The sequence below is a fragment of the Lutibacter maritimus genome (assembly GCF_900116115.1).
Classification (GTDB): Bacteria; Bacteroidota; Bacteroidia; order Flavobacteriales; family Flavobacteriaceae; genus Lutibacter; species Lutibacter maritimus.
Window position 1 is genome coordinate 7501 of sequence record NZ_FOZP01000008.1, and the last position, 57671, is coordinate 65171.

At 30.0% G+C, this 57671-nt stretch carries 57 protein-coding genes (2 of these 57 only partly in view); 27 read left to right on the top strand and 30 right to left on the bottom strand.

Translation table 11 applies throughout. The annotated features are described in order from the left end of the window. Both BM335_RS12765 and BM335_RS12770 read left to right on the top strand, forming a co-directional pair. Positions 1–34: the 3' end of a Y-family DNA polymerase gene (locus tag BM335_RS12765; protein ID WP_090228604.1), read on the top strand. 1220 nt of this gene lie to the left of the window's left edge; the window shows 34 of its 1254 coding nt (coding positions 1221–1254); the start codon falls outside the window, past its left edge; the stop codon is at positions 32–34. Positions 35–36: 2 nt separating this feature from the next. Further along, on the top strand, positions 37–474 hold the full coding sequence (locus tag BM335_RS12770) for a LexA family protein (protein ID WP_090228607.1): 438 nt from the start codon (positions 37–39) through the stop codon (positions 472–474). A gap of 127 nt (positions 475–601) precedes the next feature. Here the strand turns inward: BM335_RS12770 and BM335_RS12775 are convergent, their stop codons facing one another. After that, positions 602–1744, bottom strand: a complete 1143-nt coding sequence (locus BM335_RS12775) for an acyl-CoA dehydrogenase (RefSeq protein WP_090228612.1) — start codon at positions 1742–1744, stop codon at positions 602–604. 107 nt (positions 1745–1851) lie between these two features. Here BM335_RS12775 and BM335_RS12780 point away from each other — a divergent pair, with 107 nt between their 5' ends. The 7 genes from BM335_RS12780 (at position 1852) to BM335_RS12810 (ending at position 8935) form a co-directional block, all read left to right on the top strand. Then, positions 1852–2925 (top strand): anhydro-N-acetylmuramic acid kinase, encoded by a 1074-nt coding sequence (locus tag BM335_RS12780; RefSeq protein WP_090228616.1) that lies wholly within the window; start codon positions 1852–1854, stop codon positions 2923–2925. 148 nt (positions 2926–3073) lie between these two features. After that, on the top strand, positions 3074–4306 hold the full coding sequence (locus BM335_RS12785) for a Glu/Leu/Phe/Val dehydrogenase dimerization domain-containing protein (protein ID WP_090228619.1): 1233 nt from the start codon (positions 3074–3076) through the stop codon (positions 4304–4306). 7 nt (positions 4307–4313) lie between these two features. Next, positions 4314–5678, top strand: coding sequence for a sodium:proton antiporter NhaD (nhaD, locus tag BM335_RS12790; RefSeq protein WP_090228622.1), 1365 nt, complete (start codon positions 4314–4316; stop codon positions 5676–5678). Between the two features lie 99 nt (positions 5679–5777). Beyond that, positions 5778–6470, top strand: a complete 693-nt coding sequence (locus BM335_RS12795; protein ID WP_177219216.1) for a MotA/TolQ/ExbB proton channel family protein — start codon at positions 5778–5780, stop codon at positions 6468–6470. A gap of 1 nt (position 6471) precedes the next feature. After that, positions 6472–6864, top strand: a complete 393-nt coding sequence (locus tag BM335_RS12800; RefSeq protein WP_090228625.1) for an ExbD/TolR family protein — start codon at positions 6472–6474, stop codon at positions 6862–6864. Between the two features lie 61 nt (positions 6865–6925). Further along, positions 6926–7711 carry an energy transducer TonB family protein gene (locus BM335_RS12805; RefSeq protein WP_245780672.1) on the top strand — a complete coding sequence of 262 codons (786 nt, stop codon included), beginning with the start codon at positions 6926–6928 and terminating at the stop codon, positions 7709–7711. Between the two features lie 6 nt (positions 7712–7717). Next, positions 7718–8935, top strand: a complete 1218-nt coding sequence (locus BM335_RS12810; protein WP_090228631.1) for a bifunctional folylpolyglutamate synthase/dihydrofolate synthase — start codon at positions 7718–7720, stop codon at positions 8933–8935. A 15-nt stretch (positions 8936–8950) separates the two neighbouring features. On the opposite strand, the gene BM335_RS12815 is transcribed toward BM335_RS12810, so the two are convergent. From BM335_RS12815 to rsfS, 7 genes are read right to left on the bottom strand one after another with little or no spacing between them, the layout of a single operon-like run. Further along, positions 8951–9556: a YceI family protein gene (locus tag BM335_RS12815; RefSeq protein ID WP_090228634.1), complete on the bottom strand. Its 606-nt coding sequence runs from the start codon at positions 9554–9556 to the stop codon at positions 8951–8953. Next, positions 9553–9816, bottom strand: coding sequence for an acyl-CoA-binding protein (locus tag BM335_RS12820; RefSeq protein ID WP_090228638.1), 264 nt, complete (start codon positions 9814–9816; stop codon positions 9553–9555). The genes BM335_RS12815 and BM335_RS12820 overlap by 4 nt, the downstream gene beginning before the upstream one ends. A 17-nt stretch (positions 9817–9833) precedes the next feature. Then, on the bottom strand, positions 9834–10484 hold the full coding sequence (locus BM335_RS12825) for a phosphatidylserine decarboxylase family protein (RefSeq protein WP_090228640.1): 651 nt from the start codon (positions 10482–10484) through the stop codon (positions 9834–9836). Positions 10485–10486: 2 nt separating this feature from the next. Continuing rightward, entirely contained in the window at positions 10487–11302 is an 816-nt protein-coding gene (locus BM335_RS12830; protein ID WP_090228645.1) for a phosphatidate cytidylyltransferase, read from the bottom strand. A 3-nt stretch (positions 11303–11305) separates the two neighbouring features. Next, positions 11306–11893 (bottom strand): hypothetical protein, encoded by a 588-nt coding sequence (locus BM335_RS12835; RefSeq protein WP_090228649.1) that lies wholly within the window; start codon positions 11891–11893, stop codon positions 11306–11308. Positions 11894–11936: 43 nt separating this feature from the next. Next, positions 11937–13901, bottom strand: a complete 1965-nt coding sequence (gene ftsH, locus BM335_RS12840; RefSeq protein ID WP_090228653.1) for an ATP-dependent zinc metalloprotease FtsH — start codon at positions 13899–13901, stop codon at positions 11937–11939. Positions 13902–13938: 37 nt separating this feature from the next. Beyond that, positions 13939–14301, bottom strand: a complete 363-nt coding sequence (rsfS, locus tag BM335_RS12845) for a ribosome silencing factor (RefSeq protein WP_090228658.1) — start codon at positions 14299–14301, stop codon at positions 13939–13941. Between the two features lie 87 nt (positions 14302–14388). Between rsfS and BM335_RS12850 the strand changes: the two genes are divergently transcribed. After that, the gene (locus tag BM335_RS12850) at positions 14389–15126 is read left to right on the top strand and encodes a biotin--[acetyl-CoA-carboxylase] ligase (RefSeq protein ID WP_090228661.1); all 738 of its coding nucleotides are present in this window, start codon (positions 14389–14391) and stop codon (positions 15124–15126) included. Between the two features lie 15 nt (positions 15127–15141). On the opposite strand, the gene BM335_RS12855 is transcribed toward BM335_RS12850, so the two are convergent. Further along, positions 15142–15531 (bottom strand): orotate phosphoribosyltransferase, encoded by a 390-nt coding sequence (locus BM335_RS12855; RefSeq protein WP_090229406.1) that lies wholly within the window; start codon positions 15529–15531, stop codon positions 15142–15144. A 7-nt stretch (positions 15532–15538) separates the two neighbouring features. After that, positions 15539–16180, bottom strand: a complete 642-nt coding sequence (pyrE, locus tag BM335_RS12860; RefSeq protein ID WP_090228666.1) for an orotate phosphoribosyltransferase — start codon at positions 16178–16180, stop codon at positions 15539–15541. 7 nt (positions 16181–16187) lie between these two features. Between pyrE and BM335_RS12865 the strand changes: the two genes are divergently transcribed. After that, a complete protein-coding gene (locus BM335_RS12865) occupies positions 16188–16769 on the top strand; it encodes an NUDIX hydrolase (RefSeq protein ID WP_090229409.1) in 582 nt (193 codons plus the stop codon). A 96-nt stretch (positions 16770–16865) separates the two neighbouring features. Further along, positions 16866–18488, top strand: a complete 1623-nt coding sequence (locus tag BM335_RS12870; protein WP_090228671.1) for a SulP family inorganic anion transporter — start codon at positions 16866–16868, stop codon at positions 18486–18488. A gap of 5 nt (positions 18489–18493) precedes the next feature. Here the strand turns inward: BM335_RS12870 and BM335_RS12875 are convergent, their stop codons facing one another. From BM335_RS12875 to BM335_RS12900, 6 genes are all read right to left on the bottom strand, one after another. Next, the gene (locus BM335_RS12875) at positions 18494–19123 is read right to left on the bottom strand and encodes an NTP transferase domain-containing protein (RefSeq protein ID WP_090228675.1); all 630 of its coding nucleotides are present in this window, start codon (positions 19121–19123) and stop codon (positions 18494–18496) included. Beyond that, entirely contained in the window at positions 19113–19874 is a 762-nt protein-coding gene (gene xdhC, locus BM335_RS12880) for a xanthine dehydrogenase accessory protein XdhC (protein WP_090228679.1), read from the bottom strand. The genes BM335_RS12875 and xdhC overlap by 11 nt, the downstream gene beginning before the upstream one ends. Before the next feature lie 19 nt (positions 19875–19893). Then, positions 19894–22080, bottom strand: a complete 2187-nt coding sequence (locus BM335_RS12885) for a xanthine dehydrogenase family protein molybdopterin-binding subunit (protein ID WP_090228683.1) — start codon at positions 22078–22080, stop codon at positions 19894–19896. A gap of 2 nt (positions 22081–22082) precedes the next feature. Continuing rightward, complete coding sequence (locus tag BM335_RS12890; RefSeq protein WP_090228688.1) at positions 22083–22541, bottom strand: (2Fe-2S)-binding protein; 459 nt, start codon at positions 22539–22541, stop codon at positions 22083–22085. 109 nt (positions 22542–22650) lie between these two features. Next, positions 22651–23226, bottom strand: a complete 576-nt coding sequence (locus tag BM335_RS12895; protein WP_090228692.1) for a pseudouridine synthase — start codon at positions 23224–23226, stop codon at positions 22651–22653. Between the two features lie 4 nt (positions 23227–23230). Further along, on the bottom strand, positions 23231–25534 hold the full coding sequence (locus BM335_RS12900; protein ID WP_090228695.1) for a type IA DNA topoisomerase: 2304 nt from the start codon (positions 25532–25534) through the stop codon (positions 23231–23233). A 144-nt stretch (positions 25535–25678) separates the two neighbouring features. Between BM335_RS12900 and BM335_RS12905 the strand changes: the two genes are divergently transcribed. Further along, positions 25679–26158 (top strand): hypothetical protein, encoded by a 480-nt coding sequence (locus BM335_RS12905; protein WP_090228699.1) that lies wholly within the window; start codon positions 25679–25681, stop codon positions 26156–26158. Positions 26159–26162: 4 nt separating this feature from the next. Here BM335_RS12905 and BM335_RS12910 read toward each other — a convergent pair whose 3' ends face one another. Genes BM335_RS12910 through BM335_RS12920 form a run of 3 tightly spaced genes read right to left on the bottom strand, consistent with a single transcriptional unit; the run spans position 26163 to position 28418 of the window. Then, positions 26163–26981 carry a DUF1853 family protein gene (locus tag BM335_RS12910; protein WP_090228703.1) on the bottom strand — a complete coding sequence of 273 codons (819 nt, stop codon included), beginning with the start codon at positions 26979–26981 and terminating at the stop codon, positions 26163–26165. Between the two features lies 1 nt (position 26982). Continuing rightward, positions 26983–27438 carry a pantetheine-phosphate adenylyltransferase gene (gene coaD / locus BM335_RS12915; protein WP_090228706.1) on the bottom strand — a complete coding sequence of 152 codons (456 nt, stop codon included), beginning with the start codon at positions 27436–27438 and terminating at the stop codon, positions 26983–26985. Beyond that, complete coding sequence (locus BM335_RS12920) at positions 27435–28418, bottom strand: D-alanine--D-alanine ligase (protein WP_090228711.1); 984 nt, start codon at positions 28416–28418, stop codon at positions 27435–27437. Before BM335_RS12920 ends, coaD begins: the two co-directional genes overlap by 4 nt. Positions 28419–28602: 184 nt before the next feature. Between BM335_RS12920 and BM335_RS12925 the strand changes: the two genes are divergently transcribed. From BM335_RS12925 to BM335_RS12960, 8 genes are all read left to right on the top strand, one after another. Next, positions 28603–29208: a PASTA domain-containing protein gene (locus BM335_RS12925; protein WP_090228715.1), complete on the top strand. Its 606-nt coding sequence runs from the start codon at positions 28603–28605 to the stop codon at positions 29206–29208. Between the two features lie 4 nt (positions 29209–29212). Further along, on the top strand, positions 29213–30238 hold the full coding sequence (locus BM335_RS12930) for an RluA family pseudouridine synthase (RefSeq protein ID WP_090228719.1): 1026 nt from the start codon (positions 29213–29215) through the stop codon (positions 30236–30238). Between the two features lies 1 nt (position 30239). Then, positions 30240–30875 carry a CatA-like O-acetyltransferase gene (locus BM335_RS12935; protein WP_090228723.1) on the top strand — a complete coding sequence of 212 codons (636 nt, stop codon included), beginning with the start codon at positions 30240–30242 and terminating at the stop codon, positions 30873–30875. A gap of 15 nt (positions 30876–30890) precedes the next feature. Continuing rightward, positions 30891–31649: a peroxide stress protein YaaA gene (gene yaaA / locus BM335_RS12940; protein ID WP_090228726.1), complete on the top strand. Its 759-nt coding sequence runs from the start codon at positions 30891–30893 to the stop codon at positions 31647–31649. A gap of 321 nt (positions 31650–31970) precedes the next feature. After that, positions 31971–33368 (top strand): type III PLP-dependent enzyme domain-containing protein, encoded by a 1398-nt coding sequence (locus tag BM335_RS12945; protein WP_090228730.1) that lies wholly within the window; start codon positions 31971–31973, stop codon positions 33366–33368. Beyond that, positions 33361–34296, top strand: a complete 936-nt coding sequence (speB, locus tag BM335_RS12950; RefSeq protein ID WP_090228734.1) for an agmatinase — start codon at positions 33361–33363, stop codon at positions 34294–34296. The genes BM335_RS12945 and speB overlap by 8 nt, the downstream gene beginning before the upstream one ends. Beyond that, positions 34289–35263: a deoxyhypusine synthase family protein gene (locus BM335_RS12955; RefSeq protein WP_090228739.1), complete on the top strand. Its 975-nt coding sequence runs from the start codon at positions 34289–34291 to the stop codon at positions 35261–35263. The genes speB and BM335_RS12955 overlap by 8 nt, the downstream gene beginning before the upstream one ends. 11 nt (positions 35264–35274) lie before the next feature. After that, a complete protein-coding gene (locus BM335_RS12960) occupies positions 35275–35571 on the top strand; it encodes a hypothetical protein (RefSeq protein WP_090228744.1) in 297 nt (98 codons plus the stop codon). 81 nt (positions 35572–35652) lie between these two features. Here the strand turns inward: BM335_RS12960 and BM335_RS12965 are convergent, their stop codons facing one another. Beyond that, positions 35653–35988, bottom strand: coding sequence for a DUF2853 family protein (locus BM335_RS12965; RefSeq protein WP_090228749.1), 336 nt, complete (start codon positions 35986–35988; stop codon positions 35653–35655). Between the two features lie 80 nt (positions 35989–36068). After that, complete coding sequence (locus BM335_RS12970) at positions 36069–37493, bottom strand: L-serine ammonia-lyase (protein ID WP_090228752.1); 1425 nt, start codon at positions 37491–37493, stop codon at positions 36069–36071. 222 nt (positions 37494–37715) lie between these two features. On the opposite strand from BM335_RS12970, the gene dnaK reads away from it, so the two are divergent. The 3 genes from dnaK (at position 37716) to BM335_RS12985 (ending at position 42074) form a co-directional block, all read left to right on the top strand. Continuing rightward, positions 37716–39626, top strand: coding sequence for a molecular chaperone DnaK (gene dnaK / locus BM335_RS12975; RefSeq protein ID WP_090228755.1), 1911 nt, complete (start codon positions 37716–37718; stop codon positions 39624–39626). 107 nt (positions 39627–39733) lie between these two features. Then, on the top strand, positions 39734–40684 hold the full coding sequence (locus tag BM335_RS12980) for an NAD(P)H-dependent flavin oxidoreductase (RefSeq protein ID WP_090229413.1): 951 nt from the start codon (positions 39734–39736) through the stop codon (positions 40682–40684). Positions 40685–40784: 100 nt separating this feature from the next. After that, entirely contained in the window at positions 40785–42074 is a 1290-nt protein-coding gene (locus BM335_RS12985; RefSeq protein ID WP_090228758.1) for an NAD(P)/FAD-dependent oxidoreductase, read from the top strand. On the opposite strand, the gene BM335_RS12990 is transcribed toward BM335_RS12985, so the two are convergent. The 9 genes from BM335_RS12990 to uvrA all read right to left on the bottom strand — a co-directional run bounded on the left by BM335_RS12990 (position 42071) and on the right by uvrA (position 54931). Then, positions 42071–42973 (bottom strand): TIGR01777 family oxidoreductase, encoded by a 903-nt coding sequence (locus tag BM335_RS12990; RefSeq protein WP_090228761.1) that lies wholly within the window; start codon positions 42971–42973, stop codon positions 42071–42073. The two genes, BM335_RS12985 and BM335_RS12990, sit on opposite strands and share 4 nt — an antisense overlap. Before the next feature lie 75 nt (positions 42974–43048). Then, positions 43049–43615 (bottom strand): 2-oxoacid:acceptor oxidoreductase family protein, encoded by a 567-nt coding sequence (locus tag BM335_RS12995; protein ID WP_090228764.1) that lies wholly within the window; start codon positions 43613–43615, stop codon positions 43049–43051. Positions 43616–43620: 5 nt separating this feature from the next. Then, positions 43621–44394, bottom strand: coding sequence for a thiamine pyrophosphate-dependent enzyme (locus tag BM335_RS13000; RefSeq protein WP_090228769.1), 774 nt, complete (start codon positions 44392–44394; stop codon positions 43621–43623). Then, a complete protein-coding gene (locus tag BM335_RS13005; RefSeq protein WP_218157819.1) occupies positions 44348–45472 on the bottom strand; it encodes a 3-methyl-2-oxobutanoate dehydrogenase subunit VorB in 1125 nt (374 codons plus the stop codon). The genes BM335_RS13000 and BM335_RS13005 overlap by 47 nt, the downstream gene beginning before the upstream one ends. A gap of 17 nt (positions 45473–45489) precedes the next feature. Beyond that, on the bottom strand, positions 45490–45720 hold the full coding sequence (locus BM335_RS13010) for a 4Fe-4S dicluster domain-containing protein (RefSeq protein ID WP_090228773.1): 231 nt from the start codon (positions 45718–45720) through the stop codon (positions 45490–45492). A gap of 200 nt (positions 45721–45920) precedes the next feature. Then, positions 45921–48371 (bottom strand): alpha-ketoacid dehydrogenase subunit alpha/beta, encoded by a 2451-nt coding sequence (locus BM335_RS13015; RefSeq protein ID WP_090228776.1) that lies wholly within the window; start codon positions 48369–48371, stop codon positions 45921–45923. A gap of 159 nt (positions 48372–48530) precedes the next feature. Continuing rightward, positions 48531–51341 (bottom strand): gluzincin family metallopeptidase, encoded by a 2811-nt coding sequence (locus BM335_RS13020; RefSeq protein WP_143102428.1) that lies wholly within the window; start codon positions 51339–51341, stop codon positions 48531–48533. 12 nt (positions 51342–51353) lie between these two features. Continuing rightward, positions 51354–52064 carry an LOG family protein gene (locus tag BM335_RS13025; protein WP_177219217.1) on the bottom strand — a complete coding sequence of 237 codons (711 nt, stop codon included), beginning with the start codon at positions 52062–52064 and terminating at the stop codon, positions 51354–51356. A 41-nt stretch (positions 52065–52105) separates the two neighbouring features. Further along, the gene (uvrA, locus tag BM335_RS13030) at positions 52106–54931 is read right to left on the bottom strand and encodes an excinuclease ABC subunit UvrA (RefSeq protein ID WP_090228787.1); all 2826 of its coding nucleotides are present in this window, start codon (positions 54929–54931) and stop codon (positions 52106–52108) included. Between the two features lie 106 nt (positions 54932–55037). Between uvrA and BM335_RS13035 the strand changes: the two genes are divergently transcribed. The 3 genes from BM335_RS13035 to BM335_RS13045 all read left to right on the top strand — a co-directional run. Beyond that, positions 55038–55265: a PspC family transcriptional regulator gene (locus tag BM335_RS13035; protein ID WP_090228791.1), complete on the top strand. Its 228-nt coding sequence runs from the start codon at positions 55038–55040 to the stop codon at positions 55263–55265. Between the two features lie 3 nt (positions 55266–55268). Continuing rightward, positions 55269–56264, top strand: a complete 996-nt coding sequence (locus tag BM335_RS13040) for a potassium channel family protein (RefSeq protein WP_090228796.1) — start codon at positions 55269–55271, stop codon at positions 56262–56264. A 104-nt stretch (positions 56265–56368) separates the two neighbouring features. Beyond that, a protein-coding gene (locus BM335_RS13045; protein ID WP_090228801.1) for an alanine/glycine:cation symporter family protein crosses the window boundary here: on the top strand, positions 56369–57671 show its 5' portion. 302 nt of this gene lie beyond the right edge of the window; only the first 1303 of its 1605 coding nucleotides appear in the window; the start codon lies at positions 56369–56371; its stop codon lies beyond the right edge, outside the window.

The window sequence follows — 57671 nt, forward strand, 5'->3', positions numbered from 1 at the left end:
TATTGACGAAATAATTGAAATAAAATGTTACTGAAAATGGTAAGAGAAACTAAAAAATTGACATTCTATAAACCTACTACTGATAAATTTTTTGAAAGACCTTTAATTAATGAAAATATTTCAGCAGGTTTTCCTTCTCCTGCAGAAGATTTTAAAGAAATAAGAATTAGTTTGGACAAAGAATTAATTAAAAATGTTGATGCAACTTTTTATGCAAGAGTTAGAGGGAATTCTATGATTGATGCAAATATTGAAGATGGTGATTTATTAGTAATTGATAGAAGTATTGAAGCTAGAAATGATAAAATTGCGGTGTGTATGGTAGATGGCGAATTTACCATTAAACGATTAAAGGTTGAAAAATATTGTATTTATTTAATGCCAGAAAATAACAAGTATAAGCCTATAAAAGTTACTGAAGAAAATGAGTTTATTGTATGGGGAATAGTAACTTATATTATAAAAAAAGTATAATGCGTGAGCCCTTCGACTGCACTCAGGACAGGCTTATTCTTATTAATTCAGTAACTATTTACCCTATTTCACAAAAGATTTAGTGAAAGACGTGCCGGCATTTTTATTGCCGGCACGCCCACTTATTTTAATCTTGTAAAATACTTCTTGAGATTACAATTTTTTGAATCTCCGAAGTACCTTCATAAATTTGAGTAATTTTAGCATCACGCATTAAGCGTTCTACGTGATATTCTTTAACAAAACCATAACCGCCGTGTATTTGTACTGCCTCAATAGTTACTTGCATAGCCATTTCTGCAGCATATAATTTAGCCATAGCACCACTTAAATCGTAATTTTGTTTTTGATCTTTTTCCCAAGCAGCTTTTATACATAAGTGACGCGCAGCTTCAATTTGCACAGCCATATCTGCTAGTTTAAAAGCAATAGCTTGATGTTTGCTAATTTCTTTGCCAAAAGCTTTACGCTCTTTAGAATATTTTAAAGCCAATTCGTAAGCGCCTGATGCAATTCCCAAAGCTTGTGATGCAATTCCAATTCTTCCACCAGCTAAAGTTTTCATAGCAAATTTAAATCCAAAACCATCTTCTCCAATTCTATTTTCTTTAGGGACTTTAACATCGGTAAACATTAAAGAATGTGTATCAGAACCTCTAATGCCTAATTTATTTTCTTTTGGGCCCACAACAAAACCTTCCATCCCTTTTTCAACAATTAAAGCGTTTATACCTTTGTGCATTTTTTCGGGATGTGTTTGTGCAATTACCAAATAAACACTGGCATTATTTCCGTTTGTAATCCAGTTTTTGGTACCATTTAGTAAATAATAATCTCCTTTATCAACAGCAGTAGTTTTTTGTGAAGTTGCGTCAGAACCAGCTTCTGGTTCACTTAAACAAAAGGCGCCAATTATTTCTCCTTTGGCTAAAGGAACTAAATATTTTTGTTTTTGGTCTTCTGTTCCAAAATGTTCCAATCCCCAGCAAACCAATGAGTTGTTTACAGACATTACAACAGAGGCCGATGCATCAATTTTTGAAATTTCTTCCATTGCTAAAACATAAGAAACAGTATCTAAACCACTTCCTCCGTATTTTGGGTCTACCATCATTCCTAAAAAACCAAGTTCGCCCATTTTTTTTATTTGTTCCGCAGGAAATTGTTGTTTTTCATCGCGTTCAATTACGCCAGGTAATAATTCAGTTTGAGCAAAATCGCGTGCTGCATCGCGTATCATTATTTGTTCTTCAGATAAGTTAAAATCCATAATTGATAATAGTTTGATGTTTAGTAGTACTTTTTATCAAATATAAGTCTTTTATAAGTAAAAAATTGTTAAATATGTAACATATTAGAAAACGTAACTTTTTTTGAATGAAAGAAAAAAAATGGCATATTATTGGGTTAATGTCTGGTACCTCTTTAGATGGATTAGATATTGTTTATACACAAATTTGTTTGGGTAAAAATGGCTATAAGTTTAAAATTATTTATTGTGAAACAATTCCATATACTAAAAATTGGGAGGATAATTTAAGAAATGCTTTTTCGGCTTCGGAAAATGAAATTAATAAATTACACATAAATTACGGGATTTATTTAGGAGAAGCTGTGAATGTATTTATTGCTAAAAATAATATTTCAGTTGTAGATTTTATGGCTTCGCATGGACATACCATATTTCATAAACCAAATGAAGGTTATACGTTACAAATTGGTGATGGACAAACTATAAGTGCTATAACAGGTTTAAAAGTAATTTGCGATTTTAGAACGCAAGATATAGTGTTTGGTGGGCAAGGTGCACCATTAGTTCCAATTGGCGATCAATTGTTGTTTTCTGCTTATAAATATTGTTTAAATTTAGGTGGATTTGCTAATATTTCTTTTCAAGAAAATGATCAAAGAATTGCTTTTGATGTTTGTCCGGTAAATATTGTAATGAATCATTATGCTAAATTAGTTGGCTTTCCTTTTGATGAAAATGGTAATTTGGCAAAAAAAGGGAGAATTCATGCTAATTTATTAAACGAATTAAATGCAATTCCTTTTTATACTGCAGCAACACCAAAATCGTTAGGTTTTGAGTTTATAAAAGAAACTATTTTTCCAATAATTAATAAATATCAATTAAAAGTGGAAGATGTTTTAAGAACTTTTGTAGCACATATAGTTTTTCAAATTATAAACTGTTTAGATAATAATTCCACATCAAGTTTGTTAATAACTGGAGGTGGTGCTTTTAATTCCTTTTTAATTGAAGAGTTAAAACAGGCTTCAAAAAATACCATTGTTATTCCTAACAATAAGATAATTAACTATAAAGAAGCCTTAATTTTTGCTTTTTTAGGGCTGCTTAGAAGTGAAAATAAGATAAATTGTTTAAGCAGTGTAACAGGAGCAAAAAAAGACCATAGTTCTGGAAAAATCTTCATAAATCAAGTATAGTTTTCACTATATTTGTTGGTATTATTAATCAAGCTAATAATTCTAAATCATTTTAATTATGACACAAATGTAACCTCCTTTGGGAGGAAATAATTTAAAGTAAACAGTTGAATAGTTAAAGTGAATATTGATTTTATATACATAAAACATGAAAGAATTATTAAAAAAATACGAGAATAAGCAACCAGAAATAGTGTTTCATTGGAAAGACCAAGAAACCGAAGCAGAAGGTTGGACAGTAATAAACTCATTACGTGGCGGTGCAGCTGGTGGAGGAACAAGAATGCGTAAAGGGTTAGATATGAATGAAGTACTTTCGTTAGCCAAAACTATGGAAGTAAAATTTACAGTATCCGGTCCAGCCATTGGTGGCGCAAAATCGGGTATTAATTTTGACCCAAACGACCCAAGAAAAGAAGAAGTTTTAAGACGTTGGTACAAAGCCGTTTCTCCGCTGTTAAAATTTTATTATGGAACAGGAGGCGATTTAAATGTGGATGAAATTCACGATGTTATTCCAATGACTGAAGAATGTGGTGTTTGGCACCCTCAAGAAGGCGTTTTTAATGGACATTTTAAACCAACTGAAGCAGAGAAAATTAACAGAATTGGTCAACTACGTCACGGAGTTATTAAAGTTATTGAAGATCAAAAATACTCACCAGATTTATCAAAAAAATATACAGTAGCAGATATGTTAACTGGTTATGGTGTTGCCGAAGCTGTGAAACATTATTACCATATTTACGGAGGTAATATAGAAGGTAAACGGGCCATAATTCAAGGTTTTGGAAATGTAGGAGCTGCCGCAGCCTATTACTTAACACAATTAGGAGCAAAAGTTGTTGGTATTATAGATATTTCTGGAGGTTTAATAAGTGAAAAAGGATTTTCAATGGAAGAAATGACTCACTTATTTTTACATAAAGATAAAAATAAGTTAAATGCTGCTAGTTTAATTCCTTTTGAAGAAATAAATGAGAAAATTTGGAGCTTGCCAAGTGAAATATTTATTCCTGCTGCTGCTTCACGTTTGGTTACAGAAGCACAAGTAACTAAAATGATTGCATCAGGATTAGAAGTAATTTCACCAGGAGCCAATGTTCCTTTTGCTGATAAAGAAATATTTTTTGGTCCTATTATGGAATTTGCCGATAAAAAAGTAAGTTTGCTCCCAGATTTTATTTCTAACTGTGGAATTGCAAGAGTATTTGCATATTTAATGGAATCTAAAGTAGAGTTACCTATGAAAGATAGTGCTATTTTTGAAGATACATCAACTACCATAAAAAAAGCATTAGAAAAAACTTATCAGAAAAATAATAGTAAAAAAGAAATTTGTAAAACAGCTTTTGAAATAGCACTAAATCAATTAGTTTAAAATAAATATGGAAACACTCATTATAATAATTTTTATTTTAGGTTATTTAGCAATAACTCTTGAACACAATTTAAAGTTAGATAAATTAATACCTGCATTAGGTATGATGGCTATATTATGGGCAATTGTTGCTTTTGGTATAGATACTTTTGCAAATTGGTTTGATTCTGCTTCACATGCATTAATAAATGGGTTTTCTAACTTTACAAGTGCCGAAAAACATCATTTATTAGAAGAAACGTTATTGCATCATTTAGGAAAAACAGCTGAAATTTTATTTTTCTTATTAGGAGCAATGACCATAGTTGAAATAATAGATTATTTTGATGGTTTTGCCACATTTAAAAATTATATTAAAACTAAGAACAAGAAAAAGCTGTTATGGATTTTTGCCAGTCTTGCTTTTATTTTATCGGCAATTATAGATAATTTAACAGCAACGATTGTTTTAATTACAATTCTTCAAAAAATTATTAATGAAAAAGAAACGCGTTTGTGGTTTGCAGGTTTAATTATTATTGCTGCAAATGCTGGTGGAGCTTGGTCTCCAATCGGTGATGTTACAACAACAATGTTGTGGATTGGGAAAAAAGTAACTTCTGCTAAATTAATAGAATATTTAATTATCCCTTCTTTATTATGTGTAGTTGTACCTGTTTTAATAGCTTCTTTTATGAAACCATTTAAAGGAAATTTAACAGTTTTAGAAGAAGAATCTACCGCACCAAAAAGTCAATACGGTCCAACAATGTTGTATTTAGGCTTATCAGCAATTATATTTGTGCCAATATTTAAAACAATTACGCATTTACCACCTTATGTAGGTATGATGTTATCATTAGCCGTTGTTGGTATTTTTGCAGAAATTTATAGTAGATCTCAATTTAGTTTATCACACGCAATAGATGATGAAGGAGATGATTCGCACGGATTTCATAGTCCTGTTCATAAATCATTGTCAAGAATTGAAATGCCAAGTGTATTGTTCTTTTTTGGTATTTTAATGGCAGTAGCTGCACTTGAATCTTTAGGAATGTTATTTATTGGAGCGGAACATTTAAAAACAATAATTCCAAATACTGATGTTGTTATTATGTTGTTAGGTTTGGGTTCTGCTGTTGTAGATAATGTGCCATTAGTTGCCGCAAGTATGGGAATGTTTCAACAACCAATAGATGATCATATTTGGCATTTTATTGCATACTCAGCTGGTACAGGTGGTAGTATGCTTATTATTGGGTCGGCTGCTGGAGTAGTTGCAATGGGTATGGAAAAAATTAATTTCTTTTGGTATTTTAAAAATATCGCTTGGTTAGCAGCTATAGGTTTTGTGGTTGGTGCTTTGGCTTTTATGTTTTTAAGACAATTTTAAATAATAAGCCCAAGTTCATTCTTGGGTTTTTTATAATAGTTATATTACAATTTTCAAGTAGTTATTTCGTTTAAGAAAAATAAAATAAAAATTAAATCTATGATATTAACAATTCTGCAAGATTCAAATGAAATTATAGGTGAAGTTATTTCAGAAGAAAAAACACTTTCAATTTATAATTTAATAATGGATGGTGGTTTAGGAGGACAAATTATCATTGCAATTTTATTGGTTTTATTAGCATTGGCACTGTACATTTATTTTGAACGTTTTTTTGCCATAAAAGCAGCTTCACAAACCGATAGTAATTTTATGAACCAAATTAGAGACCATGTTTCGCATGGAAAATTAGATTCGGCTAAAGTGCTATGTGCTCAAGCAAATTCACCAGCTGCTCGATTGGTTGAAAAAGGAATTTCCAGAATCGGAAAACCTCTGGCAGATATTCATACAGCTATTGAAAATGCAGGAAGATTAGAAATATATAAACTAGAAAAAAACGTAAGTGTTTTAGCAACTATTGCAGGTGCTGCACCAATGTTAGGATTTTTAGGAACTGTTGTTGGAATGATTGTTGCTATTCATGAAATAGCCAATGCAGGTGGACAAATAGATATTAAAATGTTATCTGATGGTTTGTATACAGCTATGACAACAACTGTAGCGGGATTAATTGTTGGTATTATTGCATATGTTCAATACAATCATTTGGTAGTTAGAACTAATAAAGTAGTTTATGAAATGGAGGCGAAATCGGTTGAGTTTTTAGATTTATTAAACGAACCAATTTAATATGGATATTAGAGGAAGAAATAAGGTAAATCCTAACTTCAACATGTCATCAATGACTGACATTGTTTTTCTATTGCTCATATTTTTTATGATAACTTCAACGTTAGTAACCACAAGTGCTTTAGATATTTTATTACCAAAAGCAAGTGGTAAAACCGAAAATAAAAAATCGATCTCAGTAAGTATCACAAAAGCACTGGCATATTATATTGACAATAAAGAAACTAATGAGGAAACTTTGGAACAAGAATTGTTAGTATTATTAGAAGGGAAAGAAAACCCAACAATAATTTTAAGAGCTGAAGAAGGTGTGCCCATAGAACATGCTGTTAAGGTGATGGATATTGCCAATAGAAACAGATTTAAAGTAATTTTAGCCGTTAGACCAAAATAAGGATTTGAATTTTTTAGATACAAAATATAAAAGGCAGTCTGCTGCAATAACAAGTGTTCTTATGAGCTTGTTATTGGTTGCAATATTATTTGTTGGAATGACATATCTCGATCCGCCAGAAGAATATGGAATTGCTGTAAATTTTGGAACTTCAGATGTTGGAATGGGAGATAAGCAACCAACAGAACTATTAAAATCTGCTCCTCAGGAAATATCAGAACGAAAAGAGCAAATTGTAGAGGAACAAGTTACAGAAACTACATCTAATAAAAATGAAGAAGTACTTACACAAAATACCGAAGATGCCATTGCAATAAAAAAACAAATTGAAGCTAAAAAAAGAGCTGATGAAATTGCTAAATTAGAAAAAATTAAGCAAGATGCCATAGCAAAACAAAAAGCGGAAGAAGATGCTAAACGAAAAAAATTAGATGCTTTAATTGGTGGTGTAAGCAATTCTAAAGGAACTGCAACTGGAGGAGAAGGTGATGATAATACTGCTGGAGACAAAGGTAAAATTACTGGTGACCCAAATGCAAATGGATATTATGGAAATGGCGGAAATGGCGGTGGAGGAGATTATCAATTAGGAAATAGAAAACCAATAACCAGACCAAAACCAGATTATATTTGTGACGAAGAAGGTGTAGTTGTAGTTAGTATTGAAGTTGATACCAACGGTAATGTTATTAAAGCTACTCCTGGAGTTAAAGGTTCAACTAATACAGCAGCATGCTTAATGTCTCAGGCTAAAGAAGCTGCATTAAAAACTAAATGGTCATCAGATAGTAAAGCACCTTCTAAACAAGTTGGTACAATAAAGTACAGATTTTCATTATCACAATAATTTTTAATGGATTATAATAGCACCCTAAATTGGATGTTTTCACAATTGCCAATGTTTCAAAGGCAAGGAAAAACAGCTTTTAAAAAAGATTTAACCAACAGTATTGCACTCTCTAAGCATTTAAATTTTCCTGAAGCAAGATTTAAAACCATTCATGTTGCTGGCACCAATGGAAAAGGTTCAACAAGTCATATGTTAGCATCTGTTTTACAAGAAGCTGGTTATAAAGTTGGGCTGTATACTTCACCTCATTTAAAAGACTTTAGGGAGCGTATAAAAATAAATGGAGAAGTTATCCGAAAAATAGATGTTATTAATTTCATTAAGAAGAATAGGCTGTTCTTTGAAATGAATAGTTTGTCTTTTTTTGAAATGACAGTTGGTTTGGCGTTTGAATATTTTGCGAAACAAAAAGTAGATATTGCTATTATTGAAGTTGGTTTAGGTGGAAGATTAGATTCTACTAACATAATTACACCCGAAGTTTCTGTAATTACAAATATTGGATTAGATCATACACAGTTTTTAGGCGAAACACTACCTGAAATTGCTTTTGAAAAAGCTGGAATTATAAAAAATGAAGTTCCAGTTGTTATTGGAGAATTTCAAAATGAAATTTTTCATGTTTTTGAAGAAAAAGCGAAACAATGTAAATCAAAGTTATATTTAGCTTCAAAAAATATTAAAGAAATCTACCAATCCGATTTAAAAGGAATATATCAACAGCACAATATAAAAACTGTTATTCAAACAATTGAAGTGTTAAATTCTAAAGGATATATTATTTCAAATAATAATTTGAAAAATGGTTTAAACAATGTTGTAAAACATACAGGTTTACTTGGAAGATGGCAACAAATTAGTGAAAATCCTAAAGCAATTTGCGATACAGGTCATAATAAAGAAGGATTATTATATGTTTTAAATCAGTTAAAAGGGGAAAAATACGATAAATTACATTTTGTTTTTGGCGTTGTTAATGATAAAGAGTTATCAACTATTTTACCTTTATTTCCAAAAGATGCAGTTTATTATTTTTGTAAACCAGAAATTCCTAGAGGTTTAGATGCAAAAGAATTACAACAAAAGTGTGCTGCGTTTAATTTAGTAGGTAATGTTTATTTATCAGTTAGTGAGGCTTATAAAAACGCAAAATTAGCCACCAATAAAAACGATTTGGTTTTTATTGGTGGTAGTACTTTTGTAGTTGCTGAAGTTGTTTAAAAAGTTAAATTAGTGCTACTTTAAATAAGTTGCAACTTCAATTTTAACTTCACTCCAAGTTTTAGAAATGCCATCTTCACCAGTATGAAGTTCAGCACAAACTGTATTTAACGCTGTAATAGCTGCTTGCGCTTTCCAATTGTCTAAATCCATAACAGCTTCAATTGTGACCATTTGTCCGTCAACAACATAAGTTATAGGTAGTGTTTGTGTAATTCCATTCATTGTTATATCAACAGAGCCAGAATTTTCATTTTGCATATGAATTTCTCCTAAAATATTAGTGGTATTTTCCATAGTGCCAAAAAAGAATTTTTTTAGCTTACCATCTCTAATTGTGTCATTAGTATGTAAACTATTAACAGGAATTTTAAATTTTAAATTATTTAAAGTTTCTATTGCTGTATTTCCAGTTTTTAAACTATCAATTTCAACTTCGGTAAATTCACCCTTAACAGGAACTTTACTAGTTGTTTTATAAGCGATCCATTTTATTGATGTAGTTTTTGAATCAATTGTAAATGTTTTAGCTTTATTTTCAATTTCTTTTTTAGGTGTTTCTTTGCAAGAAAAGAAAATAACTAAAATTAAAAAACTTAATGTAATTACTTTTTTTATCATGATTTTAAATATTTATTTACGAGTTCTATATATTTTTGTTTTGCTTCTTTTTCAGATAGATGATTTAGCTGAAACCAAGCATTTAGTTTAAAAGCATTTCTTAGCTCCACATCTCCTGATGGTTCTTCATAATTGTTTCCTTTTGTTGCTTGTTTATAGTAAGCATAAAATTGAAGCATTATATCTGGAGGGAGTTTAATTTTTGTTGAAGATGCAACCTCATAGGCTTCTTCAAACTGGATATCTAACGCTGTTTTCATGAATTAAAGAATTTAATTTACAGCATAGCAATAATTTGCTCACCTCCCTTAACCTTGTCATTTAAATTCACTTTAATAGCTGCGGTTAAAGGTAAAAATAAATCTACTCTAGATCCAAATTTGATAAAACCAGCATCAGTTCCTTGAATAACATTCATTTTTGGTTGAGCGTAATTTACAATTCTTTTTGCCAAAGCACCTGCTATTTGTCTGTATAAAATTTCTCCTATTACTTTATTTTCTATTACAACCGTTGTTCTTTCATTTTCTTCAGAAGCTTTTGGGTGCCATGCTACTAAGTATTTTCCTGGGTGATATTTACTATATTTTATTTCTCCACTAATTGGGTATCTAGTAACATGAACATTTAAAGGAGACATAAATATGGAAACTTGTATGCGATTTTCATTAAAATATTCTTTTTCAAAAACTTCTTCAATTACAACAACTTTTCCATCAACTGGGGCAATTATTGCGTTATCACTTAGTTGAGTGTTTCTTTTTGGGTTTCTAAAAAATTGTAAGATAGTTATATAAAATATTAATAAGCAAACAGCTAAAAGTTTATTTAACCAATTTATTACAACAAAACTATCTATTAAAATTATGCCTAAACCAACAGTAAAAGTTGCTATTAAAATTATTTTATAACCTTCTTTATGAAACATATTTATTGTATAATTTGTAAGTAAATAAATATAAATGGCGCAGCAAATATAACGCTATCAAATCTGTCTAAAAAGCCTCCGTGACCTGGAATAAAGTTGCTACTGTCTTTAACTCCAGCTTGTCTTTTAAACATTGATTCTATTAAATCACCTAATACACCAAATATACTAACAATTCCTGCAATTACAACCCATTGGGTTATTGAATGTGTTGTAAATTGATTTGCAATAACAAAACTGGCAAGAAAGGTTGCAACCATTCCGCCTATAAATCCTTCAATGGTTTTGTTGGGCGAAATACGTTCTAAAAGCTTATGTTTTCCAAAATTTTTACCTACTAAAAAAGCAAAAGTATCGTTGGTCCAAATTAAAATAAAAACACCTAAAATAGTAGAGTTTACATAATTAAAAGTAGCGTTTAAAAACGGGATCTGTACAATTAAAGTAAAAGGTACTACTATGTATATAATGGTTAAAAATATTTTACCTAAATGACTTATAACTTCTTCTTTTTTAGCAAATAAAATGGAAGCAAAAGACATAAATATGGTTAAAAATAAAGCAACACCTACATATTCAAAAATCATTATTGAAGGTAAATCTTCAACATTTAAAATGTTTCCAAATATAAAAACTAAAATACCAATGATATATGGGAAAATACTTTTTAAGCCAATCATTTTTTTGAATTCATATAAGCAGAAAATCATTAAAACAAAAAATAAGCTAATAAAAGATATTTTACTAAAAAGGATACAAAATATTAAAACACTTACAAAAATAATTCCTGAGAGTGCACGTTTAAAAAGTTTTCTCATAAGTTATAAATCTTCAAACAGCAATAAATATAAGTTTTTTGCATTGGAACTGCCATAACTCATAAAATCAGTTTCTTCAAAATTTGGATTATAATTTTTTATTGCACTTATATTACTTGGAATGTTTCCTTGGTAACGTGTTTTTATTCCTGTTAAACTTTCTCCTTTAGTTTTAACTAATTGACTTGTTGTAGCGTACACTATAAAATTTTCAGAAAGATCAGCTATTTTAAATTCTTTTAATTGATTTGAAGAGAATAATATACTTCCATTTTCTGCTATTAAATGCTCACAGGATGTAAAAAGAGGAAAATCATTACTCAATTTTTCAACTGTTTTTACATTTACAGTTTTTATAAGTTTCATTAAATCAGTATCATTACAAATAATAGATTCCCAAGAGTTTTCTTGAATAATATTTGCTAAGTGTTGCGTAACTTCTTGTAGGGAAGTGCAATACAAAAATTTACCATTATTTTTGATAAAATTTTGGACAAATATTTGATCTAACGATAAATTTTGAACATCTAAAGACTCATCTTCAGGTTCAGGTTGCTTTGGGGCATTAAATAATTTTTTGAAAAAACTCATTATTTATTTTGAATAATTTCAAAATTATAAAAAACTTATCAATTTATTCAACAGTTTCTGATGAATTTTCAGTTTTAGATGAATCTTCTGAATGAAAAACTTCTTTTTCAAAAGGTCTTTTTCCAAAAATTACTTCTAAATCGTTTTTAAATATTACTTCTTTCTCTAATAAAAGTTCTGCTAGTGTTATTAATTTATCTTTATTATCACTTAAAATTTTAATAGCTCTTTGGTATTGAACTTCAATAAGCTCAGAAATTTCCTTATCAATTACTTGTGCAGTTTCTTCACTGTATGGCTTTGTGAAGCTGTATTCAGATTGCCCTGATGAATCATAATAAGTGATATTTCCAATTTTATCATTTAATCCATAAACCGTAACCATTGCTCTAGCTTGACGTGTAATTTTTTCAAGATCATTTAAAGCACCTGTTGAAATTTTATCAAACATTAATTTTTCAGCTGCTCTTCCTGCTAAAGTAGCACACATTTCGTCTAGCATCTGTTCTGCTAACACAATTTGACGTTCTTCTGGTAAATACCAAGCGGCTCCTAATGATTGTCCACGTGGAACTATAGTAACTTTTACCAATGGAGCTGCGTGTTCTAACATCCAACTTGCTGTTGCGTGTCCAGCTTCATGAAAAGCAATAGTTTTCTTTTCTCTTGGTGATATAATTTTATTCTTTTTTTCTAAACCTCCTACAATTCTATCAACTGCATCTAAAAAATCTTGATGATGCACGGCTTTTTTACCTTTTCTGGCTGCAATTAAAGCGGCTTCATTACACAAGTTAGCAATATCAGCTCCTGAAAAACCTGGAGTTTGTTGTGATAAAAATTCAATATCTGCATCTTTATCCAGCTTTATTGGTTTTAAATGAACTTTAAAAATTTCGGCGCGTTCTTTTAAATCTGGTAAATCAACATATATTTGACGGTCAAACCTTCCTGCTCTCATTAAGGCTTTATCTAAAACGTCAGCACGGTTTGTAGCTGCAATTACAATTACATTGGTGTCTGTTCCAAAACCATCCATTTCAGTTAATAATTGGTTTAATGTGTTTTCGCGTTCATCATTTCCGCCAGTCATATTATTTTTACCTCTTGCGCGTCCAATAGCATCAATTTCATCAATAAATATAATTGAAGGAGATTTTTGTTGTGCTTGTTTAAATAAATCACGTACTCTTGAAGCACCAACGCCAACAAACATTTCAACAAAATCTGAACCAGATAAAGAGAAAAACGGAACACCAGCTTCACCAGCAACTGCTTTAGCTAATAATGTTTTTCCTGTTCCAGGAGGTCCAACAAGTAATGCTCCTTTAGGAATTTTACCTCCTAATGATGTATATTTATCTGGGCTTTTTAAAAAGTCTACAATTTCTTGTACTTCTTCTTTTGCGCCTTCTAAACCTGCAACGTCTTTAAATGATGTTTTTACTTTTTGATTTTCATCAAATAATTTTGCTTTAGATTTTCCAATGCTAAATATTTGTCCACCTCCACCAGAGCCTCCGCCAGACATTCTTCTCATAAAATATATCCACAAACCAATTAAAAATATAAAAGGTAAGTACATAAATATTTGTTCTAAAAAGTTTGTTTGCTCTTCATTTTTAAGGTCAAAATCTAAAGAATTTTCTTGTTTTGTAAGTTTTAATTGATCTTCAAAATTTTTCAAATCACCAAAATTATAGTAATACATTGGCGAGTTACTTGCGTAAATTGAACTTACATTTTTTTTATGTTTTTCTTTATCTAAAGCATCTTTTTTAATAAAAATATTTGCAATATCTTTATTTACAATTACAATTTTTTCTATATCATTATCTTCCAAAATAGTTTCAAACTCATTTTGAGATAAATTTTTTGATGACATGCTGTCGCTACTAAATAGCTGATAGCCAATTATTAGTGCAAAAATAATTCCATATATCCAATAAAAATTGAATTTAGGAGGTTTAATTTTGGTATTTGAAGTATTCTTGTTTTCCTGACTCATTTAGTTTTTTTTAAAGTTTTTTAAACTTATAATTTTATTAAGCAATTTGTGTGATTTTAGCATCGCCCCATAAACTCTCAATATCATAATATTCACGAATTCTTTTTTGAAAAACGTGTACTACAATATTAACATAATCTATTAAAATCCACTCAGCTAATCCTTCGCCTTCAACATGCCAAGGTTTTTCTTTAACCAATTTACCTACTTGTTTTTGGATACTTCCTGAAATTGCATTTACGTGTGTATTTGAAGTTCCAGAACAGATTATAAAATAATCACAAACAGTATTTTCAATTTCTCTCAAATCTAAAATTTGAATATCAACTCCTTTTAATTCATCAATAGCCTTTAAAATTACTGCTATTTGATCGTCTGCGCTTATATTTTTTTTACTCATTAATTTTATTTTAGTTTGCTGCAAAGTTATTATTTTTTTATAATAAAATATGTTTTAAGTAACTTTGGTGAAATTACAATTATTTAAATGAATATTATCAAACTTAATGCCATTGATTCTACTAATTCTTACATAAAGGAGAATGCAGTTAAAAACAATTTTGAAAGCTTTACTGTTGTTTTAGCCGAAAAGCAAACTAGTGGAAGAGGTCAGTTAGGTACTGTTTGGGAGTCTGAACAAGGTAAAAACCTGACATTTAGTATTTTAATTAAGTTTTTAGATTTTAAAATAACGCAGCAATTTTACTTAAGTATGGCTGTTTCATTGGCTGTTTTGGTTGTTTTAAAAAAGCAGTTTGAGGCTACTTTTTACATTAAATGGCCTAACGACATTTTGGCAGATAAAGATAAAGTTGCGGGTATTTTAATTGAAAATAGCATTGTTGGAAATTTTATAAAAAATTCAGTTATAGGTATCGGATTAAACGTGAACCAAACAAATTTTTCAAAAGAAATTGAACATGTGACATCATTAAAAAACATTTCATCTGTTGAAATTGATAAAGAAAAATTATTAATAGATGTTGTAAATTCTATTGAATATTTTGTTGAATTTATTTATAGGAAAGAGTTTTTAAAATTGAAAGAGATGTATATGAATACACTTTACAAATATAAAATTCCAGCTATGTTTGTTGATAAAAATAATACAGTTTTTATGGGGAAAATTGTTAATATTTCTGTTGAAGGTCAGTTAGTTATAGAGTTAGAAAATGAAAAAACTCGCAAATTTAACTTGAAAGAAATTAAATTTGCGAGTCGTTAAAAAAGTTATTATTTATTAAAGTTTACTTGCGTTTTCTGTAAGCGTATCAATAAACTTTTGCAACGGACTTTTTACCATCATTGCCATCATTGGGTTAAAATCACCATTAAACAAAAGTTGAGTTTCACAGCTAGTTTCAGTAACTTGGCTTATTAAAGCTGTTAGTGAAAAGTTTAATTTACTACTTGCAGCTCCTAAAACAATTTTATCAAATTCTTGTTTTTCTTTAATTACCAATCTTATTTCGGGCATTCCTTTTAAACTAAAAATAAACGATTCGCCATCAACTTCAAATTTATCTGTGTTTTCTGGCATTAGCTGTTTAAAATTACTTAGGTCTGTTAAAAATTCAAAAAAATCCTTTTGAGATTTATTTATTACTGTTTTTTTAGTTTCTAAATTCATAATATTATTATTTGTTCCAAACACTTGGGTTTTCTCTCCACTTTTTAAGTGTTTCTAATTCATTTTCTGAAATATAACTACTATCTAAAGATTGCTCTAACAAGTGATCATAATCACTTAACGTATTTAATTTAACATTTGCATTTAAAAAATTATCATTGGCAATTTGAAATCCATACGAAAAAATTGCTACCATTCCCTTTACATTTGCCCCGGCTTGTTTCAATGCTTCAACAGCATTTAAACTACTTTTTCCAGTACTAATTAAATCTTCAACAACAACAACATTTTTATTTTTTTCCAATAAACCTTCCACCTGATTTTTTCTGCCATGAGATTTTGGCTCAGGTCTAACATAAACAAAAGGAACATTTAAATGTTGTGCAACTAACACACCAATAGCAATGGCGCCTGTTGCTACTCCTGCAATTACATCAGGTTTTCCATATTCTTGCTCAATTAAATTTGCTAGGTTTTCTCTCAAATAATTTCTTATTTTTGGAAACGATAACGTAGTTCTATTGTCGCAATAAATTGGTGAATTCCATCCAGATGCCCAAGTAAATGGATCATTTGGCTGTAATTTAATAGCTTTTATTTGTAATAAAAGTTCAGCAGTTTTTTTTGCAGTATCTTTGTTCTTAATCATAATGCAAATGTATAAAGTTTTTGTGAATGACTGTCCAATAATTTTGACAGAAAATAATAATATTTCAACAAAATTTAAGAAAGTTAATTTTGATGATGTTTCTATTCCTGAAATTGTTCAATCAATTTTTAATAATAATTTAGAGGGTATTTGCTTGTTATGTAGTAATTTAAAAAGTTGTTGGAAACAGTTTAAAAGTTATTTTAAAATTCAAAAAGCTGCAGGAGGTAAAGTTTTAAATGCAAATAATGAAGTGCTTTTTATTTATAGATTTCAGAAATGGGATTTGCCAAAAGGTAAAATGAATAAAGGCGAAAAAAAACAAGAATGTGCCATTAGAGAGGTTGAAGAAGAGTGCGGAATAGAAAATTTGAAAATTGAGAAACAACTAGAAACAACCTACCATATTTTTGAACGAAAAAATAAAACTATTTTAAAAGTCACCTATTGGTATTTAATGAAAACCTGTTTTGAAGGACAATTAATACCTCAAACTGAAGAAGATATTGAAAAAGTTGTTTTTAAAAATTTGGAAGAAACAAAAACTGCGTTAGAAAATACTTACGAAAACATAAAGTTATTATTTTAATATTTTTTTATTTTTTTCTTATTTGATTGAAACTTTATTAAATAAATCACCAAAATTAAAATCCTTATATTTGCCGCTTTTTGAAAATTACACACTATGACAGAATTTATTGAGAAGAGAGTAAGTAATGTAAGAAATGATGTTTTATCTGGAATAACCGTGGCTTTAGCATTAGTGCCAGAAGCAGTTGCATTTGCTTTTGTTGCAGGTGTAGATCCTTTAATTGGTTTATACGCTGCATTTATGATTGGATTAATTACTTCGATTTTTGGTGGAAGACCAGGTATGATTTCTGGGGCAACTGGCGCATTAGCTGTAGTAATGGTTAGTCTAGTAGCTGAGGGAAATGCAATGGGAATGGAAGGCGAAAATTTAGGATTGTATTATTTGTTTGCTACCGTAATTTTAATGGGGATTATCCAAATTTTTGCAGGAGTTTTAAAACTTGGAAAATTTGTGCGGTTAATTCCTCATCCAGTAATGATGGGTTTTGTAAACGGTTTAGCAATTGTTATTTTCTTATCACAATTAGGAATGTTTAAAGAAAATGTTGGAGGTGAAAAAGTTTGGTTGCAAGGACATCAGTTGTTTTTAATGATTGGTTTGGTAGCATTAACTATGTTAATCATGTGGGGTTTACCTCAAATTAAACAAGCTAAAAAATTACCTGAGGCTTTAATTGCAATTTTAGTTGTTAGTTCTATTGTTATTTTTGCAAATTTAGATGTTGCAACAGTTGGTTCATTTATTAGAGATGGTGGCGGGGAAGGATTAAAAGGTGGTTTTCCAATGCCAAATTTTGAAACTTTTGCTAAAGTCCCTTTTACAATTGAAACTATAAAATTTATTTTGCCTTATGCGTTAATTTTAGCTGCAATTGGTTTAATTGAATCGTTAATGACGCTTAATTTAATTGATGATTTAACTGAAACAAGAGGAAATACTAATAAAGAATGTATTGCACAAGGTAGCGCCAATGTGGTAACAGGGTTGTTTGGTGGAATGGGTGGTTGTGCAATGATTGGGCAATCAATAATAAATATTAAAGGTGGAGGAAGAGGAAGATTATCAGGAATTGTGGCAGCAGTAATGTTGTTAATGTTTATTCTTTTCGGATCTTCTTATATAGAGCAAGTTCCAATTGCAGCATTGGTTGGAGTAATGTTTATGGTAGTTATAGGAACATTTGCCTGGAGTAGTTTTAGAATATTGAATAAAATTCCAAAAACCGATTTATTTGTTTTAATACTAGTTTCATCATTAACAGTTATTTTCGATTTGGCAATTGCTGTAATTGCAGGTGTAATTGTTAGTGCTCTAGTGTTTTCTTGGGAAAATGCAACCAGAATTAGAGCTAGAAAAAGAATGAAAGATGATGGCACTAAAATTTATGAAATTTGGGGGCCATTATTTTTTGGGTCTATAGCAACTTTTAATGAAAAATTTGATGTAAAAAATGATCCAGATTCTGTAGAAATTGATTTTGTTGAATCAAGAGTTAGTGATCATTCTGCTTTAGAAGCTATTTTTAATATTGTGGAAAAATATGAAGCTGTTGGCAAACAAATTCATCTAAAGCATTTAAGTGAAGAATGTAAAGAGTTATTGTATAAATCTAGTCCTAAATTTAGAGAAGTAATAGTTGAAGATATTGATGATCCTCGTTACCATTTAGCTGCAAATCCTGAAAGTTTTACTAAAGGTTTGTTTGAAAAGTAACTATATTATTGATTTTCTAAAAAAGTATTCCAATCTTTTTTAGTATTCAAATTTAAAATAACAGTCCTATCAAAAACTTCAACTGTTGAAATTTTGATAGGGTTTATTTTTTTTAGTTGATAATCCAAACGAGCATCTATTTCTGTTGCATTTATAGAAATTAAATTTGTCCAAAATGCAGGTTTCATTTTGATTGGATGCCCTTTTTTACCTTCAAAAATAGGAATTACAACGTTGTTTTCTGTTGAAATAATTTTAATTAATTCCGTAACATTTAAAATAGGAATATCAATATGGTTTAAAATGATAGTCGATTTTTCAGTAACTTCTTTTAAAATAGTTTGTAATGTCGAAAATGAACCTAATTCTGGTGTGTTATTAATTATAACTTTTATGTTTAAATTTTGATAACTGACAAAATCAACCAAAGCATCTTTAAGCCAAGGAATAGCTTCAAAATAATGTTGTGAGTGAAATCCTAAACCTATATAGATTTTTTGTATTGTTGAATTTGAAATTCTGTTAAGTTGTTCAAGTATCCAATAATTGTTATTAAATTTTAACAAACCTTTGTCGGTTCCCATGCGTTCAGATTTCCCTCCAGCAAGTAACACAAAAACTGGTTTATTTTTCATAATAAACTTTCAATAATTCTGCTGCAACACTTATGGCAATTTCTTTGGGAGTATTTCCGCCTAAATCTAAACCAATTGGACAATGAACTGGTGAAATTCCTGGTTCAAAATTCAATTCATTTCTCAGCATATTATTAAATTTATTTTTTTTGGTTTTACTGCCAATTAAGCCAATATACTTAGTTTGTTGGTGCAATGCCAAAGCAGTAATTTCAAAATCTAATTTATGATCGTGTGTTAAAATTACAACATAACAATTTGGTCCCCAATTTATGGTTTGTTTGTACAAGTCAAAGTCAACATTAGAAAACTTAATACTTTTATCAACAGCAATAGTTTCTTTCCAATTTTCACGAACATCTAAAAGCGTAATATTAAAAGGCGTATTTTTTAAAATATCGCAAATTTCAACGCCAATATGTCCGGCGCCAAAAATATATAATTCAGGAGATTGATTCATGGGTTCAATAATTAATTCAACTTTTCCACCACAACATTGCTCAAATTCAGGACCCAATGTATAGGCAAATTCTTTAATTTTATTTTCTTTCAGAGCAATAATTGCTTCATCAATTACATGAAATTCTAATTTTCCACCACCAATAGTTCCAATAATTTCTTTGTGTTGAGTAACAATCATTTTTGATGCAACTTTACAAGGAGCAGATCCTAAAACTTTCGTTACAGTTACTAAAGCAATAGGTTGCTTTTTAATTTTAAAATCGTACAGATAATTAATCCAATTATTCATTTAAATCTTCAAAAATATATTAAACCAGTCCATAATTACTCAACGGCAAATTATAATATCTTTTTCCTGTGGCTTTATATATTGCATTTACAATTGCCGGTGCAATTACTGGAACTCCAGGTTCGCCAACTCCAGTTGGATTTTCAGTACTTTCTACAATTTCAACATTAATTTTAGGAGCCTCATGCATTCTTATCATTTTATAATCGTGATAGTTTCCTTGTTCAATAGCACCATCTTTTGCAGTAATTTTCCCATAAAAAGCTAAGGACATTCCAAAAATTGCAGAACCTTCCATTTGTGCAATTACTGTATTTTTATTCACTACTAAACCACAATCAATAACTGTATGAACTTGAAGAACTTTTAACTTTCCATCAATTACCGAAACTTCAACAACAGAAGCAACGTATGAATTAAAACTATAATGCACAGCCAAACCTTGCGCATGACCTTCAGGTAAATCTTTTCCCCAATTGGCATTTTTAGCGGCTAATTGTAATACATTTTTTAAACGTTGTGTTTTAAAAGGAATGTTTTCATCTGGATTTACAATTCTGTCTTCACCAATTAAATCTAATCTAAATTCTAACGGATCTTTATTAACAGCAACTGCTAATTCATCAGCAAATACGTTTATTGAAAAACCATGTGGAATATTAATAACAGAACGCAACCAACCAATTCTAACATGAGCAGGAGCTTTTCCAACTTCAATTTTTACATTATCAATATTAAAAGGAATATTTGAAGCGCTGCTAATTTCAAATCCAGCAGCATAATCTACACCCGGTGAAAAGGTAGAAGTAATAGATGGCAATGCAAATCTATGCAGCCAACCAGTAACTTTACCATTTTTATCAATTGACGCTTTCATGTATTGTGCACTGACTGTATGATAATATCCATGTTTTATATCATCTTCTCTAGACCAAACTACTTGTGCTGGAGCATTTATGGCTTTTGAAATTATTGCTGCTTCCACAACAAAATCTGACTTCGATTTTCTTCCAAAGCCACCACCTAATAATGTAACATTTATAGTTACATTTTCTTCAGGAACTCCTAAATAAGCTACAATTTCATCTCTTGCCGATTGTGGATTTTGTGTTGGAGCCCATACTTCGCAAGTCTCACCTTGAACCCAAGCAACTGCATTTGGAACTTCCATTGGAGCGTGCGATAAATGAGGTAATTGAAAAGTGCTTTCAATAATTTTAGCACCCTTTTTAAAAGCATTATTTATGTTTCCAACAGTTTTTGCAACTTTACCTTGTTTGTGAACATTTTTTGTGATTTGATTCATATAATTTTCAGAATCATAATCTTTGTTATTGCCAAAATCCCATTCAATTTTTAAGGCATCTCTACCTTTAAAAGCTGCCCAAGTATTTGTAGCCACAACAGCAATTCCTCCAAGCGCTCCAAAAGGTCTTTCAATTCTTGGAATTTCAATTACATCAAGTACGCCTTTAATTTTTAAAGTTTCGGTTTTGTCAAAAGTTTTAACGGTTCCAAAAGTAACCGGACAACGTGCAACTGCGGCAAACTTCATGTTAGGCAATCTTTTGTCTAAACCAAAAATGGCATTTCCAGAAACATAATCATCAACATCAATACTTTTTAATGATTTACCAATATATTTATAGTTTTTAGAATCTTTCAATTGTACATCGGTTGGAACCTCAAGTGTTTTTGCAACTTCTACCAATTCACCAAAACCTAATTTTTTACCACTTGAATGCACAATAAAATGGTTTTCGGCTTTACATTCCTCTTCACTTACATTCCAAGTTTGTGCAGCTGCTGTAATTAACATTGCTTTAGCTGTTGCTCCCATTTGTCGCATTGTATCAAATAAATATCTGATACTTCTTGAACCATCGGTATTTTGGTCGCCGTATTTTTTATCTCCTGTAGCTTGTTGAATAGAAACTTTGCTCCAATCAGCTTCCATTTCATCAGCAATAACCGACGACAATGATGTTCTTACGCCATTTCCCATTTCTGAGCGCGAAGCCACTAAAATTAAACTACCATCAGAATTTAACTGTACAAATAAATTTGGGTTGAAATTTATCAGATTTTTTATTTCTTTTTCTTTATCAGAAAAAACCGAAGTATTACACGCTAAAATTAATCCGCCAGATGCCAAACCAATACTTTTAACAAAACTTCTACGACTTATATTTTGAATTTTTTTCATAATTAGCTTTGTTTATTAAGGTTAACGGTTCTGTTTATGGCATTTTTTATGCGCTGATAGGTTCCGCATCTACAAATATTCCCAATCATAGCTTCATCTATTTCTTCATCTGTTGGGTTCGGATTTTTATCTAACAAAGCTGTAGCTGCAATTAATTGACCAGGTTGACAAAAACCGCATTGAGGAACGTTTAATTCCATCCAAGAATCTTGTAATAATTGTAAGTTTTTAGATGTTCCTTCAACAGTAATAATACTTTTTCCTTCGGCAGCAGATACAGGAATCATACATGATTGCACAGGAGAATTATCTAATAAAACTTTACAAGATCCGCAAACTCCAATTCCACAACTATATTTTGTTCCGGTTAGTCCAACAACGTCTCTAATTGCCCAAAGTAAAGGCATATCAGGTTCAACATCAATTGCGTATGATTTTCCATTTATTTGAAGTGTTATCATTTTTTTGTAGTAGTTTAGATTTGAATTACAATTTAAGTAATTTTTTTAAATTGTAGTTTTTATATTTTTGGTTTGAGCGATTTTTAATTTAGTAGAATCAATTATTCCTTCATTTTTGAAAAGAAGTTAGCGCTTTAACTTCACCAATTTTCATTGAATTTATTTGATGCGCACCAATTCTTACCCGAACCAAGCGCAGAGTTGGAAAGCCAACTGCAGCTGTCATTTTTCTAATTTGCCGAAATTTACCTTCTGTTAAAGTAATTGAAATCCAGCTTGTTGGTCCGTGTCTGTCATCTCTAATTTTCTTTCCTCTGTCAGGAAAATCAGGATTTTCAGTTAATTTATAAACCGTACAATTATTTGTTATGTATTTTGTTCCGTGAATGCCGATTTCAACACCATTTTGCAATTCTTCAATAGCTTTGGATGTTATATTTCCATCAACTTGTACAAAATACTCTTTTTCAAATTGGCTACTTCTTATCAATTCACTCATATTTCCATCCGTAGTTAAAAATAATAATCCTTCTGATTTTTCATCTAAACGGCCAATTGCCATAATATTTTCGGGAAAATTATAAAGTTCACCTAATAACTTTTTTTTGTGTTTACTTATGTCATTATTGGCAAACTGACTTAAATAACCATAAGGTTTAAAAATTACAAAATGTTGATGTTTCATTCAATTAATTTCCTTTTAATATTGAAAGAACTAATTCTTTAGTAAGTGGTTTCCCTGCTGCTTTTTTTCTGATATCATCAAAACTAAAAAGAAATTTACAACCGTTTTTATACTCGCTGCAACCATACGCAGTTTTTCCTTTTAAAATAGTTCCTTTTTTACATTTTGGGCAAATTAATGTATCTGAAGTTTCAGGTTTTTTTACGGCTTTTTTGGGTTCAAAAATTAAGTTGTAATCATCATTAAATCGCACTAAGCCTTCGGTATCTTTATTATTATATTTAAAACCTTTTAAATTTACAGTGCAACCTTTTTTTAGTAATCTAATATATTGGTTATCAGATATTTTTTTATCTAAAAAAGTAAATGGTAAAATAAATTTACAACCATTTTTATAATTGCTACAGCCATAGGCAGATGAGCCTTTTAGTAAAGTTCCATTGTTGCATTTTGGGCATTTTTCAGCAGTTATTCCTTTTGCTTTTTTTACTTTTTTTTCTGATGAATTATTTTCGTTTTTTGATATAGTTGTAACGTGAGAAATATTTGCTCTCACAGTTTCTGACCGAACTTCATACACCAAATTTTCAACCATACTTTTCATGTTTTTTATAAAAAGTGCCGCGTTAAAATCGCCTTTTTCAATTTCTTTTAATTGCTTTTCCCATAAACCGGTAAGTTCCGCAGATTTTAATAATTCATTTTGAATGGTGTCAATTAGCTGAATTCCAGTACTTGTTGGGTACAATAGTTTCTTTTTACGCTCAATATATTTTCTTTTAAAAAGCGTTTCAATAATGTTTGCTCTGGTTGATGGTCTTCCAATACCATTTTCTTTCATTAACTCACGCATTTCATCATCATCTACTTGCTTTCCAGCAGTTTCCATTGCTCTAAGTAATGTTGCTTCAGTATATATTTTTGGTGGACTTGTTTGTTTTTCTAAAAAAGAAGGTTCGTGCGGACCTTTTTCGCCTTTTACAAAATTTGGTAGAATTCCTGATTCTTTTTTCTCTGGTGTATCCGGATTTTCAAAAACAACGCGCCAACCTTTTTCTAAAATTTCTTTTCCGGTTGTTTTAAAAGTGACATCGCTTGCTTTTCCAATTACAGTGGTGTTAGAAACTTTGCATTCATCATAAAAAACAGCAATAAAGCGTTTTGTAATAATGTCATACACTTGTTGCTGATTGTACTGTAAGTTACTTTGAATGCCAGTTGGAATTATTGCGTGGTGATCAGTTACTTTTTTGTCATCAAAAACCTTGTTAGATTTTTTTATTTTTTTTCCTAAAAGAGGTCGAACTAAATTGGAATAATTAGTTAAGTTTTTTAATATTCCCGGAACTTTTGGGTAAATATCATTTGGTAAAAATGTGGTGTCAACTCTTGGATACGTAACTACTTTTTGTTCATATAATTTTTGAACGATGTTTAAGGTTTCTTCTGCAGAAAATGCAAATTTATTATTGCAATACACTTGTAAACCTGTTAAATCGAACAGTTTAGGCGCATATTCTTTTCCTTTTGATTTAGTGTTGGAAACTATCTCAAACTCACTTTCTTTAACTTTATTGGCTAAAATTTCACCATCTTCTTTCTTTAAAAAGCGTCCTTCTTCACAGTTAAAAATGGTTTCTCTATATAAAGTTTGTAATTCCCAAAATGGTTGCGGAACAAAATTTTCAATTTCTTTAAATCGGTTAACAACCATTGCCAATGTTGGCGTTTGCACTCTTCCAACAGACAAAACTTGTTTGTAGCCTCCGTGTTTTACGGTGTACAATCTGGTAGCATTCATTCCTAAGAGCCAATCTCCAATAGCGCGTGAAAAGCCAGCATAATATAAATTGTCGTAATTTTTTGAAGGTTTTAAATTTTCAAATCCTTCTTTAATTGCTTCTGTTGTAAGTGAAGAAATCCACAGTCGTTTTACTTCACCTTTATAATTGGCTTGGTTAATTACCCAGCGCTGAATTAATTCTCCTTCTTGACCAGCATCACCGCAGTTTATAATTTCTGTAGCTTTATCAAATAAACTTTTTACAATGTTAAATTGCTTTTGAATTCCTGAATTATTTACAACTTTCGTTTCAAATTTTTCAGGTAGCATCGGTAAATTATTTAAATCCCAACTTTTCCAATGTGGTTTGTAATCGTTTGGTTCAAATAAAGTACATAAATGCCCAAAAGTATAAGTAACAGCGTAACCATTGCCTTCAAAATAGCCATCTCTTTTAGTTGTTGCGCCTAATACAGTAGCAATTTCACGAGCAACACTTGGTTTTTCAGCAATACAAACTTTCATTTATAAGTAAATTCAGGGCACGCAAATTACTAAAATTAAAATTATTTTATGCCCTTTAAATTAGATAGATTTTACGATATTTTAAACTTGAAACTAAGATTAGTTGTTATAAAGAACTATATTTGAGTATTAAATTTTTAACACATGAAAAAAGCTTTAAAAGAAATTAAACCAGGATATGGTTTAGGGAATTTAAAATTTGGAATGTCTAGAGCAGAAGTGAAATTAATGTTAGGAGAACCTTCCTTTATTGATAAATATTCACATTCTGATTCAGCAGACGATTTAACCGAGTCTTGGGAATATGACGATTTAGGTTTGTCAATTAGTTTTGATGAAGATGAAAACTGGAAATTAATTATGATATCTATTAATTCTGATTTTTATGAATTAAATGGAGTTTCGTTAATTGGCTTAAAGGAAAAAGAGCTTTTAGCAAAATTAGAAGCTATGAATTTAGGTGATTTAGATTTAGAAGATTGTTCTGATTTAGGAAGTGATGAGCAAAAAGTGATAGAAGTTGAAGAAAAAGCTATTAACTTTTGGTTAATTGATGATGCTTTAGATGAAATTCAATGGTCGCCATTTTTTATTGATGATGACACTATTGATTGGCCAAAATAAGTACTTACCACCAAACAATAAAAATTTTCAGAACTTCTCCATTAGGTTGTTTTACCCAACATAATGGAGAAGTTTTTTGTTCAATATAAATTGAAGCCTTTGGTAAAAAACTTTCAAAAGTTAACCAATGTACTTGTGTTTGAATTTCTTGTAACCAGTTTACTTTTTCTGGGATGTAAAACTTACATTTTGAAAAATTTGACAACTCAACGAAAGAAATAAAATATCCTTTTATACAATCTGAATTAAGTTGCTTTAGTTCTGGTGTTTTACAATTATAAGGTAAAAAAAGTTGTGCTTTAAAAAGCACTTTTTGTACAATTTCAGTTGAGTTTAAATTCAACTTATTTAATAATTTTTTGGTATTTGTGTTGTAAAGTAATGGTAATTGCTGTTGTTGTAGTTTTGTTAATTTTTGCAACAAACTATCTCTTTTGTTTGGACCAATAAAATGTTCAATTTCTGTTTTTCCAGTAGTTTCATCATATAAATAAAACTTGTAAACTATTTCTAAATGAATAGGGGTTTGGTTTTCTTTAATAATAAAATCAATTTCACCAACCGTTATTTTTTCTTGTTGAATTTGAACATTCTCTGCTAAAATAGAAATAGTAATATCTTGTTTTAACTGATGCGCTACAAAACGTTCTACACGTTTACCAAGACGTAAATATTTAGGAATTTCGCCTTCAAAAATTGAAGTTGAGTTGTTTTTAATGTGAAATTGTTGTAAATCAAAAATATCAGCATTATTCCAAAGTGAAGGTGTGTTACAAAAACCTTCAAATTGTAATTGAATATTTTTTGAATTTAAATCTAACAAATTATTTTTTTAAAACGCTGGTTGGCACAAAACCGGTGGCATTTCCGCCATTTCTTATAATATCACGCACAATACTTGAACTAATATATGATGTTGTTGCTGAGGTTAGTAAAAATACAGTTTCTATATTAGATAGCTTTCTGTTAGTTTGTGCAATGGCTTTTTCAAACTCAAAATCAGCAGGATTTCTTAAACCTCTTAAAATAAAATCTACTTTTAATTTTTTGCAAAAATCAATGGTTAGACCAGTATATGTTTCCACTTTTACTTTAGGTTCATTGGTATAATTTTCTTTAATAAACTGAATTCTATCTTCTAAAGAAAACATATACGATTTATCTGCATTAATACCAATTGCGATAATTATTTCATCAAATAAAGGTAATGCTCTGTTAATAATATCTACGTGTCCTAAAGTTATTGGATCAAACGATCCTGGAAAAATTGCGCGTCTCATATTTCAGTTTTTAATGCCATTTCAATAGCGTTATCAAAAAGTTCTGGTAAGCTTATTCCAGCTGCTGCAGCTTGTTGAGGTAAAATACTTGCAGTGGTCATTCCGGGAACGGTGTTCATTTCTAAAAAATAAGGTTCATTGTTTACTACAATGTATTCGGTTCGTGAAAATCCTGTCATATTTAAAGCAAGATATACTTTTTTTGCCGTTTCTTCTAGTTTTTTTAATAGTTGAGATTCTATGTCTGCAGGTGTAATTTCTTGTGATTTGCCTAAATATTTAGCTTCGTAATCAAAAAAATCATTTTCAGAAATTATTTCAGTAATTGGTAAAACTTTAACTGCTCCTTTATAATAAAAAACTCCCACAGTATATTCTTTACCGTTTAAAAAAGCTTCAATTAAAATTTGCGAATCTTCTTTAAAAGCTTTTTCAATTGCAGGAAGTATTTCTTCTTTAGTTTTTACTTTTGATATTCCAAAACTTGAACCTGCGTTGTTTGGCTTTACAAAACAAGGTAAGCCAACTTTAGCAATTATTTCATCAACATTTATTGTATTACCTTCGTCTAAATAATAAGATGTTGCAGTTTTTATGCCGTAAGGTTTTACAACGCTTAAACAGTCTCTTTTATTAAAAGTTAGTGCCATTTGATAAAATGGAGCTGATGTATGTTTTAGCCCAATTAATTTAAAATATGCCAAAATGGTTCCGTCTTCACCTGGATTACCGTGAATGGCATTAAAAACACAATCAAAATGTATTTTTTTACCGTTTAGTTCAAAAGAAAAATCATGTTTGTTAATTGGATATTCATTAGAAAATTCATCTAAGGCAACCCATTTATCTTTTAAAATATGAATTCTGTATGCGTTGTATTTTTCTTTTGATAAATTTTCATAAACGACATTTCCACTCTTTAAAGAAATTTCCACTTCCGAAGAGTAACCACCCATTATTATGGCAATATTTTTTTTCATTTTATGTTAATAGCTTTAAATACAAACTTACATAAAATCTGTAAAATCTTTTAAAATATTTAAACATATTGGTTTGTATCTAAATTAATAATATAATTATTTATAAAATAAATTAGAAACCCTAATTTAGTAATTTGCAAGTTGCTATTTATGAAGTATCTTTGCGTAAAATTAATTTAAGAATATGAGTGTTATTCAATTTATTAAGTCAAAATCATTTTTAAAACAGCTAATTATAGCTTTGGTTGTATTTCTGATTTTTGCCGTTGCGGTGGTACAATGGTTAAAATATTCAACCAACCATAACCAAAAAATTGAAGTTCCTAATTTAGCGAAAATGAGTTTAAATGAAGTTGAAACGGTTTTAAATAATATTGATTTAAGATTTGTAATTATAGATTCGGCAAGCTTTAACCCAGATTACCCTGCCAAATCAGTAATAGAACAAAGTCCAGAAGCAGGACAGTTTGTAAAAGAAAATAGAAAAATTTATTTAACCTTAAATCCATCAAAATACCCAAATATAGAAATGCCAGAGTTGTATGGTAAAACAAAAAGACAAGCGTTATCGCAATTGTTAGCAATTGGATTTAGGGTTGATACCGCCGCAGTTTATGTAAAAGATATTGCCAAGGATGTTGTGCGAGGATTACTATTAAATGGAAATTTAATTAAAGCAGGAGATAAAATTCCTAAAAACTCATTAATTAAATTGAAATTAGGAGATGGAAATGAAGGAGAATTACAAATGGAAGATTCAGAAGAGGTTTCTGAAGAAATAGCATTTTAAATAAATGAGTGATACAGAAGAATTAGTTGATCAGGAAGAATTTTACGAGCATTTTAAATATGTTGCAAATGTAGGGCAAGTGCCTTTGCGTGTAGATAAATTTTTAATGAATTTTATTGAAAACGCAACACGAAATAAAGTACAGCAAGCAGCCAGAGCAGGAAATGTTTTAGTTAATGACATTCCTGTAAAACCAAATTATAAGGTAAAACCTAAAGATGTTGTAAGAGTTGTATTAGCTCATCCACCGCATGAAAATTTATTAGTTGCTGAAGATATTCCTTTAGATATTATTTTTGAGGACAATGAGGTAATTGTTGTAAATAAACCACCTGGAATGGTAGTACATCCTGGACATGGAAATTATAGCGGAACTTTGGTAAATGGTTTAATTCACCATATAGAAAATTTACCAACCAACTCTAATGAAAGGCCAGGGTTAGTACATAGAATTGATAAAGATACTAGCGGATTATTAGTGGTTGCTAAAACAGAATTTGCCATGGCGCATTTATCGAAACAATTTTTTGACCGAACTACTGAACGCTTATATTACGCATTAGTTTGGGGAAATATTGAAGAAGATGAAGGTAGAATTGAAGGGAATATTGGTCGAAGTTTAAAAAATCGTTTACAAATGGATGTTTTTCCTGATGGCGATTTTGGAAAGCCAGCAATTACACATTTTAAAGTAATAGAGCGTTTTAACTATGTTACTTTGGTGCAATGTAAATTAGAAACCGGTAGAACGCATCAAATTAGAGCACATTTTAAACATATTGGACATACACTTTTTAATGATGAGCGCTATGGTGGAAATGCCGTTTTAAAAGGAACTACTTTTACAAAATACAAACAATTTGTAGAAAACTGTTTTAAAGCATTACCACGCCAAGCACTGCATGCAAAAACGTTAGGTTTTGAACATCCAACAACTAAAGAATTTTTAAGATTTAATTCTGAAATTCCACATGACATGGTAGATTGTTTAGAAAAATGGAGAACTTATACAATAAATCAGCCTGATTAAAATGGAAAAGTTTGATATTGAAAATTGGATTAGAAAACCACAATTTGATTTCTTTAAAACTTACGAAGATCCTTTTTTTAACATTACATCAACTATTGAAGTAACCAATTTATACAATTATTGTAAAAAACATAATTTATCATTTTCATTAGCGTGTATTTATGTAGCAATTAAATGTATTAATGAAATTCAAGAATTTAAATTACGTATTTTTAATGATGAAATTTATTTATTTAATACTGTTGAAATTGGCTCAACAATATTAAATGATGACAATACATTTTCATTCTGTTATTTTAAAAATAAATCGTCCATATTTGAGTTTAATACTCAAGGAAAAGAAGTAATTGAAAACCATAAAAAAGGAAATGTTTTTGAACCAAAAGAAGATTTGTTAGCAATAATACATTGTTCAACAATACCTTGGATATCTTTTACAGGAATTAAAAATGCCAGAAAAGGAGATGAAGCTAAACATGGAATTCCTAAAATAATATTTGGCAAAGTATTTGAAGAAAATAATATAAAAAAAATTCCATTTTCGGTTGAAGCACATCACGCCTTGTTGGATGGTTTTCATGTAGCTTTACTATTTAAAAAAATGCAGAATTTTATAAATAAATTAAGTGAAATTTAAAGTAAAAAAAATAAAATGAAAATAGTAATATCACCAGCAAAATCTTTAGATTTTGAAACACAATTGCCAACTAATAAACACACACAAGGAGTTTTTTTAGAGGAAGCAGCCAAAATAAATACTGTATTAAAAAAGAAAACACCTAAAAAATTAAGTGAATTAATGAATATTTCTGCAAATTTAGGTGAATTAAACTGGCAACGAAATCAAAATTGGCAATTACCTTTTACTTTAGAAAACGCTCGTCAGGCAATTTATGCTTTTAAAGGTGATGTTTATATTGGTTTAGATGCTTATTCTTTATCACATTTAAAATTAGATGAACTTCAAAATAAATTAAGAATTCTATCAGGCCAGTATGGTTTGTTAAAACCATTAGATTTAATTCAGCCATACAGATTAGAGATGGGAACAAAATTAACAATTGGTGTTAAAAAAGATTTATATCAGTTTTGGGATAAAAAAATTACCAATCAATTAAATCAAGAATTGGTTGAGAATGAGCTTTTTATTAACTTAGCAAGTAATGAGTATTTTAAAGTGATAAAACCAACGTTATTAAAAGCAAAAATTATAACACCGGTTTTTAAAGATTATAAAAATGGGAAACTAAAAATAATAAGTTTTTTTGCCAAAAAAGCTAGAGGTTTAATGGTAAGATATATTATAGATAATTCAATTGAAAATATTGAAGATTTAAAAGGGTTTGATTATGAAGGTTATGCTTTCGATTCAAATTTATCTTCTGAAAATGAGTTAGTTTTTACAAGATAAATTTATATTTTTTTAAGTTTGTATTGATTTTTTATATATGTTTGTCACGTGTTTTTGTAAACATTTAAAAAGGAGATACATAAAAATCATAATATTTTGGTTTTTAGACTTTTAAGATAATAAATTTAATAATATATAACCACGAAGATTAAAAGATTTAATGACTTCTTTTAACTACATTTTAAAGTTCTACAACCCATTAAAAGTTGTAAGGTTTAAAAAAACTTATTTAGTGATAAGGGTATAGGTTGAACCTCACTTTAAAAACTTAATAAAAGCCTTAACTGGCTGCGTTATTAAATGTTAAATTAAAAATACTAAATGAATACAAAATATATTGATTTAATAAATCAAACATTCGATTTTCCTCAAGAAGAATTTAAAATAGATTCCAATAAAAACCTACATTTTCATGATATTGATACCATGAAATTAGCTGAAGAATTTGGAACGCCTTTAAAATTTACATACTTACCAAAAATTAGTCAAAATATTCAAAATGCTAAATCAATGTTCGAAAGAGCAATGAAAAAGCATAAATTTAAGGCTAAATATCATTATTGTTATTGTACAAAAAGTTCCCACTTTAAACATGTTTTAGATGAAGCTTTAAAAAATGATATTCATATTGAAACGTCATCAGCTTTTGATATTGATATTGTTGAAAATTTGAAAAGGGAAGGAAGTATTACAGACAAAACTTTTGTATTATGTAATGGCTTTAAAAGAGAAGAATATATTTCAAAAATTCAAAATTTAATTAATAATGGGCATAAAAATTGTATTCCTATTATAGATAATTATGAAGAAATTGGTTTATTAACAGAAGGTGTTAAGAAAAAAATTAATATTGGAATAAGAATTGCTTCTGAAGAAGAACCAAAATTTGAATTTTACACATCTCGACTTGGAATTGGATATAAAAATATTGTAGATTTTTACAGACGAGAAGTTAAAGAAAACAACAAAGTGAACTTAAAAATGTTACATTTCTTTATCAATACAGGTATAAAAGACAATGCCTATTATTGGAATGAGTTAAGTAAGTGTATGAAAGTTTACATAAGTTTAAAACGTATTTGTCCATCATTAGACAGTTTAAATATTGGTGGAGGATTTCCAATTAAAAACTCATTAGGCTTTAATTACGATTATGAATATATGGTTGATGAAATCATCTGTCAAATTAAAGATGCTTGTGAAGATGCTGAAGTACAAGTTCCACATATTTTTACCGAATTTGGTAGTTACACCGTAGGTGAAAGTGGCGGAGCAATATACAAAGTATTATACCAAAAGAAACAAAATGATAGAGAGCGATGGAATATGATTAATTCATCGTTTATTACAACATTACCAGATAGTTGGGCTATAAATAAACGATTTATTTTATTACCTTTAAATCGTTGGAACGATGTTTATGAAAGAGTTTTATTAGGAGGTTTAACCTGTGATAGTGATGATTATTACAACTCCGAACAACATATAAACGCCATTTATTTACCAGCATACAAAGAAGAAAAACCATTATATTTAGGTTTTTTCAATACTGGTGCATATCAAGAATCAATAGGTGGTTATGGAGGGCTACAGCACTGTTTAATTCCACAACCAAAACACGTGATAATATCAAAGAATAACGAAGGAAAATTAGAATATAAAGTATTTAAAGAAAAACAAACAGCAAGCGACTTTTTAAAGATATTAGGTTATGAATAAAAGAACTTACGCAGGAATACCTGAAAAATATGCGAAATTAGATACATCTAAAGTTGTATTAATTCCTGTTCCTTTTGATGGAACAATTAATTGGCAAAAAGGAGCCGTTAATGGTCCAAAAGCTTTTTTAGATGCATCAGAAAATATGGAATTGTATGACATAGAAACTGATTCTGAAGTATATAAAAATGGAATATTTTTAGCAGACGACGTAATTGAAACTGCTTCAGCCGAAAAAATGGTTAGATCAGTACATGCTACAACAAAAGAATACATCAGAAAAAATAAATTTGTAACATTAGTTGGAGGAGAACATTCTATATCGATAGGCTCAATTAGAGCTTTTAATGAATGTTTTGATAATTTAACGGTAGTTCATGTTGGAGCGCATGCGAATGTTAGAACAGAGTTTGAAGGTACGCAATACCATAATGCTTGTGCACTTTCAGATGCAAGTCAATCAACAAATTTAATTCAAATTGGTATTCGTAGTATGGATACTATTGAAAAAACAATTGTTGATGAAGATAAAACATTTTATGCACATGAAATGGTTACCGATGACTATTGGATGGAAAATGCTATTGATTTAATGACAAACAATGTTTTCTTATCATTCAATTTAAACGCATTAGATATGTCATTAGTAAGATCTACTAGTTACCCAGAACCTGGCGGATTATTTTGGTATGAAACACTAGAATTTCTTCAAAAATTATTTAAAGAAAAAAATGTTGTTGGTATAGATTTAACAGATCTTTGTCCAAACGACAACGATAAAGCTTCAAATTATTTAGCTTCAAAACTTTACTACAAAATGTTAAGTTATAAGTTTGATAATGCTGATGAAGATGATTATGAAAACGAAAGTGGTTTTTCGGAGCCAAATAATAAAACATCAAAATTCCAAGACGAAGATTATGAGTAAAAAAGGAGCAATTTCCCAATTTATTGAAAAGTATTATTTACATTTTAACTCAGCAACAGTTGTTGATGCAGCTAAAGAATATGAAAACCAATTAGCACAAGGTAAAAAAATGTTGGTTTCATTAGCTGGAGCTATGAGTACTGCCGAGTTAGGAAAAATATTTGCGGAAATTATTAGACAGGATAAAGTTCAAATTATATCTTGTACAGGAGCAAATCTTGAAGAAGATATCATGAATTTGGTTGCACATTCTCACTACAAAAGAGTACCAAATTATAGAGATTTAACTCCAAAAGAAGAGTGGGATTTATTAGAAAAAGGTTTAAATAGAGTTACAGATACTTGTATTCCAGAAGAAGAAGCTTTTAGACGTTTACAAGAGCATATTTACAAAATTTGGAAAGATGCTGAAGAAAAAGGAGAACGTTATTTTCCACATGAATTTATGTACAAATTATTGTTATCTGGAGTTTTAGATCAATACCATGAAATTGATCCTAAAAACAGTTGGATGATTGCTGCTGCTGAAGCCAATTTACCAATGGTTGTTCCAGGATGGGAAGATAGTACTATGGGTAATATTTTTGCTTCATACGTATTAAAAGGTGAGTTGAAAGCGAGTACTATGAAATCTGGAATTGAATATATGACATTTTTAGCTGATTGGTATACTGCAAATTCTAAAGAAGGAATTGGATTTTTTCAAATAGGAGGAGGTATTGCAGGTGATTTTCCAATTTGCGTTGTGCCAATGTTGTATCAAGATATGGAACGTACGGATACTCCATTTTGGAGTTATTTTTGTCAAATATCAGATTCAACAACAAGTTACGGTTCCTATTCAGGAGCTGTTCCAAATGAAAAAATAACTTGGGGTAAATTAGATATTGATACCCCAAAATATATTATTGAAAGTGATGCAACCATTGTTGCGCCATTAATTTTCGCCTATTTATTAAATATGTAATTGAAGTTTAAATGAAAAGAGTTATTGTAGATTATAGTAAATTAACTGAAGATATTTTAAATATGTTGGTTGATAAATATCCGAATGGATATGGTTATAAAGATATTATTACATTTAAAAATGCTCAGGGGGAAACAGTGAGGGCAGTAGAAGTAAGTACTGAAGATACTATGTATTTAGTAAAAATAAGTCTGAAATTAGAGGAAACAATGGAAGATTATGATGCAGATGAAGATAATTTTGATGATGTTTATGATTCTGATAGTGATTTAGATGAAATTCCAGATGAAGAAATGGATGAAGATTAAAAATGCGTAAGCAATATTAAAAATAAAAAAAGCCACAATTTTTATTGTGGCTTTTTTTATTTTTAATATTTATAAATATATTTAGTATTTAGATTCTTGACCTAATTCTTTAACTAATAAATAATAAACAATAGCTCTATATTTATTTCTGTTAGATTTACCAACTTTTTCAATAACACTATCAATAGCGTTATCTAATTTTGGTCCATCAGTTAAACCTAGTTTTTTAATTAAGAAATTATTCTTTACGGTTTCTAACTCTTTTTTATCAGACCCTGAAACAGTTTCAGCATCAGCTTTATAAATTGAAGGTCCTAATCCTTTAGTTACTTTAGTTAATAAATCAGCATCAAATTTCAGACCTAATTTGTTCATTTCACTTTGATAAAGTGCAATTTTTTCATCGAATTTACTCATGGATAACAAAATTTTTGATTAATAATATGTGTTGAATATACCAAATATAGAGAATAATATTTGTATATGTAAATTTTAATTTAACAATCTGATAAGTTTACACCAACTGCAAGTCCTCCTTCAGAAGTTTCTTTATATTTACTATTCATATCTTTAGCAGTTTCCCACATGCTTGAGATCACCTTATCTAAAGGAACTTTAGCATTTAAATAATCACTTTCTAATGCTAATTCAGCAGCATTAATTGCTTTTATAGCACCCATTGCATTACGCTCTATACAAGGAATTTGAACCAAACCTCCAATTGGATCGCAAGTTAAACCTAAATGATGTTCCATAGCAATTTCACTAGCCATTAAAACTTGTTCAGGAGTGCCACCTAATAATTCAGTTAAAGCACCTGCTGCCATTGCTGATGATACACCAATTTCTGCTTGACAACCACCCATAGCAGCTGAAATTGTGGCTCCTTTTTTAAAAATACTTCCAATTTCACCGGCTACTAATAAAAATTGTTTAATATCTTTAAAACTAGCTTCATGATTTTCAATTACCATATAATACATTAAAACCGCTGGAATTACGCCTGCACTTCCATTAGTTGGTGCGGTAACAACTCTGCCTAAAGATGCATTTACTTCATTTACACTTAAAGCAAAGCAACTCACCCATTTTAATATTTGTCTAAACTTTACTTCAGTTTTTCTGATAGTTTGTAGCCACTCTTTAGGGGTTTGGTAAGTGAAATCGCCTTTTAATTTTTCGTGCATATCAAAAGCTCTACGTCTTACATTAAGTCCGCCAGGCAAAGTACCTTCTGTATGACAACCAATATACATACATTCAAGCATTGTATCCCAAATTCGTTTAATTTCAGTATCTATTTCATCATCTGTTCTTAAGGATTTCTCATTTTCTAATACAATATCTGAAATTTTAAGTTGTGTTTCTTTACAATAGGTTTCAAGTTCTTTTGCTTTTTGAATAGGAAACGGAAATGTTTTGTGTATTTTAATATTCTCCTTTGCATGAATTAATTCTTCTCTTACAACAAATCCACCTCCAATTGAATAATAGGTGTCATTAGCAATTTCTTTCTCATTTTTAAAAGCTGTAAACTTTATAGCATTTGCATGAAATGACAGAAATTCTTTATTAAAAATAATATCAGAGGTTGGATTAAAATCAACCATATAACTATTTCCAAACATAATTTTATGGATACTTTTTACTTCGGCAACTAAAGGTTGAATTTCAGTGACTGGTATGTATTCAGGATCTTTTCCTGCCAAGCCTAATATTACGGCTAAATCAGTGGCATGCCCTTTCCCTGTTAAAGATAAAGATCCATATAAATCAACTTTTATGGATGTGATTCCTTCAAAAACATCTTCTTTTTTAAGATGATTTATCCAACGTTCTGCTGCTCGCCAAGGCCCTAATGTATGAGAACTTGATGGACCAATGCCAATCTTTAACATATCAAAAATAGAAATACACTCCATTATACTTTTAATTATTTTAAAAGTGTAAATATATGATTTTGAAAAAATACAACCCTATAAATTATTAATTTATTAAAACATATAAAAGAGGCATATTTGCCAAAAAATTTAAATATAAATCGGTATTTATGACAACTTGACATAAAAATTTAAATGGCATAATCATTGTCTAAATCAATATGTAAGTTTAAATTAAAAATTAAGAACATAAAATATACTATTATGAGTAAAATTATAGGAATAGATTTAGGAACTACAAACTCGTGTGTTTCTGTAATGGAAGGGAACGAGCCAGTGGTAATTCCTAATGCAGAAGGAAAAAGAACTACACCATCTATTGTTGCATTTATTGAAGGTGGAGAAAGAAAAGTAGGAGACCCTGCAAAACGTCAGGCTGTTACCAATCCATTAAAAACAATATATTCAATTAAACGTTTTATGGGTAACAAGTATTCTGAGTCTAAAATGGAAGCAGATCGTGTACCTTATAAAGTGGTAAAAGGTGATAATGATACACCTCGTGTAGATATTGATGGAAGATTATATACTCCTCAAGAAATTTCAGCTATGATTCTTCAAAAAATGAAGAAAACTGCTGAAGATTATTTAGGAACTGAAGTAAAAGAAGCTGTAGTTACTGTACCAGCTTATTTTAATGATGCACAACGTCAGGCTACAAAAGAAGCAGGAGAAATTGCTGGTTTAAAAGTTAGCCGTATTATAAATGAGCCAACTGCTGCTGCATTAGCTTATGGTTTAGATAAAAAAGGTGTTGATCAAAAAATTGTTGTTTTTGACTTTGGTGGAGGAACACATGACGTTTCTATTTTAGAATTAGGTGATGGAGTTTTTGAAGTATTATCAACAGATGGTGATACACATTTAGGTGGAGATGATGTTGATCAAAAAATTATTGATTGGTTAGCAGATGAGTTTAAAGCTGAAGAAAATATGGATTTACGTAAGGATCCAATGGCTTTGCAACGCTTAAAAGAAGCTGCAGAAAAAGCTAAAATTGAATTATCATCTTCTGCCGTAACTGAAATTAATTTACCATATGTTACCGCTACTGCTACAGGCCCAAAACATTTAGTGCGTAGTTTAACAAAAGCTAAATTTGAGCAGTTAATTGATGATTTAGTTAAAAGAACAATTGAACCTTGTAAAAAAGCATTGAGTAATGCAGGCTTATCAACAGGAGATATTGATGAAATTATTTTAGTTGGTGGATCTACAAGAATTCCAGCTGTGGTAGATGCTGTTCAAAAATTCTTTGGAAAAGCACCTTCAAAAGGAGTTAATCCCGATGAGGTTGTAGCAATTGGAGCAGCAATTCAAGGTGGGGTTTTAACTGGTGATGTGAAAGATGTATTATTATTAGATGTTACACCACTTTCATTAGGTATTGAAACAATGGGTAATGTAATGACTAAATTAATTGAAGCTAACACTACAATTCCAACCAAAAAGTCACAAGTGTTCTCAACTGCTGCTGATAATCAGCCTTCAGTAGAAATACACGTATTGCAAGGTGAGCGTGCTATGGCTGCAGATAATAAAACTATTGGTCGTTTCCATTTAGATGGAATTCCACCAGCACAAAGAGGAACTCCTCAAATTGAAGTTACTTTTGATATTGATGCTAACGGAATTATTCATGTTACTGCAACAGATAAAGCTACTAATAAAACACAAGATATTAGAATTGAAGCTTCTTCAGGTTTAACAGAAGATGAAATCAAAAAAATGAAAGCTGATGCTGAAGCAAATGCAGATTTAGATAAAAAAGCAAAAGAAACTGCCGAGAAAATTAATGGTGCAGATTCTATGATTTTTCAAACAGAAAAACAATTAAAAGAATTTGGCGATAAATTATCAGCAGATAAAAAAGAACCAATTGAAGCTGCTTTAACTGAATTGAAAAAAGCACATGAATCTAAAGACTTAGCACAAATTGATGCCGCTATGGAGAAGATTAATGAAGCATGGAAAGTAGCAAGTGAAGAAATGTATAAAGCCGAACAAGAAGCGCAACCACAAGGTGGAGCTCCTACAGGAAATGCAGGTGAGCCAACTGATAAAAAGGATGGCGACAACGTAGAAGATGTTGACTTTGAAGAAGTAAAAGAATAATAATATTCTATATAAATATAAAAGCGCACCCATTTGGGTGCGTTTTTCGTTTAAAACTTTTTATTATGCGTGCATAATATTCGTTATATTTGATGAAAATCAAAAAAATGAATTCAGTAAAATTAACTCAATTACTTGCTATTAAATATCCAATAATTCAAGCGCCTATGTTTTTAGTATCAAATACTAAAATGGTAATTGAAGCTATGAAAAGTGGTATTGCAGGTTGTATTCCAGCGTTAAATTATAGAACACATGAAGAGCTAAAAGCGGCAATTAAAGAATTGAAATCTGCAAAAGTTGATGGAGGTGCATTTGGATTTAATTTAATTGTAAATAAATCTAATGTAAAATATAAGGGGCAATTACAAATTTTATGTGAAGAAGGAGTTGATTTTATAATCACATCTTTAGGAAGCCCAGAAGAAACAATTAAGCAAGCGCACAAACATCACATAAAAGTTTTTTGTGATGTAACTGATTTAAAATTTGCTAAAAAAGTTGAAAATTTAGGTGCAGATGCTATAATTGCAGTAAATAATGAAGCTGGTGGACATAGAGGCAATAGCTCACCAAAAGAACTAATAAAAGAATTGGTTGAAAATTGTGAAATCCCAATAATTTCAGCAGGAGGAGTAGGGGGTAAGGAAGATTTAGAGAAAATGATGAATTTTGGTGCTGCAGGAGTATCAGTAGGAAGTCCTTTTATTGCATCTATTGAGGCAAATGTTACAAATGAATATAAACAAGCTTGTGTAAAATATGGCGCAAATGATATTGTAATGACAGAACGTATTTCTGGAACTCCTTGTACAGTTATAAATACACCTTATGTTCAAAAAATAGGGACAAAACAAACTTGGATAGAAAGTGTACTGAACAGAAATAAAAGTCTAAAAAAATGGGTGAAAATGATTCGCTTTTCAATAGGAATGAAAGCTACAGAAAATGCAGCAACTAAAGCAACATATAAAACTGTTTGGGTTGCAGGACCAAGTATTGAACATACCAAAGAAATTTTACCAGTGAAAGAAATAGTGGCAAAATTTGTAAATTAATCAGTACCAATTACTTTTAAAATCGCCTTAATTTTAAAAGTATTTTTTTGTAAATACACATTTTGTATTTGTAAGTTTGTATACTACTAAATAAAAATATATGAATATTCCTAGAACGAGTTTTCCTCGTGTTGTTATAATTGGTGGAGGTTTTGCTGGTATTTCTTTAATTAAGAGTTTGAAAAACTGTGAATTACAAGTTGTTTTAATTGATAAAAATAATTATCATACATTTCAACCATTACTTTATCAAGTGGCAACTGGTGGATTAGAACCAGATTCAATAGCATTTCCTTTAAGAAAAGTTATTAAAGATATTCCCAATTTTTATTTTAGGTTAGCAGACGTTTTAAAAATAGATAGTTTAAAGTGTGAAGTAGAAACTACAATTGGTAATTTAAAATATGATTATTTAGTAATAGCCACAGGTTCTAATACTAATTTTTTTGGTAATAAAAATATTGAAAAATTTAGTATGTCAATGAAAGATGTACCACAATCATTAAATCTTCGTAGTTTAATATTAGAAAATTTTGAAGATGCTTTGTTAACTTCAAATTTTGAGGAAAGAAATTCTCTTATGAATTTTGTTATAGTAGGAGGAGGCCCAACCGGAGTGGAACTTGCTGGTGCTTTGGCGGAAATGAAAAAGGCGATTTTACCCAAAGACTATCCAGATTTAGATATTCGCCAAATGCAAATTAATATTGTACAAGGAGGAGATAGGTTGTTAAAAACAATGAGTTTAAAAGCATCTGAAAAATCAGAAGATTTTTTAATTGATTTAGGAGTTAATATTTGGAAAAATGTTCATGTATTAGATTACGATGGAAAAATTGTAAAAACATCAACAGATTTAACTTTTAATGCTTCAACTGTAATTTGGGCAGCAGGTGTTAATGGCGCTAAAGTTGATGGTCTTGAATCTGATTGTATTGTTGAAAGAGCTGACCGCTTTAAAGTGAATGAGTACAATTTGGTTAAAGGATATGAAAACATATTTGCAATTGGAGATGTAGCTTGTATGGAATTATTAATATTTCCGTTAGGACATCCAATGATGGCGCAACCCGCCATACAACAAGGAAAACATTTAGCAACTAATATAATTGCAAAAATCACGAATAAGCCAATGAAACCATTTAAATATAAAGATAAAGGATCTATGGCAACAATTGGTAGAAATAAAGCTGTTGTAGATTTAAAAAATTGGAAATTTCAAGGAGTTTTTGCTTGGTTTGTATGGATGTTTGTCCATTTGTTTTCATTAATTGGCTTTAGAAATAAAGCTGTTGTGTTTTTTAATTGGGTATATAATTATATTAGATTTGATAGAGAAACACGTTTGATTATTAGGCCTTATAAACATAAAAACAAAGAATCATTTTAATTTTTTAATAAATTTTTTAAAGCATTTTTTAAGGTAGAAAATTTAAATTCAAAGCCAGTTTTAACTATTTTATTTGAAGCAACTCTGCTGCCTTCCAGTAAGATATTTGATAATTTACCTAAAATTATTTTTAATATTAATGCAGGAATATTTGGTAAAAACAAAGGTTTATTTAAAACTTCAGCAATTTCTTTAGTTAAAATTTTATTTGTACAATATTCTGGAGCTACTGCATTATAAATTCCTGTTAACTCTGGGTTTTCAATTGCTTGGACATACATTTCACATAAATCATCAATATGAATCCAAGGCATATATTGTTTTCCAGTTCCTAAAGCTGCTCCAAAGCCAAATTTTATGGGCTTAACTATTTTTTCTAAAGCACCACCTTTTTTTGTTAAAACAACGCCTGTTCTTAAAATCACAGTTCTAATATTTAATGCATTAAATTGCAACGAAGCATTTTCCCAATGTGTACAAATAGTGCTTAAAAAATCGTTGCCAGCAGAATCATTTTCTGTAAATATTTTATTGGTAGTAATTGCTCCATAAAAACCAATACCTGATGCAGCAATAAAACCTTTAAGGTTTGGGTTTAACACTTTAACTTTAGTATATAATAAATTGGCTGATGAAACTCTGCTATTAATTAAAAGTTTTTTTCTTTTAGGTGTCCATCGTTTATCAGCAATACCTGCGCCAGCTAAATGAATTATATAATCTGTATTTTTTATGGCATTTTCATCAATATAATTATTTTCAATATCCCATTTAAAAATGTTTGGTTTATTAGATGAGTTTCTGCTTAATATAAAAACTTTGTGTCCTTTTTTTAACAATATATCACAAAGATGTTTGCCTATTAAGCCAGTACCGCCAGTAACTAAAATTGATGCCATATATAAAATTCGCTTATTTTATAGAAAAAATACTATAAAATAAGCGAATTTAAAAATGTTTAACACTAAATATAACTATTGAATAACTTTTTCTTTTGCTTTGTATGGAATAATAGAACTCATACCTTTATTTATAGCTTCTTCATTTAACGGAATTAAATAATGGTAGCGTTCAGATAATGATTTTTTTAAACCTTCAATAACATTTTCTAATTTTACAATTGGTTTTTCTTTCAGGAATCCTCCTAAAATAATCATATTAAATATTTTTTTATTTCCCATTTCTGCAGCCAATTTAGTTGCTTCAACTTGAAAAATTTCAATATCAGTTCTTGATGGATGTACAGAAATTCCATTCGGATCATAAATTAAGATACCGCCTGGTTTAACTGTATCTTCAAATTTATCCATTGATTGTTGATTTAAAATAATAGCAGTATCAAAAAGCTTTAAATAGGGAGAACTAATTCTTTCGTCACTTAAAATAACAGTAACATTAGCAGTTCCACCTCTCATTTCTGGGCCGTAGGAAGGCATCCAACTAACTTCTTGATTTTGCATAATGCCAGAATATGCTAATATTTTTCCCATTGATAGCACTCCTTGTCCACCAAAACCTGCAATAATAATTTCTTCTGTCATAACTTTTATTTTAATTTTCCGTCAACTTTAATATCACCTAAAGGAAAGTATGGAAACATATGTTCTTCCATCCAAATATTTGCATCATTCGGAGTCATTTTCCAACCCGAATTACAATTTGAAACAATTTCAACAAAGGATAATCCTTTTTTCAATCGTGTATTTTCAAATGCTTTTTGAATTGCTTTTTTAGCTTTTCGAGCGTGTTTATGTGTATGCACGGACTGACGAGTAACATAATAAACGCCTGGTAAATTTGCTACTAATTCAGTCATTTTTAATGGAGACCCCATTGATTTTATTTCTCTACCATAAGGTGATGTTGATGAGACCATTCCTTCTAAAGTTGTAGGAGCCATTTGACCACCAGTCATCCCATATATTCCATTATTCACAAAAATAATCACAATGTTTTCTCCTCTATTGCAAGCGTGAATTGTTTCGGCAGTTCCAATGGCGGCTAGATCTCCATCACCTTGGTATGTAAAAACATATTTTTCTGGCCAAGTTCTTGCAATTGCAGTAGCAACAGCAGGAGCTCTACCATGAGCTGCTTGTGTGATATCAATATTCATAAAATCATAAGCTAAAACGGAGCATCCAACAGGTGCTACTCCAATGGTGTCTTCTGAAATTCCCATTTCATCAATTACCTCCATAGCTAAATTATGAGCTGTTCCATGGCCACAACCCGGACAGTATGACAAGGCTGTGTCTGTCATTAATTTTGTTTTACAAAATACTTGATTCTCTGGTTTTATGATGTCTAGTACGTTCATTGTTTATGATTTTTTGTTCTAAAGCTTCTAATACTTCTTCAGGTGTATGAATAATTCCTCCGGTTCTTCCAAAATGTTCAACAGGTACTTTATGTTCAACAGATAGTTTTACATCTTCTATCATTTGTCCTGCATTTAATTCAACACTTAAAATTCCTTTTACTTGATCAGCTAATTCAAATAGAGGTTGTTTTGGATATGGGAACAATGTAATTGGTCTTAATAACCCGGCTTTTATTCCTTTTTTTCTTGCTAATTCTATTGCTTTTTGGCTAATACGGGCGCTAGATCCGTAAGCTACAATTAAATAGTCAGCATCATCACATAGAATTTTTTCATAGCGCAAATCTTCTTTTTCCATTTGTTCATATTTTTTCATTAATCTATGAACTCTTGCTTCCATTTTTTCCGATTGTAAATCTAATGAAGTGATGATATTTCGTTCTCTGTTTTTTCTACCAGTTACTGCCCAATTTCCGTATTTTTCTATTAACTCTTCATTGGTTAATCGTGTTTTTTGATCTTTTAACTGTACTTTTTCCATCATTTGACCAATCAACCCATCGGAAAGAATTAATACTGGTGCACGATATTTAAAAGCAATATCAAATGCATCTTCAACAAAATCTGACATTTCTTGAACTGATGCTGGAGCTAAAACATATAGTTTGTAATCCCCATGTCCACCACCTTTAACGGATTGAAAATAATCTGCTTGTGAAGGTTGAATAGTCCCCAATCCTGGTCCGCCACGAACAACATTTACAATTACAGCCGGTAATTCAGCGCCTGCTAAATAAGAAATTCCTTCTAACTTTAGTGAAATTCCTGGGCTTGATGATGAAGTCATTACTTTTTTACCAGTACTAGCGGCTCCATAAACCATGTTTATAGCAGCAATTTCGCTTTCTGCTTGTAAAACCACCATACCTGTTCTTTTTTCAGGTTGTTCGGTCATTAAATACTCTATTACTTCTGATTGAGGTGTTATTGGATAACCAAAATAAGCATCTGCTCCAGCTCTAATAGCTGCTTCAGCCAATGCTTCATTACCTTTCATTAACTTTAATTCTGACATTTTAAGATTTTTATAAATTAAGCAGATACTTTAACTCTATATACAGAAATTGCTCTGTCTGGACATACAATGCCACAATTTGTGCAACCTGTACAGGCTTCTGGGTTTTTCATATATGCGTAATGATAGCCTTTGCGGTTAACGTTGGCTGTCATTCCTATTACATCTTCAGGGCAAACAGGTATACAAACTTCACAACCTTTGCAAGCCTCTGTGTCAACTACTATAGCTCCTTTAACTTTTGCCATTTTAATAATTTTAAGTGTTATTATTAACTAGTAATTCTATTATTCTCAAAGTTATGGCTATTTCATTGTAAAAACTATGACAAATATCAATTCATGACATTTATCATTATTATATCTTCAAAAAATAAGTTTTAAAATAAAAAAAAACGCTTTAAATAGCGTTTTTATTGAAATATTTTAAATTGTAACAAATGTTTCCTTTAATAAAGTTGTTTAAATTTTAGAGGATTTACTTCTTGCATTATTTTATAAATGCATTCAAAAATATCTTCAGCATTTGGTTTTGAGAAATAATCACCATCTGTACCATATGCAGTTCTATGATCTTTAGCAGTTAATGTAACAGGTTTGCTATCTAAAAACAGGTATGCATTTTGTTTTTCAAGTATTTCATTTAATATATATGCTGAAGCGCCTCCAGGAACATCTTCGTCAATAATTAGTAATCTGTTTGTTTTTTGGATACTTTTTACAATATCATGATTAATGTCAAAAGGAAGTAAAGTTTGTACATCAATAATTTCTATATCAATATCAACTTGAGTTAAAGAGTTAACTACTTCTTCAACTATTTTTAAGGTTGATCCGTATGATACAACAGTAATATCTTTTCCTGTTTTAATAGTTTCAACTACACCAATAGGTGTTTTAAATTCGCCTAAATTAATTGGTAATTTTTCTTTAAGCCTATAACCGTTTAAGTTTTCAATAATTAATGCTGGTTCATCACATTCTAATAATGTATTATAAAAACCTGCGGCTTTTGTCATGTTTCTTGGAACTAAAACATGCATTCCTCTAAGCATATGCACAATTGCTCCCATTGGTGAGCCTGAATGCCAAATACCTTCTAATCTGTGACCTCTTGTTCTAACAATTAATGGAGCTTTTTGAGTTCCTGAAGTTCTGTAATGCAGTGTTGCTAAATCGTCACTTAAAATTTGAATGGCGTACAATAAATAATCTAAATATTGAATTTCTGCAATTGGACGAAGCCCTCTTAAAGCCATTCCTATTCCTTGACCAACAATGGTTGCTTCTCTAATTCCAGTATCTGAAACTCTTAGTTTGCCATATTTTTCTTGTAAACCTACTAATCCTTGATTTACATCACCTATGTTACCAGAGTCTTCTCCAAAAATAAAAAGATCAGGATGTTTTGAGAATAATTTGTCGAAATTTTCTTTGATAATAATTCTTCCATCAACTAATTCAGCATTATCATTATATTTTGGTAATTCTTCTTTAACATGAAAAACATTTTGATTTGTTGTACTGTATAGGTGAGAACTGTATTTGTATTGTTCTTTACTTAAAGATGTTGTAATCCAGTTTTGAAGTTGTGCTTTTTCAAAACTTTCTTCGTCCCTAACATATACTGCAGCTTTTCTTGCGGTTGATAGATTATCTTTTCTTGAAGGATCTGGAATTTCGGCTAAATCATTCTTTAATTTTAAAATAAATGCTTTGTTTTTACTTTTAGATGCTACATTTTCAAGTAGTTGTAATAGCGCGCTTCTTTGTTCTTTTATAGGATTTAAAAAATCTGCCCAAGCTTCTCTTTTTGCTTGATTAACAGTTTTTTTTGCCTCTTTTTCTATTTTAATTAATTCTTCTTCAGAATCTACAAATTTTAAGCTATTTCCTTCAGTATCATTTAATTCAAATTCAATAATCCAATCTCGCATTTTTGAAATACAATCATGTTGTCTTTCCCAAATTAAACGTTCTTTAGATTTGTAACGTTCATGAGAACCAGAAGTAGAATGTCCTTGTGGTTGTGTTAAATCTGTTACATGAATTAAAACAGGAACATGTTCTTCTCTTGCAATTTTTGCGGCTTTATTATAAGTGTCAACTAATTTTGCGTAGTTGTATCCTTCAACCACAAAAATTTCGTAGCCTTTATTTTTTTCATCTCGTTGAAATCCTTTTAAAATTTCAGAAATATTTTCTTTAGTAGTTTGAAATTTTGCTGGTACAGAAATACCATAAGCATCATCCCAAACACTAATTATTAAAGGAACCTGTAAAACTCCTGCTGCATTAAATGTTTCAAAAAACACACCTTCAGATGTACTTGCATTACCAATTGTTCCCCAAGAAATTTCATTACCGTTGTTAGAAAACTTAGGTTTTTTTAATGCAGGTAATTTTCTAAACATTTTAGAAGCCTGAGCTATACCTAACATTCGTGGCATTTGACCTGCAGTTGGTGAAATATCTGAACTTGAATTGTATTGTTCTGTTAAATTTTTAAACTGTCCGTTTTCATCTAAACTATGTGTTTGAAAATGACCTCCCATTTGTCTTCCGGCAGACATTGGATCTGCTTTTAAATCTGGGTGCGCATACAAACCAGCAAAAAATTGTTGAGGTGTTAACTCACCAATAGCCATCATAAATGTTTGATCACGGTAATAACCAGATCTAAAATCACCTTTTTTAAAGGCTTTTGCCATAGCTAATTGTGGCACTTCTTTTCCATCGCCAAAAATACCAAATTTTGCTTTTCCGGTTAAAACTTCTCTTCTGCCCAATAAACTGCATTCTCTACTAATTACTGCAATTTTATAATCATTTAATACTTCTGATTTAAATTGGTTGAATGAGAGTTGTTCTTGACTTGTAGCTGAAGTTTTTACATTCATATTTTTTGATTGTTTTAGTTTTGCAAACTTACTCAATTTTAATGATACTTAAAAATAGATGGTATTTGTTGCGTATAAATAACAAAAAGTGTTAAATATCATTATTTCAATATGAATTATTTAATGAATAGTTTCTTTTTTGAAGTTTAATGATAAAAACTAATAAAATCCTCTTTTAATAAAGTTGTATATTTTTTTAGGTTTTATAACTAATACAAATCTAATTTTTGAGCTGTAATTTGGTTCTGTAATTTCCCAACCTAAATTAGAATGTAGTGGAAAATAAACTTCTAAAATATCTTGCACAAAATTTAATCGAACACCATTTTCGTGGGCGAAAAATAGTTTTTCGTTTTTATTTTTAACAAAGCCAACATCTGTGTAAACTTCAAACCAACGCCACAAACCAATACTTGTGTTTAAAGTTGTTAAAAACTGATTTGCATATTGTACGGGAAGTTTAGATTTAAATCCACCTTCATTAATAATAATTTGTTGACTAAAAAAGCCTGTGGTTTCTGATCTTCCTAAATAATCATATTGAAAAAGATAATCAGTTGGACGGTCAAGAGCAAAACTAAAATAATCAGTTTCGGTATTGTTATTTAAAAAAGCCCCTGCAAAAAATCTGAAATCAAATTGAGTGTTGGTGTCAGTTAGTTTTCTAAATTGCGCTGTAAGTGATAATTTGCTAAACTTACTTGAAATTTCAAGTCCAGTTGAAAAACGAACATCATCAATAATATCGGGTTTAGAATAACCAAACTCTAAGTTAAAAACATTGTATTTATTGGTTTCTGGATGTTGTGTTTGTGTTAATGATTTTTCTTTATCAATAGAAACTAAAGAAGCTGCCAAAACTTTATTACTAACATCTCTTAAACTATTTCTTTTAAACTCAATTGCAGCAAATGGAGTTAATGAAGTATAAGTTAAATTTGGTGCATAAAGAAAACTACTTCCTCCAGCACCAATTACAAATTTATTGATGTTGTTATCTTCAGGTAAATATTCGTAAATAAAAGAATAAGAACCAGAAAATGTATTACTTTTTGTACTATATGATGGCGTTAATTTGTATTGAAAACTTTTTTCTAAAATTGTTTTATTTGATATTGCCAAACCCAACACCAATCCATCGTAATAATTAAATCTGTAAACAGGTGTATAAAAAAACTGATTGTAATAAGGGTTTTCAACGTCTTTTAAAAATTTTAGCTGAACGGGCTTGTTTAGCAGTTTTTTATCAACATTTTTCCAATTGTTTTTTAAATTGTATTCTGGTAATTCAAAATTATAATTAAGAGACAATCTATTAAAATCGTTTTGTGGTATTTTTATGGTTGAAATGGAATCAATTCCTACAAGCCATTTTTTAAATTTAATTTCGTCATCTTTTAAACCATATAACTGAATAGGAGCGGTAAAATTTCGTTTATTTAAAATTGTTACTTCAATTGAATCTTTTGTTTTATGAATTTTTTTAATGGTATAATCAATTTTTTTGTTGGTTTTTAAATAATCATTTTTAAACCAATCAAGGTTTTTATCTGTTTTTAAATTTTCAACAAAAGTTGAACTTTGAGCTAATTTACCAGTGTTATTTTTAGCAAATTCAACAATACCTTGTTTAACTATTGAATCGCCTAAATAACTTTCAAGAAATTTTAGTCCTAAACCAGCTTTGTATTTATTTACAATTTTTCGGTTAAAATTAGATAATGATGCTGCATTTTCGTTTAATGCTTGATCAATGTTTTTTCTGGTGGCAAATTGATATAAAAACGGATATTTATCATTAAACCCTAATTTTGATAAGTTAAAGTTTTTAATTCCCCAAATTTTAGAAATATTTCCAATAGCTTTTACTTCAGGATAATATTTTTCAACATATTTTATCATTAAAAATGTTTGTATTCCATCGGCAAGCCAAGCGTCTTCTCTTTGGTTGAAAACAAAAATATTGTCAATATATTTTTTTGACAAAACTTTAAAAAATTGAATATCCCATTCAAAAGTATCGCTAAAAGGTGCTAAAAATGATGGCAATTGATTAAAACCATATACCGGATTTTTATCGTATTCAACTCTATTTATTAACAGTTTTTCGTGCGGAAAATCACCTAAATACGATTTTAAAAAGTCCAATTCTCTATTTAAAATATCGGTTTGAACAGCGGTATTTAGTTTTTCGGAAGTTAAATTGGTAATTATAGAAACAGGTTTTGATTGAAACTCAATAAAATTGTTTTCTTGCGTAATATTAAGTTCAATATCTGTTTTTTGTTTGCCAATTAACTGATAGCGAACAACATCTTTTATAGTGTCTTTAATAATAGCTAAATCTGTATTAACTTTATAAGAAACTGGAACAATAAGAGTAATATTATAGTCATAAAAATCAATATATAAATCATCTAAATCTAAATTATTATATACATACCATTTTTTGTTAAAAATGGCCGGTGCTAAATACCAATATCTTAAATTATAATCTACTGTATTTACACCATATTTTGTAAATTTATCTTTAGGTAACCTAACAACATAAGTGGCATTAATTTTTACACTTTCATTGGGTTTTAAGGGCTTGTTTAAAATAATTTTGAAAAAATCCGGATTTTTTTCTGTAACCTCCCAAGTAGCTACTTCATAATCAATATAAATACTGTTAATTTTACCAAAACCTCGGTGTTTGTCTTTTGCAAAATGAAAATTTTTAGAATAATTTTCAATAAACCTTTTGGCTAAAGGAGTATTTTTATCTTTATACGCGTTTGGCCAATTATGTAAATAAATTTCATTTAAAGTTGTATTTGAACTGTTATGGTAATTGATTGATTGTGTTACTTTTAGTTCGTTTGATTCTGGTTTAAAAATTGAAATTATATCAATAGTATTATTTTGCCCATACGTTTTTTTTGAACAGATGGCACACAAAATCACTATTAATACAATATATTTTTTCAAGAAATTACGTTATTAGAAATTAGGGCTTAGGCTGTATTTTTTATAGAATGTGTTAATTACTTCTAGTACTTCTTCTTCTGTATCTACAATTGAAATAAGTTCTAAATCGGCTGTACTAATGTTACCTTCTTCAACAAGTGTAGTTTGAATCCAATTTATTAAACCAGACCAGAATTTTCTTCCCACTAAAACTATAGGAAATTTACCTATTTTTTTTGTTTGAATTAGTGTGATTGCTTCAAAAAGTTCATCCATTGTTCCAAAACCGCCAGGCATAACTACAAATCCTTGTGAGTATTTCATGAACATTACTTTTCTAACAAAGAAATAGTCAAAATCTAAACTTTTATCAGGATCAATGTATGGGTTATCATGTTGTTCAAAAGGTAATTCAATGTTTAAACCAACAGAAGTTCCTTTTCCTCTATGTGCGCCTCTGTTACCAGCTTCCATTATTCCTGGTCCGCCACCTGTAACTATTCCGTAACCATTTTGGGTTAATTCATATGCAATGTTTTCAGCTAATTTATAATATTTATGATCTGGTTTGGTTCTGGCGGATCCAAAAATTGTGACACAAGGACCAATTTTGCTTAAACGCTCAAAACCTTCAACAAATTCAGCCATTATTTTAAAAATAGCCCAAGAGTCGTTAGTTTTTATCTCGTTCCAGGTTTTTTGTTTAAATTTTTCTCTTATTTTTCTATCTTCATTCGGAGCCATATTTCGACAATATTTTTTAATTTTTTAAGTAATTTATCCGCCTAATTTAATTCTTTTTTTAAGAATTTGGCAGTATAGCTTTTTTTATTTTTAATGATATCTTCTGGTGTGCCAACACAAATTACTTCTCCACCATTTTTACCACCTTCCATACCAATATCAATAATATAGTCAGCAAGTTTTATAACATCCATATTGTGTTCTATTACTAAAATGGTGTTTCCTTTGTTGGCTAATTTATTTAAAACTAGCATTAAAACTCTAATATCTTCAAAATGTAAACCAGTAGTTGGTTCATCTAAAATATAAAAAGTATTACCAGTATCTCTTTTAGATAATTCTGATGCTAATTTTATGCGTTGTGCTTCACCACCAGAAAGCGTTGTAGATTGCTGACCTAGTGTTATATACCCTAAACCAACATCTTTAATAGTTTTTAATTTTCTGTTGATTTTTGGGATGTTTTCAAAAAACTCAACCGATTCTTCAATAGTCATATTTAATACATCGGAAATTGATTTTCCTTTGTATCTAATTTCTAATGTTTCTCTGTTAAAACGTTTTCCTTGGCAAGTTTCGCATTCTACATGAACATCGGGCAAAAAATTCATTTCAATAACTCGAACTCCACCACCTTCACAAGTTTCGCACCTTCCATCTTTAACGTTAAATGAAAATCTTCCAGGTTTATAACCTCTAATTGCCGCTTCGCTTGTTTTTGCAAATAAATTTCTAATTTCACTAAAAACACCAGTGTACGTTGCAGGGTTAGAGCGTGGTGTTCTTCCAATTGGTGATTGATCTATATCAATAACTTTATCAATATGCTCCAATCCTTCAATTTTTTTATAAGGCATTGGTTTTTTAACACCTCTATAGATATGATGATTTAAAATAGGATAGAGGGTTTCATTTATTAAAGTAGATTTTCCGCTACCTGAAACACCCGTAATACAAATTAATTTACCCAAAGGAAATTCAACCGTAACATTTTTTAAGTTGTTACCTGTTGCGCCAGAAAGCACAATAGATTTTCCGTTTCCTTTTCTTCTTTTTTTAGGAATTTCTATAGTTTTTGTGCCATTTAAATAATCGGCAGTTAAAGTTTTATGTTGCTTTAATTGTTTAAAAGTTCCTTCACTTACAATTTCGCCTCCGTGAATTCCTGCTCCTGGGCCAATATCCAGCACAAAATCGGCATGTTCAATCATATCTTTATCATGTTCCACAACAATTACAGAATTACCAATATCACGCAAATTTATGAGTGATTTTATCAATTTTGCATTGTCTCTTTGGTGCAAACCAATACTAGGTTCATCTAAAATATATAAAACACCAACTAATTGTGATCCAATTTGTGTTGCCAATCTAATACGTTGGGCTTCACCGCCTGATAATGATTTTGAGCTTCTATCTAAACTTAAATAATTTAAACCAACATCTACTAAAAACTGAATTCTGGTTCTAATTTCTTTTAAAATTTCTGATGCAATTTGCAGTTGTTTTTCGGATAACTTAGCTTCAATATTAGAAAACCAATCAGCAAGTTCAGTAATATCCATTTGTGCTAAATCCGAAATATTTTTATCGTTTAATTTAAAATATAACGCTTCTTTTTTAAGTCGTTTTCCTTCGCAAGTTTCGCAAACAACATCATCCATAAAATCTTTTGCCCAACGTTTAATAGAAGTAGATTCTGTTGAATTGTATTGATTTTGAATGAAGTTTGTAATCCCTTCAAAATCAATCTCATACGTTTTTGTTACGCCAACAGTCTTAGAAATGATTTCAAATTTTTCATTGCCACCATTTAAAATAATATTTAAAGCTTCTTCTGGAATTTTTGAAATTGGATCGGTTAATTCAAATTTGTAACGTTCAGCAATTAGTTGTAATTGTTTAAAAATCCAACTATTTTTTTGTTCACCAATGGGTGCAATTCCTCCTTTTTTAATTGAAATTTCGGGATTTGGAATTATTTTATCAATATTGACTTTGTGTATTTTTCCTAAACCATTACACGTTTCGCAAGCACCTTTAGGTGAGTTAAAAGAGAAAGTGTTTGGTTCGGGATTTGGATATGAAATTCCAGAAACCGGACACATTAAATCTCTACTAAAATAACGTGGCGTATTGGTTTCATGTTCCAAAACCATTAAAACATTATCGCCTGAATATAAGGCTGTTGTAATAGTTTCGGTTAATCTTTTTTCAGCATCTTTTGATACCAATAAACGATCTATAACTATTTCAATGTCATGCGTTTTATAACGGTCAAGACGCATTCCTTTTTCAATATCAACAATTTCACCATCAACTCTAACTTTTAAAAATCCTTGTTTGGCAATTTGTTCAAAAAGTTCTCTGTAATGTCCTTTTCTCGATTTAATCAACGGCGCCAGAATTATAATTTTCTTACCATCAAATTCCTCTAAAATTAGTTCGTTAATTTGCTCATCGGTATAACTCACCATTTTTTGATTGGTGTTATACGAGTACGCATCAGAAGCTCTTGCGTATAACAATCGTAAAAAATCGTAAATTTCTGTAATGGTACCAACGGTAGAGCGTGGACTTTTATTGGTGGTTTTTTGTTCAATAGAAATTACGGGCGATAAACCATCGATTTTATCAACATCTGGGCGTTCTAATCCGCCTAAAAATTGACGAGCGTATGCTGAAAAAGTTTCAATATAACGTCGCTGACCTTCTGCATAAATAGTATCAAAAGCCAATGATGATTTTCCACTACCACTTAAGCCAGTAATTACAACTAGTTTTTCGCGTGGTATTTTAACATCAATATTTTTTAAATTATGAACTCGCGCTCCTAAAACTTCTATAAATTCTTCACTTTTAGCCATAAGAAAATTTGGAAAGTTGCAAAGTTAAAAAAATGAAAGCACAATTTAACGGTAGTTCAATATCTTATTTTGAAAATTAGTATATTGCGTTAAAATATTTTAGCTGATGAATTGGATTCACTCTTTAAGACATTTTTTTGAAAAACATGGGTTTGCAGTATCTTCCAGATTTGCAGATAGATTAGGAATTAGTGTTTCAAATGTGCGCTTATTTTTTATATATATATCCTTTGTAACTTTAGGATTTTCTTTTGGAATTTATTTAACATTGGCTTTTTTATTGCGATTAAAAGATATGATTTACACCAAAAGAAGTTCAGTTTTTGATTTGTAATTTATGGTAACAAAATCTAAATTATATATTTCAAGTTCGCTACTAACAGCTGTATTAATTATTGGAATTGGTGGCTTTATGATTATTTCAAATGAATCTTTTATAGATTCATTATATATGACCATAATTACCATGTCTACAGTTGGGTTTGGTACACTTCACGAATTAAATCAAACCGAAAAATTATTTACAGTTTTTTTAATCATATTAAGTATTATAGTTTATGGTTACTCAGTTACAGCATTAACAGAATATTTTGCAAATAGAAACATTTTTCAAATTTTAAAATTAAAAAAGGTGCAACAAGAAATTCAAAGTTTAAAAAATCATACTGTGGTATGTGGTTATGGGCGAAATGGAAAACAAGCCGTTGCTAAATTAAAGCAGTTTAATCAACCTTGTATAGTTATTGAAAAACGGAAAGATGAGATTGCCGATTTAGAGCGCGATAATATTTTATTTGTTGAAGGTGACGCTACCAATGATGATGACTTAAAAAAGCTAGGATTAGATAGAGCTAAAAGTTTAATAACAGCCTTGCCATCTGATGCTGATAATTTATTTGTGGTTTTATCTGCACGTCAGTTTAATAAAGACTTTACAATTATAAGTAGAGCTTCAAATGAATCTTCTTACGGAAAGCTAAAATTTGCCGGAGCCACAAATGTTATTATGCCAGATAAATTAGGCGGTGCACATATGGCATCATTAGTTGTTACGCCAGATTTAGTAGAATTTGTTGATCGATTAACAATTGCAGGAACTACCAATGCTAATTTAGAGGAGATTTCGGTAAACTCACTTCCCGATGAATACTTGTCAAAAACAATTTTAGACCTTGATTTACGGAAAAAAACAGGATGTAATGTTATTGGCTTTAAAACTAAAGAAGGTGAATATTTAATAAACCCTGATGCTAAAACTAAATTAGAAAATGATACTCATTTGATTGTTTTAGGAAATAAAGAAGAAATATTAAAATTAAGAGACCTTTTTTAGCATTTGAAAAAAAATCAACATTTTTATGATTTAGTTAATTATTTATTTGCTCTAACTTCATTTTTTTACCATATTGCGTACACTTTTCAAACAAATATAAAATTATGAACAAAAAACTACTGTCTTTGTTGTTTTTATTAGCAACATTTACTTTAAATGCACAAGAAAAAGGTTTAGATGAAAGAATTAATGATTGGTTTGAACCAATTACTGCAAAATGGGAAGGCATAGTTTTTTGGATTGTCCCAGGAACAGGAGTTCCTCTTGTAGTTGTGCTCTTAGTTTTAGGGGCATTATTTTTTACCATATATTTTAAGTTTATTAATTTAAGAAGATTTACCCTTGCAATAAATGTAGTAAGAGGAAAGCATGATGCAGTTGAAGGTCATGGTGCTGACAAAGCTGAACTTAATATTGTAGATGGCGATATTGTTGATACCATAAGAGATGAAAGTAAAGAAGGTGAGGTAAGTCATTTTCAGGCCTTAGCAACAGCAGTTTCAGGTACTGTTGGCTTGGGAAATATTGCAGGTGTTGCTTTGGCAATTTCTATTGGAGGACCAGGAGCAACTTTTTGGATGATTGTAGCAGGATTATTAAGTATGTCTACTAAATTTGTTGAATGTACATTAGGTGTAAAATACAGAGATGTTGGTCCAGACGGAACAGTATATGGAGGTCCAATGTATTATTTATCAAAAGGAATGGCAGAAAGAGGTTTTAAAAAATTTGGTAAAGTTTTAGCCGTACTTTTTGCAATCTTATGTGTTGGAGCATCTTTTGGTGGTGGTAATGCTGTGCAATCTAATCAAGCTGCGGAACAATTAGCTGCAATGTTAGGAATGCAAGGAGGATATACAGGTACCATTATTGGTGTTGGAATTGCAATAATAGTAGGATTTGTAATTATTGGAGGTATTAAAAGAATTGCTTCTGTTACCGAAAAAATTGTGCCGTTTATGGCTGTAATTTATATACTTGCTTGTTTAATTGTAATGTTTGCACATTGGAGTTATATTGATGATGCTATTGCATTAATTTTTAGAGAAGCATTTAGCCCAAGTGCTGGGTTAGGAGGCTTTTTTGGAGTATTAATAACAGGATTTAGACGAGCAGTTTTCTCTAATGAAGCGGGTGCTGGTTCTGCCGCAATTGCGCATTCAGCAGTAAAAACTAGATATCCTGCATCAGAAGGAATAGTATCATTATTAGAACCATTTATTGATACAGTAGTAATTTGTACAATGACAGCTTTGGTAATTATTTTTTATAATAGTGATGGGTTATTTGTTTATGGCGGAGACGGAGCAGGTTCTGTAATTATTGATGGTGTTGCAGTTGGTGGTGTTAATTTAACATCAATGGCTTTTGAGGCTGTAATACCTTGGTTTCCATATGTATTAACTT

What these genes read in the sequence shown, in the direction of transcription:
- uvrA (WP_090228787.1), bottom strand. Translation starts at nt 54,931, where the DNA reads ATGGCTAAAAGTGAAGAATTTATAGAAGTTTTAGGAGCGCGAGTTCAT.
- BM335_RS12870 (WP_090228671.1), top strand. Translation starts at nt 16,866, where the DNA reads ATGACAGAATTTATTGAGAAGAGAGTAAGTAATGTAAGAAATGATGTT.
- BM335_RS13005 (WP_218157819.1), bottom strand. Translation starts at nt 45,472, where the DNA reads ATGTCAGAATTAAAGTTAATGAAAGGTAATGAAGCATTGGCTGAAGCA.
- BM335_RS12815 (WP_090228634.1), bottom strand. Translation starts at nt 9,556, where the DNA reads ATGATAAAAAAAGTAATTACATTAAGTTTTTTAATTTTAGTTATTTTC.
- BM335_RS13040 (WP_090228796.1), top strand. Translation starts at nt 55,269, where the DNA reads ATGGTAACAAAATCTAAATTATATATTTCAAGTTCGCTACTAACAGCT.
- speB (WP_090228734.1), top strand. Translation starts at nt 33,361, where the DNA reads ATGAATAAAAGAACTTACGCAGGAATACCTGAAAAATATGCGAAATTA.
- rsfS (WP_090228658.1), bottom strand. Translation starts at nt 14,301, where the DNA reads ATGAGTAAAAAAAATATAAGCGCAGACGATCAAATAGCAGTAATTTTA.
- BM335_RS12985 (WP_090228758.1), top strand. Translation starts at nt 40,785, where the DNA reads ATGAATATTCCTAGAACGAGTTTTCCTCGTGTTGTTATAATTGGTGGA.
- BM335_RS12795 (WP_177219216.1), top strand. Translation starts at nt 5,778, where the DNA reads ATGATATTAACAATTCTGCAAGATTCAAATGAAATTATAGGTGAAGTT.
- BM335_RS12890 (WP_090228688.1), bottom strand. Translation starts at nt 22,541, where the DNA reads ATGATAACACTTCAAATAAATGGAAAATCATACGCAATTGATGTTGAA.
- coaD (WP_090228706.1), bottom strand. Translation starts at nt 27,438, where the DNA reads ATGAGACGCGCAATTTTTCCAGGATCGTTTGATCCAATAACTTTAGGA.
- xdhC (WP_090228679.1), bottom strand. Translation starts at nt 19,874, where the DNA reads ATGAATAATTGGATTAATTATCTGTACGATTTTAAAATTAAAAAGCAA.
- dnaK (WP_090228755.1), top strand. Translation starts at nt 37,716, where the DNA reads ATGAGTAAAATTATAGGAATAGATTTAGGAACTACAAACTCGTGTGTT.
- BM335_RS12935 (WP_090228723.1), top strand. Translation starts at nt 30,240, where the DNA reads ATGGAAAAGTTTGATATTGAAAATTGGATTAGAAAACCACAATTTGAT.
- BM335_RS12770 (WP_090228607.1), top strand. Translation starts at nt 37, where the DNA reads ATGGTAAGAGAAACTAAAAAATTGACATTCTATAAACCTACTACTGAT.
- BM335_RS13035 (WP_090228791.1), top strand. Translation starts at nt 55,038, where the DNA reads ATGAATTGGATTCACTCTTTAAGACATTTTTTTGAAAAACATGGGTTT.
- BM335_RS12925 (WP_090228715.1), top strand. Translation starts at nt 28,603, where the DNA reads ATGAGTGTTATTCAATTTATTAAGTCAAAATCATTTTTAAAACAGCTA.
- BM335_RS12970 (WP_090228752.1), bottom strand. Translation starts at nt 37,493, where the DNA reads ATGGAGTGTATTTCTATTTTTGATATGTTAAAGATTGGCATTGGTCCA.
- nhaD (WP_090228622.1), top strand. Translation starts at nt 4,314, where the DNA reads ATGGAAACACTCATTATAATAATTTTTATTTTAGGTTATTTAGCAATA.
- BM335_RS12825 (WP_090228640.1), bottom strand. Translation starts at nt 10,484, where the DNA reads ATGTTTCATAAAGAAGGTTATAAAATAATTTTAATAGCAACTTTTACT.
- BM335_RS12835 (WP_090228649.1), bottom strand. Translation starts at nt 11,893, where the DNA reads ATGAGTTTTTTCAAAAAATTATTTAATGCCCCAAAGCAACCTGAACCT.
- BM335_RS12805 (WP_245780672.1), top strand. Translation starts at nt 6,926, where the DNA reads ATGAGCTTGTTATTGGTTGCAATATTATTTGTTGGAATGACATATCTC.
- BM335_RS12865 (WP_090229409.1), top strand. Translation starts at nt 16,188, where the DNA reads ATGTATAAAGTTTTTGTGAATGACTGTCCAATAATTTTGACAGAAAAT.
- BM335_RS12855 (WP_090229406.1), bottom strand. Translation starts at nt 15,531, where the DNA reads ATGAATTTAGAAACTAAAAAAACAGTAATAAATAAATCTCAAAAGGAT.
- BM335_RS12780 (WP_090228616.1), top strand. Translation starts at nt 1,852, where the DNA reads ATGAAAGAAAAAAAATGGCATATTATTGGGTTAATGTCTGGTACCTCT.
- BM335_RS12850 (WP_090228661.1), top strand. Translation starts at nt 14,389, where the DNA reads ATGAATATTATCAAACTTAATGCCATTGATTCTACTAATTCTTACATA.
- BM335_RS13000 (WP_090228769.1), bottom strand. Translation starts at nt 44,394, where the DNA reads ATGAACGTACTAGACATCATAAAACCAGAGAATCAAGTATTTTGTAAA.
- BM335_RS12830 (WP_090228645.1), bottom strand. Translation starts at nt 11,302, where the DNA reads ATGAGAAAACTTTTTAAACGTGCACTCTCAGGAATTATTTTTGTAAGT.
- BM335_RS12885 (WP_090228683.1), bottom strand. Translation starts at nt 22,080, where the DNA reads ATGAAAAAAATTCAAAATATAAGTCGTAGAAGTTTTGTTAAAAGTATT.
- BM335_RS12775 (WP_090228612.1), bottom strand. Translation starts at nt 1,744, where the DNA reads ATGGATTTTAACTTATCTGAAGAACAAATAATGATACGCGATGCAGCA.
- BM335_RS12820 (WP_090228638.1), bottom strand. Translation starts at nt 9,816, where the DNA reads ATGAAAACAGCGTTAGATATCCAGTTTGAAGAAGCCTATGAGGTTGCA.
- BM335_RS12990 (WP_090228761.1), bottom strand. Translation starts at nt 42,973, where the DNA reads ATGGCATCAATTTTAGTTACTGGCGGTACTGGCTTAATAGGCAAACAT.
- BM335_RS12995 (WP_090228764.1), bottom strand. Translation starts at nt 43,615, where the DNA reads ATGACAGAAGAAATTATTATTGCAGGTTTTGGTGGACAAGGAGTGCTA.
- BM335_RS12980 (WP_090229413.1), top strand. Translation starts at nt 39,734, where the DNA reads ATGAATTCAGTAAAATTAACTCAATTACTTGCTATTAAATATCCAATA.
- BM335_RS13015 (WP_090228776.1), bottom strand. Translation starts at nt 48,371, where the DNA reads ATGAATGTAAAAACTTCAGCTACAAGTCAAGAACAACTCTCATTCAAC.
- BM335_RS12930 (WP_090228719.1), top strand. Translation starts at nt 29,213, where the DNA reads ATGAGTGATACAGAAGAATTAGTTGATCAGGAAGAATTTTACGAGCAT.
- BM335_RS12905 (WP_090228699.1), top strand. Translation starts at nt 25,679, where the DNA reads ATGAAAAAAGCTTTAAAAGAAATTAAACCAGGATATGGTTTAGGGAAT.
- BM335_RS12895 (WP_090228692.1), bottom strand. Translation starts at nt 23,226, where the DNA reads ATGAAACATCAACATTTTGTAATTTTTAAACCTTATGGTTATTTAAGT.
- BM335_RS12785 (WP_090228619.1), top strand. Translation starts at nt 3,074, where the DNA reads ATGAAAGAATTATTAAAAAAATACGAGAATAAGCAACCAGAAATAGTG.
- BM335_RS12810 (WP_090228631.1), top strand. Translation starts at nt 7,718, where the DNA reads ATGGATTATAATAGCACCCTAAATTGGATGTTTTCACAATTGCCAATG.
- ftsH (WP_090228653.1), bottom strand. Translation starts at nt 13,901, where the DNA reads ATGAGTCAGGAAAACAAGAATACTTCAAATACCAAAATTAAACCTCCT.
- BM335_RS12875 (WP_090228675.1), bottom strand. Translation starts at nt 19,123, where the DNA reads ATGAAAAATAAACCAGTTTTTGTGTTACTTGCTGGAGGGAAATCTGAA.
- yaaA (WP_090228726.1), top strand. Translation starts at nt 30,891, where the DNA reads ATGAAAATAGTAATATCACCAGCAAAATCTTTAGATTTTGAAACACAA.
- pyrE (WP_090228666.1), bottom strand. Translation starts at nt 16,180, where the DNA reads ATGATTAAGAACAAAGATACTGCAAAAAAAACTGCTGAACTTTTATTA.
- BM335_RS13010 (WP_090228773.1), bottom strand. Translation starts at nt 45,720, where the DNA reads ATGGCAAAAGTTAAAGGAGCTATAGTAGTTGACACAGAGGCTTGCAAA.
- BM335_RS12955 (WP_090228739.1), top strand. Translation starts at nt 34,289, where the DNA reads ATGAGTAAAAAAGGAGCAATTTCCCAATTTATTGAAAAGTATTATTTA.
- BM335_RS12900 (WP_090228695.1), bottom strand. Translation starts at nt 25,534, where the DNA reads ATGAAAGTTTGTATTGCTGAAAAACCAAGTGTTGCTCGTGAAATTGCT.
- BM335_RS12800 (WP_090228625.1), top strand. Translation starts at nt 6,472, where the DNA reads ATGGATATTAGAGGAAGAAATAAGGTAAATCCTAACTTCAACATGTCA.
- BM335_RS12945 (WP_090228730.1), top strand. Translation starts at nt 31,971, where the DNA reads ATGAATACAAAATATATTGATTTAATAAATCAAACATTCGATTTTCCT.
- BM335_RS12920 (WP_090228711.1), bottom strand. Translation starts at nt 28,418, where the DNA reads ATGAAAAAAAATATTGCCATAATAATGGGTGGTTACTCTTCGGAAGTG.
- BM335_RS12965 (WP_090228749.1), bottom strand. Translation starts at nt 35,988, where the DNA reads ATGAGTAAATTCGATGAAAAAATTGCACTTTATCAAAGTGAAATGAAC.
- BM335_RS12960 (WP_090228744.1), top strand. Translation starts at nt 35,275, where the DNA reads ATGAAAAGAGTTATTGTAGATTATAGTAAATTAACTGAAGATATTTTA.
- BM335_RS13025 (WP_177219217.1), bottom strand. Translation starts at nt 52,064, where the DNA reads ATGGCTCCGAATGAAGATAGAAAAATAAGAGAAAAATTTAAACAAAAA.